The sequence below is a fragment of the Nostoc sp. genome (genome assembly GCF_036917235.1).
In the GTDB taxonomy this organism is placed as follows: Bacteria; Cyanobacteriota; Cyanobacteriia; order Cyanobacteriales; family Nostocaceae; genus Nostoc.
On record NZ_JBALDU010000051.1, the window covers coordinates 1 to 42,227 of the forward strand.

31 protein-coding genes are annotated in these 42,227 nt (G+C 41.0%); 20 read left to right on the top strand and 11 right to left on the bottom strand.

Annotated elements, in window-relative coordinates:
* The coding region (locus tag V7K44_RS16190) for a WD40 repeat domain-containing protein (protein ID WP_442940697.1) at positions 1 to 1,542 on the bottom strand (1,542 nt) is incomplete at its 3' end.
* Between the two features lie 464 nt (positions 1,543 to 2,006).
* On the opposite strand from V7K44_RS16190, the gene V7K44_RS16195 reads away from it, so the two are divergent.
* Both V7K44_RS16195 and V7K44_RS16200 read left to right on the top strand, forming a co-directional pair.
* Positions 2,007 to 4,436, top strand: a complete 2,430-nt coding sequence (locus tag V7K44_RS16195) for a GH116 family glycosyl hydrolase (protein ID WP_334932972.1) — start codon at positions 2,007 to 2,009, stop codon at positions 4,434 to 4,436.
* Between the two features lie 1,804 nt (positions 4,437 to 6,240).
* On the top strand, positions 6,241 to 6,711 hold the full coding sequence (locus tag V7K44_RS16200) for a HetP family heterocyst commitment protein (protein WP_334932998.1): 471 nt from the start codon (positions 6,241 to 6,243) through the stop codon (positions 6,709 to 6,711).
* A gap of 869 nt (positions 6,712 to 7,580) precedes the next feature.
* Here the strand turns inward: V7K44_RS16200 and rpe are convergent.
* Positions 7,581 to 8,288: a ribulose-phosphate 3-epimerase gene (gene rpe, locus V7K44_RS16205; RefSeq protein WP_094349276.1), complete on the bottom strand. Its 708-nt coding sequence runs from the start codon at positions 8,286 to 8,288 to the stop codon at positions 7,581 to 7,583.
* 262 nt (positions 8,289 to 8,550) lie between these two features.
* Here rpe and V7K44_RS16210 point away from each other — a divergent pair, with 262 nt between their 5' ends.
* Positions 8,551 to 10,146 (top strand): S8 family serine peptidase, encoded by a 1,596-nt coding sequence (locus V7K44_RS16210; RefSeq protein WP_334932973.1) that lies wholly within the window; start codon positions 8,551 to 8,553, stop codon positions 10,144 to 10,146.
* Between the two features lie 399 nt (positions 10,147 to 10,545).
* Complete coding sequence (locus V7K44_RS16215; protein WP_334932974.1) at positions 10,546 to 11,877, top strand: serpin family protein; 1,332 nt, start codon at positions 10,546 to 10,548, stop codon at positions 11,875 to 11,877.
* Between the two features lie 228 nt (positions 11,878 to 12,105).
* Here the strand turns inward: V7K44_RS16215 and V7K44_RS16220 are convergent, their stop codons facing one another.
* A complete protein-coding gene (locus V7K44_RS16220; protein ID WP_334932975.1) occupies positions 12,106 to 12,708 on the bottom strand; it encodes a hypothetical protein in 603 nt (200 codons plus the stop codon).
* Positions 12,709 to 12,970: 262 nt separating this feature from the next.
* Between V7K44_RS16220 and egtC the strand changes: the two genes are divergently transcribed.
* From egtC to V7K44_RS16235, 3 genes are all read left to right on the top strand, one after another.
* Positions 12,971 to 13,783: an ergothioneine biosynthesis protein EgtC gene (gene egtC, locus V7K44_RS16225; protein ID WP_334932976.1), complete on the top strand. Its 813-nt coding sequence runs from the start codon at positions 12,971 to 12,973 to the stop codon at positions 13,781 to 13,783.
* A gap of 526 nt (positions 13,784 to 14,309) precedes the next feature.
* Positions 14,310 to 14,519 (top strand): hypothetical protein, encoded by a 210-nt coding sequence (locus V7K44_RS16230; protein WP_334932977.1) that lies wholly within the window; start codon positions 14,310 to 14,312, stop codon positions 14,517 to 14,519.
* A 64-nt stretch (positions 14,520 to 14,583) separates the two neighbouring features.
* Positions 14,584 to 16,248 (top strand): FAD-dependent oxidoreductase, encoded by a 1,665-nt coding sequence (locus tag V7K44_RS16235; RefSeq protein ID WP_334932978.1) that lies wholly within the window; start codon positions 14,584 to 14,586, stop codon positions 16,246 to 16,248.
* Positions 16,249 to 16,389: 141 nt separating this feature from the next.
* Here V7K44_RS16235 and V7K44_RS16240 read toward each other — a convergent pair whose 3' ends face one another.
* Complete coding sequence (locus V7K44_RS16240; protein ID WP_292737902.1) at positions 16,390 to 16,710, bottom strand: DMT family transporter; 321 nt, start codon at positions 16,708 to 16,710, stop codon at positions 16,390 to 16,392.
* A gap of 311 nt (positions 16,711 to 17,021) precedes the next feature.
* On the opposite strand from V7K44_RS16240, the gene V7K44_RS16245 reads away from it, so the two are divergent.
* The gene (locus tag V7K44_RS16245) at positions 17,022 to 18,200 is read left to right on the top strand and encodes a GNAT family N-acetyltransferase (RefSeq protein ID WP_334932979.1); all 1,179 of its coding nucleotides are present in this window, start codon (positions 17,022 to 17,024) and stop codon (positions 18,198 to 18,200) included.
* Between the two features lie 565 nt (positions 18,201 to 18,765).
* Positions 18,766 to 20,088 (top strand): serine hydrolase, encoded by a 1,323-nt coding sequence (locus V7K44_RS16250; RefSeq protein ID WP_334932980.1) that lies wholly within the window; start codon positions 18,766 to 18,768, stop codon positions 20,086 to 20,088.
* A 244-nt stretch (positions 20,089 to 20,332) separates the two neighbouring features.
* Here V7K44_RS16250 and V7K44_RS16255 read toward each other — a convergent pair whose 3' ends face one another.
* The gene (locus V7K44_RS16255) at positions 20,333 to 22,498 is read right to left on the bottom strand and encodes a cytochrome-c peroxidase (RefSeq protein WP_334932981.1); all 2,166 of its coding nucleotides are present in this window, start codon (positions 22,496 to 22,498) and stop codon (positions 20,333 to 20,335) included.
* A gap of 281 nt (positions 22,499 to 22,779) precedes the next feature.
* Between V7K44_RS16255 and V7K44_RS16260 the strand changes: the two genes are divergently transcribed.
* From V7K44_RS16260 to V7K44_RS16285, 6 genes are all read left to right on the top strand, one after another.
* Positions 22,780 to 23,703: a DMT family transporter gene (locus tag V7K44_RS16260; RefSeq protein ID WP_334932982.1), complete on the top strand. Its 924-nt coding sequence runs from the start codon at positions 22,780 to 22,782 to the stop codon at positions 23,701 to 23,703.
* A gap of 506 nt (positions 23,704 to 24,209) precedes the next feature.
* Positions 24,210 to 25,919 (top strand): alpha/beta hydrolase, encoded by a 1,710-nt coding sequence (locus tag V7K44_RS16265; protein WP_334932983.1) that lies wholly within the window; start codon positions 24,210 to 24,212, stop codon positions 25,917 to 25,919.
* Between the two features lie 161 nt (positions 25,920 to 26,080).
* On the top strand, positions 26,081 to 26,332 hold the full coding sequence (locus V7K44_RS16270) for a hypothetical protein (protein ID WP_334932984.1): 252 nt from the start codon (positions 26,081 to 26,083) through the stop codon (positions 26,330 to 26,332).
* A gap of 267 nt (positions 26,333 to 26,599) precedes the next feature.
* Complete coding sequence (locus V7K44_RS16275; RefSeq protein WP_334932985.1) at positions 26,600 to 28,963, top strand: ATP-binding protein; 2,364 nt, start codon at positions 26,600 to 26,602, stop codon at positions 28,961 to 28,963.
* Positions 28,964 to 29,015: 52 nt separating this feature from the next.
* Positions 29,016 to 29,489: a response regulator gene (locus V7K44_RS16280; RefSeq protein WP_334932986.1), complete on the top strand. Its 474-nt coding sequence runs from the start codon at positions 29,016 to 29,018 to the stop codon at positions 29,487 to 29,489.
* 284 nt (positions 29,490 to 29,773) lie between these two features.
* The gene (locus V7K44_RS16285) at positions 29,774 to 31,525 is read left to right on the top strand and encodes a hybrid sensor histidine kinase/response regulator (RefSeq protein WP_334932987.1); all 1,752 of its coding nucleotides are present in this window, start codon (positions 29,774 to 29,776) and stop codon (positions 31,523 to 31,525) included.
* Between the two features lie 30 nt (positions 31,526 to 31,555).
* Here V7K44_RS16285 and V7K44_RS16290 read toward each other — a convergent pair whose 3' ends face one another.
* Entirely contained in the window at positions 31,556 to 32,062 is a 507-nt protein-coding gene (locus V7K44_RS16290) for a hypothetical protein (protein ID WP_334932988.1), read from the bottom strand.
* 481 nt (positions 32,063 to 32,543) lie between these two features.
* Between V7K44_RS16290 and truB the strand changes: the two genes are divergently transcribed.
* Positions 32,544 to 33,428: a tRNA pseudouridine(55) synthase TruB gene (truB, locus tag V7K44_RS16295; protein WP_334932989.1), complete on the top strand. Its 885-nt coding sequence runs from the start codon at positions 32,544 to 32,546 to the stop codon at positions 33,426 to 33,428.
* 133 nt (positions 33,429 to 33,561) lie between these two features.
* Here truB and V7K44_RS16300 read toward each other — a convergent pair whose 3' ends face one another.
* Positions 33,562 to 35,082 (bottom strand): ABC transporter permease subunit, encoded by a 1,521-nt coding sequence (locus tag V7K44_RS16300; protein WP_334932990.1) that lies wholly within the window; start codon positions 35,080 to 35,082, stop codon positions 33,562 to 33,564.
* Positions 35,083 to 35,335: 253 nt separating this feature from the next.
* On the opposite strand from V7K44_RS16300, the gene V7K44_RS16305 reads away from it, so the two are divergent.
* Positions 35,336 to 36,076 (top strand): class I SAM-dependent methyltransferase, encoded by a 741-nt coding sequence (locus V7K44_RS16305; RefSeq protein WP_334932991.1) that lies wholly within the window; start codon positions 35,336 to 35,338, stop codon positions 36,074 to 36,076.
* 187 nt (positions 36,077 to 36,263) lie between these two features.
* Here the strand turns inward: V7K44_RS16305 and V7K44_RS16310 are convergent, their stop codons facing one another.
* The 4 genes from V7K44_RS16310 to V7K44_RS16325 form a co-directional block, all read right to left on the bottom strand.
* Positions 36,264 to 37,043 (bottom strand): hypothetical protein, encoded by a 780-nt coding sequence (locus V7K44_RS16310; protein ID WP_334932992.1) that lies wholly within the window; start codon positions 37,041 to 37,043, stop codon positions 36,264 to 36,266.
* Between the two features lie 201 nt (positions 37,044 to 37,244).
* Positions 37,245 to 38,081, bottom strand: a complete 837-nt coding sequence (locus V7K44_RS16315; RefSeq protein ID WP_334932999.1) for a CheR family methyltransferase — start codon at positions 38,079 to 38,081, stop codon at positions 37,245 to 37,247.
* 28 nt (positions 38,082 to 38,109) lie between these two features.
* On the bottom strand, positions 38,110 to 38,646 hold the full coding sequence (locus V7K44_RS16320; protein ID WP_334932993.1) for a hypothetical protein: 537 nt from the start codon (positions 38,644 to 38,646) through the stop codon (positions 38,110 to 38,112).
* A gap of 183 nt (positions 38,647 to 38,829) precedes the next feature.
* Positions 38,830 to 39,396: an HD domain-containing protein gene (locus tag V7K44_RS16325; protein WP_334932994.1), complete on the bottom strand. Its 567-nt coding sequence runs from the start codon at positions 39,394 to 39,396 to the stop codon at positions 38,830 to 38,832.
* 253 nt (positions 39,397 to 39,649) lie between these two features.
* On the opposite strand from V7K44_RS16325, the gene V7K44_RS16330 reads away from it, so the two are divergent.
* The 3 genes from V7K44_RS16330 (at position 39,650) to V7K44_RS16340 (ending at position 41,833) form a co-directional block, all read left to right on the top strand.
* Complete coding sequence (locus V7K44_RS16330) at positions 39,650 to 40,390, top strand: LmeA family phospholipid-binding protein (RefSeq protein ID WP_334932995.1); 741 nt, start codon at positions 39,650 to 39,652, stop codon at positions 40,388 to 40,390.
* 34 nt (positions 40,391 to 40,424) lie between these two features.
* Positions 40,425 to 40,976: a DUF2231 domain-containing protein gene (locus V7K44_RS16335; RefSeq protein WP_334932996.1), complete on the top strand. Its 552-nt coding sequence runs from the start codon at positions 40,425 to 40,427 to the stop codon at positions 40,974 to 40,976.
* A gap of 479 nt (positions 40,977 to 41,455) precedes the next feature.
* Positions 41,456 to 41,833: a hypothetical protein gene (locus V7K44_RS16340; protein ID WP_334932997.1), complete on the top strand. Its 378-nt coding sequence runs from the start codon at positions 41,456 to 41,458 to the stop codon at positions 41,831 to 41,833.
* Positions 41,834 to 42,227: the final 394 nt, after the last annotated feature.

Sequence of the window (42,227 nt, forward strand, 5' to 3'; positions counted from 1 at the left end):
ATTCCACAACCGCACCGTACCATCAGCACCACCACTGACAATCGTCTGCCCATCAGCGCTGATAGCGACAGAAGAGACATTACCCTGATGACCACGCAAAGGTTCACCTAAGGAAAGACCTTGGTAATTCCACAACCGCACCGTACCATCAGCACCACCACTGACAATCGTCTGCCCATCAGCGCTGATAGCGACAGAAGAGACATTACCCTGATGACCACAGAAGGGAATCGAGACTCTTGCTTTATTCACCACCCGATTCAAACTGTTTTGAACTGATGCAAGAATCTGCTGGGGTAGTTTCTCTTGATTCTCCCCCATAGCTTGAATTGCCAAAACTAGACTATCTAGGGGTTGTAAGGGCAATAAATCGTCTACTCTAGCCGCTTTCTCTCGTAACTGAGATTCAGTAAGCGCCCTTTCCATCTCGGCAATCCGGTCTTTGTCATCGGCATCGCTACGCTGGTAAAAATCCTCATCTTGTTGGGGTGATTGCAAATCGGGCTGCAATTGTTGCCAGCTATCCCTCACTTGGCCCAGCAATCCCTTTTCCATTAAATATTTGTCATCTGGTCTTTCGTTCAACCATTCCCGTCGGGTATTTTCTAATGTCTCGCTCAACGGTCGCAAGTCTCGGTCTTGTTGTCGCCACTGGGCAAACTGCTGCCAATTTTCAATTAAAGCTTCATGGGCTAAATCAATCCAGACTTCTCCTTTTTCATCTTTCCCAGTAACTAATAAGCGTCCCTTAACCAATCCCGCTTCACCATCTAGTAACTCACTAAGTTGTTGCTGTTGATTGGCATCATCACCTGCAATATTTAATAATGTGGCTTTTGGTTGGCACTGTTGGGTATCCTTTTCTCCCTCTCCCGTTCGCACTAACCGCAGAAAAATCTGCTTAATCCATTCTTTTTCTTGCTGACTGCGTTCTTGAGTTGGGTATTCTTGCTCATAATCTTGGTAGTGATAAACATTTTCTGCATGGAGATTTAATACCGCAGTTAATCCTCCCAACTTTTCATACTCTTCTTGGGTAAGTTGATGTTTCTTTTGCTCACGTTTCTCCCAGAGTTTAGTTAAGGCAAACTCTAACAATGGCAAATTTCCTGGTTCTTGTTGAAGATTTTGGAGAATTTTTAATGCTCCTGTTTCTTCAACACTATGAACCTGAAGCTTGGTAGGTTTGGCAATTGTCTCCTTTAAATCAACTCCAGTTAAGGGCGGTATAACAACTACTGGGGTTTGAATCAGGTGAGTCAGAGAAGGATTATCTAAACAGGATTGAAGAAAATCACCTCGCATGGTAATTACAACTGCTAACCGCGAATCATGAATCTCTACTACCCCAGTCAATAGTTCAATAAATTTCTGCCGTTCTTCCTTATCTATACAAACTGTAGATACTTCCCCAAACTCATCTACCACCAGCAAAAATTTTTCTGTGTTAACCACAGCCTCTGCATCATCAATAGGTTTAGTCAGGCTGCCGAAACTGTTGTCATTCTGAGCAATTTCAACCACAAGGGCGTATTGTGTCATCTTGTTTTGTTAAAACTATTGAGAAAATTACCTCTGTGCTTTAAAGTACCCAAATTAACGAGTTATTTACCCACTAGAGTTAAAAACTTTAGATTGAAAATTCCAGTAGCAGTTAAGCAATACGCAGTAGAAGCAAAATATTAAAGTCTTAGTGACTGGGATAAGCTCTATACTTTATAGTTCGGTAGTAATTACGTGAGCGATGTCTGAGGGCTGGCTACGACTAGTTAGAAAATTTCAGCTTAAGTTGACACCAATGCAATACTTATCGGTTAAAGGGAAAAGGAAAAGAAAAAACTTTTAAGCCTTACCCCTTAACCTTTTCCCAAAACCCGATTCCGAATAAAAAATGCACAAAGCGAGAAGTATTGGATATAAATGGGCATTACCGTGCTACTACCTTGAGAAAAATCTCACATCGCGCTAGTCTTCATTGACGTAACTGCACGCTGTAACATTAGGCGATGACAAATCAACTCTCTCCAGAAATTCCCTCTTGTACTTGGAGCCGTCCCATCGGCTTAGGTTGGGACAAACCTTATACTGTCCGCTATGCAAGTAATATTGATGATGGTCCTTGGCATGGTATGCCTTTAGGTGGCTTTGGTGCAGGTTGCATCGGCCGTTCTTCACGGGGAGACTTTAACCTATGGCACATCGACGGCGGTGAGCATACCTTCAAAAACATTCCCGCTTGTCAGTTCAGTGTGTTTGAATCCAATAGCACATCTTTCCAAGCCTACGCTTTATCTACGCAAGCGCCCGATGATGGCACTCTCAAAGCGTGGCAGTGGTATCCGACACCTCCCGACACAGAGGGGACGGGTAATTATCACGCGCTATATCCACGTAGCTGGTTTGTGTATGAAAATATATTCCAAGCACAGTTGACTTGTGAGCAATTTTCCCCAGTCTGGGCAGGGAATTACCAAGAAACTAGCTACCCTGTGGCGATATTCCTCTGGAATGCTCATAATTCCACAGATGCACCGATTACTCTCAGCATTATGCTCACTTGGCAAAATATGGTGGGCTGGTTTACAAACGCTCTCAAATCTCCCGAAGTGCGGGTACGCGATGATGGTAGTCCGGTTTACGAATACCAACCGCGCTGGGGCGAAAGTCAAGGAAACTACAACCAAATAGTTGAAAATACACAACAGTTTGGCTGTGTTTTAGGTCGGGTTGGTAGTAATGAACCTTTGCAAGAAGGCGACGGAACTTGGTGTATTGCGACGCTGAAACATCCCCAAGTGGAAGTATTTCATCATAGCCGCTGGAATCCTGAAGGGACGGGTGAGGAAATATGGCAAAGTTTTGCTAAAGATGGCTCTTTGCCCAATTATGTTGATACTACTCCAGCAACAGAGAATACACAATTAGGGGCTGCGATGGCTACGCCGGCCGCAGGCATCGCAATCCGTTTCACTCTCCAACCAGGCGAAACTCTCGAAATCCCCTTTGTCCTCGCTTGGGATTTACCGATAACAGAATTTGCAGCTGGAGTCAATTATTACCGCAGATATACAGACTTTTTTGGTAAAAATGGCAACAACGCTTGGGCGATCGCATCTACTGCATTACAAGAATACCAAACCTGGCGATCGCAAATTCAAAGTTGGCAAAAACCCATTATCGACCGCGAAGATTTACCCAACTGGTTTAAAATGGCTCTATTTAATGAGCTTTACGATCTCACCAGCGGCGGTACTCTCTGGAGTGCAGCATCAGAACTTGACCCCATCGGTCAGTTTGCGGTGCTAGAGTGCTTAGATTACCGTTGGTACGAAAGTCTCGATGTACGGTTGTATGGCTCTTTTGCCCTGCTAATGCTGTTTCCAGAATTAGAAAAGTCGGTGATTCGGGCATTTGCACGGGCGATTCCTCAAAGTGATGATACTCCCCGAATAATTGGCTATTACATGACAATCAAGGCAGAAAGCCCGATTGCAGTTCGCAAAGTTGCAGGTGCAACACCCCACGATTTAGGCGCACCCAACGAACACGTTTGGGAGAAAACCAACTACACCAGCTATCAAGACTGTAATTTATGGAAAGATTTAGGTAGTGATTTTGTCCTGCAAGTATACCGTGATTTTTTGCTCACGGGTGCTGACGATGTGGAATTCTTGGCAGATTGCTGGAATGCGATCGTTCAAACCCTCGACTACCTGAAAACTTTTGACATTGATGGCGATGGGATTCCTGAAAATTCTGGCGCGCCTGACCAAACCTTTGATGATTGGCGGTTACAAGGTGTCAGCGCCTATTGTGGTGGGTTGTGGTTGGCAGCGTTAGAAGCTGCGATCGCAATTAGCGATATTTTATTAACTTACCAGACAGGTAACACAACAGAGTTGGCGGCGCAAAAATCCACTTATGAAACTTGGTTACAACAATCTCTTCCTATTTACCAAGAAAAACTTTGGAATGGGGAATATTACCGACTTGATAGTAAAAGTGGTTCGGATGTGGTGATGGCAGATCAATTGTGCGGACAATTTTACGCCCGACTACTGGACTTACCTGATATTGTACCAAGCGATCGCGCCCTCTCTGCGCTGAAAACTGTTTATGATGCTTGCTTTTTGAAATTCTGTAATGGTGAGTTTGGTGCTGCTAATGGTGTTCGTCGTGATGGTTCACCAGAAAATCCCAAAGCTACTCATCCCTTAGAAGTTTGGACGGGGATAAATTTTGGGCTGGCGGCTTTTCTCGTGCAGATGGGAATGAAAGACGAAGCGTTGAGGTTGACGCAAGCTGTGGTGCAGCAAATTTATGAAAATGGTCTGCAATTTCGCACGCCGGAAGCTATCACCGCAACTGGTACTTTCCGCGCTAGCACTTACCTGCGGCCAATGGCGATTTGGGGAATTTACTTAGTTATTAATTGATTATCAAAGCGGTTCTCATTTTGATGCAACACACGTAGATGTCATGGGTGTCAACTTAAGCTGAAATCTTCTGAATGTATAAGTTTTACCCCCAGCCCCTCTCTGAAAACTAGCAGAAGGAAGCGAATTCTCCAGTTCCCCTTCGTCCCAATATGGGAGAAGGGGTTAGGGGATGAGGGCAAGCAACCCTAAAACCCTTACTCTTAAATAACTTCTACCTTAAGTTGGCACCTATGACAGATGTGTGTATCTAGCAAATTTAACCTGTCTTCATCTGAGAAAGCAGACTTTAGGTTTGCGATTTTATTTTCCGAGTGTTTCCGGAAGCGAAGGAAAATTTCAGTAATGGTAAGAGTCGAAGCATTGAGAATTTAAGACTACTGTTTCAAAAAATGCAAATATTACTAGCTTTAGCTATAAATATTGCTAATGCTGCCCAGACTACGTTCACAATCAAAAACTAGGTTATGACGTGCCTATTCCTTTACTCAACAGCAAAGTTAATCAGATTGTGGCACTGCGTGTTTGGCAATGATTAGCCGACACTAGTGCATACGCTTAAACCCCTACAGTTTGCATAACTTAACGCCAGTAAATTTTACAGGTGCATTTCACCAGCCTTTAGTAGAAGCAGTCCAAACTTCAGGATGTGAAGCGCTATCAGTAAGGACTAGTCTGAGTAAGCTGGACTCATATTATAACCCTTGGATAGCTCATTGTCAAATAATTCATTGCGTAGTTGTCTGAAGAGATAAAGGCGATCGCATATTGATTTTTGGTCTTGCTCATACCACCATTTAGCTCAATTGCCACTAAATTTGTAATCTCAATTCTATAAATCTGTTAAATATTCATATCATCTAGAATTTTTTGCTGAATCAACTTAATAATATTCTGTGTTAATTAGCTTTATATCTATTCTTAAATTCTCTAATATTGTACAGACTTAACCTGCGAAACTTTTTGAGTCAACTTATCCATTTGCGGATATTTTTATTGACTCAATTAAGGCTCGTTATAACTATCTATTTATATTATCCCTAACCAGTAATTTACTTTTACAACTGGTCTATTTTATAATGACTAGCTGCTCGTTATGAAATATTCGTAATCAGTTGACAGCGATTATATTTAGATACTCTAAAGCTGTAGTCTTTGCAAACCAATAAAGAGAAGTCTAATAAGTATTACTGTCTAATCGAACTTATTGAAAAATAAGTTCAATCCTATTGCTATGAAAGGGTTTATTCTCTCTCGACTAATATTTATACAACTTGTTTTACATTTTATTTAATGGTATTGTTTTCTAGTTACTCGACAATAATAAATGTTTTAAAATGATATTGGGTGAGGGGTAAGACCCCCTCAAGAATTAGCAAAAGATGACAAAACTAAAAGCTGCACAATACACAAGTAAGTATAGGAATATATTCAGTAAATTTGACCTATAAATATACTAGATTAGTAGATGACAGCAACGACAAAAAATAGTATAAATACGAATGGGGTTGTTAACGCTCAAAGATAAATATATTTTCTCTATTAGTCTAAAAGAATATGCAAACTTCCCGGAAATTGCCTAATCCAACAGTAGTAAGAAATATAAGCGTGTGAACCAAGAAAATTTATTTGCTTAGGGATTTTTATCCCTTGTAAACATCAAACACCGCTCCACTGCTGATAATTTGCCACAAGCAATTCAAGATTTGCAAAAAGGCTAGTGCAGTTTGTACACCTCAATTGAAACATCAACAATCGCAGAGAAGAACATAGTTTACTTCACCCAAAATAACTAAACACTATGATGAATCAAGACCTTGCTGGTATTAGTAGTAACTTAGATAAGACAGTGAAAGCTCAACAATTTGACAAAGTAGTTGAAGCAATTCTTGCTGGAAAGTATTCCTGGGCATGTGTTTTAATGCTGCGATTTGGTGGTTATAATCCTTTGCATTACATTCCATATCGCACCTACAATCGATTGCTCAAAGAGAACTCTCAAGCCGATAGGGCAAAACAACAGCAAAGTGAAAATCTAAAAATGCTGAAACACACTCATAATTCCCAGTCTGATAATAATGCTTCGTCAAGCTGCTTCAGCAAAAGTAAAGACGTAGCTTATCTCGAAGTAGTTAGAAAGCAAAAAGCAGAAATCCGTGCTGGTAGTTTAGATCAGAGATTGACACAGCAAATTAACGACCATCAATCAAGCAAATCGCCATTAAAACCAGAAAATGTTCAAGACATTTCCTTGAAATCCTGTGGATTCAATTAAAAAGTATTTGGAATCAATAGATTCTGCTCTAAAGTTGATTGATGATCTGAAAGCCTGTTATGCTAATTGGAAATTCCTAGCATGACAGGTTTTCTATAGCAGTCATGAATTTGATAATATTTTGCAAAAATCTGCCAAAATGGCAAATATATATTAATTATATTGGTAAACTAATAACAACTACAACTTAAACCAAAATAGAGGTGATTTGGCAAGCAAGTTAATTTAAAAAATAAAATCAACGATTAGTTCTAACTATGAAATAAATCAAACTGATTACCAAAGTAGTCAGCATTTCATGGAGTAAATAACTCCTAGACCAAGACCAATAATCCAACTGTTACTACTGGTGGTTCTTTTTCTGAGGAAGTCTGAGCAAAGAGAATTTGGCGAGGTGGATTCCCCCAATCCAAATTTTACACAGCTTTCACTGACTGCAGACAGTGCGAGTAATGCTGATAAAACTTTCTATCCTGTGGTTGATGTTGCTTTAGTTAATAAAGCAAACGCTTAACATCAATTCTAGGAACGGAAATAGAAAAGTTACGGTGAAATTGTTGTCCTTGGCTGGTAGAACTAGTAGCTCATACGCTTCTCTTTCGACTACTGTAATCCTAGTCCTCCCAACCTGGATTATCTTTGGTTTCTAAACTTTCAATTTATATAGCAACTACTGGAAGTTCAAAACTTGAATAGCTTCCAGTTTTTTATCTGTATATAAAAATAAATAAGGTAGGCAATTTGCCCACCTTATTTTTTGTGAAGACTAGGGTGAAATTAATCTATAACCCTTGTAGAGACGTAGCACCGCTACGTCTCTACATTCTTTTTCACTTCCATGTTTAATGATTGATTAATTCAAAAATGAATTAAACCTTGGCTAATTCTGGGGTAGGACTCTTGCTGTTGCGAATTGCTGTAATAGCCTCAGCATAATCTTTTGCGTTAAACACAGCTGAACCGGCGACGATGGCATTGGCTCCCGCTTCCAAAACTTGCCAGGTATTATTTGCCTTCAGTCCCCCATCCACTTCAATCCAGGGGTCAAGACCACGCTCATCACACATTTGGCGCAGCTTGCGGATTTTGGGTAATACACCAGGGATAAAGCTTTGACCACCAAAACCAGGGTTGACGCTCATAATTAGTACTAAATCGCACAAATCTAGAACATATTCAATTAGCTCTAGAGGAGTACCAGGATTAAGTACAACACCAGCTTTTTTGCCAAGCTCTTTTATTTGCCCTAAGGTGCGGTGCAGGTGTGGGGAAGCGTTATGCTCGCAGTGTACGGAGATAATATCAGCACCCGCCTTAGCAAATCCCTCTACATATTTTTCTGGCTCCACAATCATCAAATGGACATCCAGAGGCTTGGTTGTAATCGGACGAATCGCCTCCACAATCAGAGGGCCTATCGTAATATTAGGTACAAAACGACCATCCATGACATCAACATGAATCCAATCCGCTCCAGCTGCGTCTACGGCACGAATTTCGTCACCCAAGCGACTAAAATCGGCTGATAGGATAGATGGAGAAATTACAATGGGCTTTTGAGATAGGTTTTGGGTCATGGCTAGTGGGTTTTTAAGCGTCCTCGTCTGTACGCATTGTAACAAAACATTGAACAAGACTCATAATTTTGATCCCGGTTTTTTGGAGAGTGGGGAGGCAGCACTTCTCTACGAGAGGCTGCGCCAACGGCTACGCTCAGTGACCGAGGAGCAGAGGAGACAAGGAGACGAAAGTTAGATCCCCTTATCTTGTTGTCCTCTTCACCATACCCAATGACAAATGACAAATGACTAATGACTAATGACCAATGACTAATAACTAATGATTAAAAAACTAACCTGGATATTTTGGGGATTAACTGCTTCTTGTCTGAGTGCGCCAGTAATTGCTTCAGCCTTAGAATCTGCACTAGGAACTAATGGCATTGATGCTCTGAAGCTACACAAATCTCCTTATAATTTAATCGGTCGTAAGATTGCTATTGGTCAAGTGGAAATTGGCCGGCCGGGAATGTTTGGGTGGGATAAGGCGGTGTCTAAAAATCGTGCCATATCTTTAGCGGCGGTTTTCTTACGCAATGGTCCAGCTAAGTCTAATACTGGTGTTGACCCCCACGCCTACAATGTCGCTGGTGTGATGGTGAGTCAAGACAAAGCTTTGCCAGGAGTTGCGCCGGGAGCGCGATTGTATTCATCAGCAGTCGGTTCCACTAAAAACATGGGTCAGCCAGAGGAGTGTTTGTCGGCACAGCACATAGCGCTGCAAAATGGAGGCGATGTCCGTGCGATTAACTTTAGCTTTGGGGAACCTCTGAGCCGCGATCCTCGCCCGGAAGCTACTTTAGACGGCAATGCTTTACTAACTTTATGTGTTGACTGGTCTAGTCGCGCTCATGATGTTTTGTATGCGATCGCTGGCAACCAGGGGAAAGGCGGTATTCCTATTCCTACAGATAATTTTAACGGCATAAACGTGGCTTTTTCATCCCGCCGAGGGGGAGTTTTTAACAAAGTAGACGTGGCTAATCTGGCGGGTGTTAACCAAGGGGTGAATGGAAGACTAGCTGGAAGGGAATTTGACCTTGATGGACGTCGCGCTATCAGTTTAGTTGCTCCTGGTAATAATATTCCTTTGCTCAATCCAGATGGCAAATTGAACAAGGTTACAGGTACAAGTTTTGCCGCGCCTCAAGTTACGGCTACTGTTGCTCTGTTGCAGGAACTTGCAGACCGACAGATGCGGACAAAACAACCCCACTGGAGTATTGATTCTCGGCGTCATCAAGTGATGAAAGCTGTATTGCTGAATTCAGCAGATAAACTTCTAGATAGCGGCGATGGCTTAAAGTTGGGAATGACTCGGACGCTAATTGATAAACAAAATCAAAACTGGCTAGATTCTGATGCTTATAAAGATCCAAAGATTCCCTTAGATGCCCAAATGGGAGCGGGCCATTTGAACGCATTTCGCGCTTATCAGCAATTTAATGCTGGTCAATGGCAAGCATCAGCTGCGGTGCCGGCTATTGGTTGGGATTATCGCACAGTTGATGTTGGAGCATCTGTTGACTATATATTAGCAAAACCCTTAAAGCAGGGAAGTTTTGTTGCTGTCACCCTGAGTTGGGATCGATTGGTAGAACTCAACGATAAAAATAAAAACCAGCAATATGACGTAGGCGAAAATTTTCGCGATCGCGGCTTAAATAATCTCGACCTATACTTAGTAAAAGCTGATGCTCAAAATTCAGATGCTGGTGCTGTTTGCTCCTCAATCAGCCAAATTGATAGTGTAGAACATATTTTCTGCCCCGTTACTGCTACTGGCAATTACAAAATCCGTGTCCAGTTTCGTCAAAAGCTCAATGAAGCGACTCAACCCTACAGTTTAGCTTGGTGGAGTGTACCTATTAATTGAAATAAGTTAGCACAAATATCTGTGTAAAATTACAGCGTTTTTCTCGTTCCCATGCTCCGTATGGGAACGAGATTTCATGCCACTGAGAAACCTTATTCGATCTATAAAAACCTCACAGAAGTGGTTATTTTATGATTACGTAGCTTACAATACGTTTATACGTAAAGATAAAAATTCTTAGAAATCAAAATTTTTTATAAGTTGTCTGTATAGCCGTCTCAATAAGGAATTAGCAACTCCACAAGTTGTGTTTAATTACTCTGAGCTACTAATTTGCTGTTACGAAAACTGTAACAGTCCCATTTTTCTATTGGAGTAAATGCAATAGTTAATCATTGACACAGTATCTGCGTCAAATCTGAGCACAAATCGGGAATCTTTGGCAAGTGAGGTAGCAGAATGAATCGCCATAAATTGAGTGATGCAAAAGAAAATTTCCTGCAAAGACGTTACGGTGTGAGTCTAGGTAGACGTTATGCTCTGGCAGCTGCAAGTGTCGTTTTATTCAGTGTATTAGGGTGTTCTCAAGTCGATAGTAATAAAAGTGCCCTTGCCCAATCTAGTTTACCTCAACCAGAAACTCCATTGCAAAAAAAAACAGCCAACACTGATACAAAAATAGTTGAGGCTAGCAATAAGTTTGGCTTCAAACTATTTTCAGAAGTTCTGAAAAACGATCGGGATGAGAAGAATATTTTTATCTCACCTTCGACTGTTGCGATCGCTCTTGCTATGACTTACAACGGCGCTAGCGGCTCGACTCAACAAGCAATGGCAAAAACCCTAGAATTACAGGGGATGAATCTACCAGAAATCAACTCTTCTTATGCGGCGGTATTACAACAGCTTTTAGACAATTCAGATGCAAAAGTGCAATTGAAAATTGCTAACTCACTTTGGGCAAATCAAAATGTTAGCTTTGCACCAGACTTTCTCAAAATAACCCAGGACTTCTATCAAGCCAAAGTCAGCAATTTAAACTTTCAAGATGCCGCCGCCTCTAGTATTATCAATAACTGGGTCAAAGAAAATACTAACGGCAAAATTACTAAAATAGTTGAAAAAATTGAACCAAATCAGGTATTATTTCTGATTAATGCCATATATTTTAAAGGTAATTGGACTAACGAGTTTGACAAGAAAGAAACTGCTCCATACCCTTTTTACATCACATCTGGTAGGCAGAAACAACACCCAATGATGTCACAGAAGGGTGATTATAGATACTATGAAAGCGAAAAGTTTCAGGCAGTAAGTTTACCTTATGGAAAAGATGGTAAGACAAGTTTTTATATCTTCTTACCCAAAAAGAATTCTAACCTCAAAGCGTTTTATCAAAACTTGAATGTTGAGAACTGGGAAAAATGGATGACTCAGTTCAACAATCAAAAAGGGTTTATTCGCCTACCCCGTTTCAAAACAGATTACGATATTACACTCAATGATGCTTTAAAAACTTTAGGTATGGGGGAGGCTTTCAGCAACAAAGCCAATTTTTCTGGCATGGGTAAAAATTTTGCCATTAGCCAAGTTAAGCATAAAACTTTTGTCGAAGTGAACGAAGAAGGCACTGAAGCGGCGGCGGCTACTTCAGTGAGAATAGTAGCAACATCTGCGAGACAAGAACCAGAACCATTCCGAATGATTGTCGATCGTCCTTTCTTCTGTGCCATCAGGGATAATCAGACGGGAAACATTTTGTTTATGGGTTCAATTATCGAACCACAATGAGGATATAGGAGGGATTGAAGTGAAGACTTCATCTTTTTAAAAGGGAACTTCCAAAAAATAAAATTCTCAGTGAATATACAGCATATTTCAAGTTGGTGAGGTACACAAGCTAAGTCTGTTACCCAGATATAAACCGTGTTTTACTCCTGTTAGCGCAGCCCATTCTGAATTCTGCTGTAAATCTGTAAATGATTAATTTACATTCACTGTATGTGCGGATAGTAATTTTTATAAATCATTATCCGTGAAGGGAACTATGGATGATGAAAATCTTTTTAGTGATGGGTAAAATTCTAACCTCGCGGCATAATCATCTGTTTGTGATAGTTCCAGTTCAATTGTTTGCTGTTCTTTTTCATCAAAAAGCAACTGAATTTGATAACTTGTCCAGAATTGTTCACCTAGTTCATCTTCTAAATCAAAAGGCTGTTCATCATCACCCCATATATTCGACCACAGGACTATTTGATTAGCCCGAAAATGGTTTTGACCTTTTGTATCTCCAACTACAAAGTATACTTCGACATTTAAATCAAACCCCAAATCATCGACTTCTGCCTCTGCTATCTGACAGCTAACGACAATTAAACTATCTGGGTTAATATCTACTACCTGCTGTTGGCGTTGTAATAATTCTTGAAATACAAAATTAGGTAATAATTTTGAACTCTCCTCAAGTAGAGTTTTTTGAGTTTCTGGAGAGTAACGAGTTTTTAATTCTTGCGTGATTAAATTTAAAATATCTTCACTAGCTAAATTGACAACTATCTGTTGATTTGCGGGATTAAGGAAACATCCTTGATTAAGATTAATGTGTTTTTTAATTGGCATAGTTCTCTAAATCCTTTGAATGTGAACGGATAATTCACAAATCAAGCTCAAACAAAGGTAAGGAATAAATATTACTTTAGCTTCTGTTCTATATCTTTAGCAAGACAACAAAACCATGACTAAAGTCACAGATCAAACATACACAAGATAAACAATATTTGTTAAATTAGTAATGATTTGCAATAATTGTCCAGTTGAAAAGTTCGATTTCTATCGGGGCTTGTGACTGATTTCTCTTACTCTTTCAGCAACATCGTTTTTTATGTGTAGATTAATTGGCTATCTTGGTAACGCCATCCTTTTAGATGAGTTGCTGTATAAACAAGAGCATTCGCTCTACAAACAAAGTTACAGTCCTTTGGAATTAAAATCAGGAGTAGTTTGTGGAGACGGAGTAGGTGTAGGCTGGTACGACGAAATGGGTAAACCCTTTATTTACCGAAATACTATCCCGCTGTGGAACGAGCCGAATTTGGAAGAGTTGAGCAACTATGTACAATCCAGTTGTACTGTAGGCTATGTCCGATTAGCTGGGACAGGTGAATCGCTCGACATTAGCAATTGTCAACCATTTCGTAGTGGGAAACTTTTGTTTGTGCATAATGGCGAGATATCAAACTTTCAACAAACTCTTTGTAGACCAATACGTGAGAGCCTCTCTGATTCCACTTACCGCCTGATTAAAGGTACGACTGACTCTGAACACATCTTTGCCCTACTAGTGGAAATATGGCAGTCGTCTCCAGACAGCACTCTGTTGTCAGCATTAAATACCACACTTCAAAAATTGACTGAGTTGGCATCAGAACACGACACCAGCTTTAGTGCCAATGTAATTGTCAGTGATGGTCAAGCAGTTGCAGCAATTCGCTATGCTTATCGCACACAAGCACCTACTCTTTACTGGTCTTATGATGAACTCAAGCAGCCAAACCAAGTTATTGTTGCTTCTGAGCCTTTATCCAATAACCAAAATTGGACTGCTTTTGATGAGCAAAGTGCGCTATTTGTTGAAGCCCAGTCATTACAGCCAACAATTAGCCTATTGGAGAGATTTGTTCCCATTGGGGTTTAAATAAACATTGCGATTTTGTGGAAATTGAGCTTTTCTCTCTAAAGTTGGTGCGATGGTAGGACAAGCAACAATGCTTGTGCCAAAAGACAACAGTTGGAGGCAAGTCAGAGAGACAACATAAATTATCCGTCTTTCAACTGCTTTGGGAGCTAGCGTCACCGATAACGAACGCGAGTGCGTCTTGTAGAGAAGCGTTAGCGAGTCATCGGTGACGCAATCATCGTTCCTTTATGGCTCCCTTGTACTTTGTCCACCACTATACCCATGCAAGCTGGAGCGATCGCATACTTACTTATAATTTCGTAAGCAATGCCCTGTTGCCTGATTCAATCCAATTTCAGTTACCCTGAATGACCCAAATAGTTTTATGATTCTCTACGAAAGCATATTTGAAATTATTTAGGTTTACTACCAAAATATTCTCAAGCTGATTCTGGAACATGATAAATCACCCAAAGGTGATTCGTGCAATACTGGTTTTGAACCTTCTTCCAGGGTCAAATAAAGTACAGGGAGATGCAAAAGTATGGCTGAACACTCATTTCATGACCAACTGAGTTTAGAAGAACAAACTGAAAAACTCGGTAAGCAAGCAGTAAGCTTGGGTTTGATTCCCAGCTTTGTGGTGCATTACTTTCCTGATACGTGGGTATTTTATATACCCAATGAAACTCAATCGGAATCACTGACACCAGAAGAGGCATACTTTCGTTTAAGGCAACTGGTTAAACAGTAGATATTTTAACGACAAATTTTTGAAGACAACGGCTAGACACTGCAATTGTTAAGTAACAGTAGTTATGGCGAAACCAGCAATTTTAACCGTCGATGACGATCCAGAAGTATTGCAAGCGGTGTCACGAGACTTGCGGCATCAGTATGGCGATCGCTTCCGCATTGTCCGGGCAGATTCAGGTATCACAGCTCTGGATGTAGTGCAGCAACTAAAATTGCGGAATGAAGCAGTTGCTCTATTTTTGGTGGATCAACGTATGCCCCAAATGGGAGGCGTGGAGTTCCTGGAACGGGCAAAAGACATCTTTCCCGATGCGAAACGTGCCTTGTTGACGGCCTATGCAGATACGGATGCTGCTATTAAATCGATTAATAGTACCAGACTTGATTATTACTTACTCAAGCCCTGGAATCCACCAGAAGAGAAGCTATATCCGGTTTTGGATGATTTGCTAGATGACTGGCTAGCTGGATTCCGCCCACCCTTTGAAGGCATTCGAGTCATTGGGAATCGCTGGTCGCCTTTTTCACATCAGGTGAAAGACTTTTTAGCACGTAACCAGGTTCCATTTAAGTGGTTAGATATTGAACTGGAACCGGATGCCGCAAAATTAGTGGAATACGCACAAGCTGATGGCAGACAGCAATTGCCATTGGTGTTGTTTCCCGATGGTTCCCGGTTAATTCAACCATCTAATTTAGAGATTGCCGCCAAAATTGGACTGCAAACTCAGGCAGAGCGACCCTTCTATGACTTAGCGATCGTGGGTGCTGGCCCTGCCGGACTGGCCGCCGCAGTCTATGGTGCTTCTGAGGGATTGAGTACTGTCTTAATTGAGCGTGAAGCGCCAGGAGGACAAGCTGGTACGAGTTCGCGGATTGAGAACTACTTGGGGTTTCCTATTGGTTTGAGTGGCAGTGATTTAGCAAGGCGGGGAGTCACCCAAGCGCGGCGATTTGGGGTAGAAATTCTCACTCCTCAAGTAGTAACTGGAGTTAGACTGGAAGATCCTTATCGGATTCTGCAATTAGCAGATGGTAGCGAGATTAGTTGCCATGCACTTTTAGTTGCAACCGGCGTTTCTTACCGTTGGCTAAAGGTTCCAGGAGCAGAGAAGCTCACAGGGGCAGGAATTTATTACGGTGCTGCGATGACTGAAGCGATCGCTTGCACCAACGAAGAGGTTTACTTGGTAGGCGGGGCAAACTCTGCTGGACAGGCAGCAATGCACTTTTGTAAGTATGCCAGCAAAGTGATTATGTTAGTGCGGGGTGAGTCACTAGCATCAAGTATGTCTCAATATTTGATTGACCAAATTGCCGCAACTGAAAATATCAAAGTTTGCACGGGTTGCAGCATCGTAGAAGTGAAGGGAGAGGAACATTTAGAAGCAATTGCGATCGCCCATGCTAACACTGGACAAACCGAAACCGTGTCGGCGCGATCGCTGTTTATCTTCATCGGTGCTAGCCCCAAAACTGATTGGCTCGATGGCGTTATTCAACGCGATGCTCAGGGGTTTATCATCACAGGGCCAGACTTAGTGCATAATGGCAAATCTCCTCGTGGTTGGTCTTTAGAACGCTCTCCTTTCTTATTAGAAACCAACATTCCCGGAATCTTCGCAGCCGGAGATGTCCGCTATGGCTCAATTAAACGGGTGGCATCCGGTGTCGGAGAAGGTTCGATCGCCATTCAATTCGTTCACCGCTACCTAAGTAATGTTTAGCTAAAGCAGCCAATACTAACCAATACTAAGCTGTATAAAATCTGCAAACCCTCTCCCCTGCTCCTCGGTCACTGAGCGTAGCCGTTGGCGCAGCCTCTCGTAGAGAAGTGCTGCCCCCCTGCCCCCTGCCCCCTGCCCCCTTCACTGACTTGCGTTGATCCCAATTACCCCGATGATGATTAAGGAGATCGACACAAGTTTGATTAATGTCGCAGATTCCCGAAACCAAATAATCCCAATAAGAGCTACTAGAATAGTTCCCAATCCAGCCCAGACAGAATAGGCGACACTTACTTCAAGTCTCTTGAGGGCAAAGGTCAAAAAAGTAAAACAAAGTCCATAGAAGACAAATATTAATACTGAAGGAACTATTTTAGTAAATCCCTCCGATAATTTCATGCAAGTTGTGCCTGAAACTTCAAAAAGGATTGCAATTATAAGGTAAATCCAACTTGTTAACATATTTTTTGTAAATGCTTTGTTAAGAGCAACTCGCCCTAAAAATAGAATAAACATTCCTGAAGTAACTCATTAAAAATTTTTACCAGTGTAATTTCAATTCTCCATGAAGATGCTTTGGAGGGAAGGCGTAGCGGGAGATAAATATATACAGCTTCACAAAGAAACTGTATAGGTGTTCCAACATTTAAAACCAAACGTGCAGTAGTATAATTGAGGCTATTCCGGGGCTTTATGGCGATGAAATTGCTCAAGTATTAGGGCAACATCTGCTGTAGTGTGATTGTGTTTTTGTCCTACTAATGGTACGAAAGATGACGGCTCAATTTGAATACAGCACTCTTGCCAATCCACAGGATATTCAGCAGCTGATGTATATCCTTGAGCAGTGTTTCATCAGCGGAGTTGGTGGCGAGGAAGCTTATATCAATCTCATTGGCGTAGAAAATTTCCGTATTATTCGCGGATTTGGGCAATTAGTTGGTGGATTGGCAACTCTGGATATGGGTCAGTGGTGGGGTGGTGTGCGTGTACCAATGACAGGAATTGCCGCAGTGGGTATTGCTCCAGAGTATCGCGGTTCGGGAGCTGCGATCGCTCTCATGCAGCAGACGCTCAAAGAACTTTATGCTAGGGGTATACCGCTCTCTGCTCTTTATCCAGCCGCGCAAACCCTGTATCGAAAAGTCGGGTATGAGCAGGGGGGGAGTTGGTGTAATTGGGAAGTTCCTACTAAAAGTATCCAAGTGCGAGAGCAACCTCTACCTTTGCAACCAATAGTCAGTATCAATCATCAAGTCTTTCATCAACTATATCAGCAGCAGGCGAGACAAACGCATGGATATTTAGACCGACATCCAGCAATCTGGGAGCGCTTAATTCAACCAGATGAGAAGGAAACATTTTACGCATATTTTATCGGTACTAAAGAGAAACCCGAAGGTTACATCCTCTTCAGTCAACATTCAAAAGAGGATGGCGCAATCCTGCGAATCAAAGATTGGGTAATTCTCACAGTTGCAGCTGCACAAACATTTTGGTCTTTTCTTGCCAGTCATCGCTCCCAAATTGAACACGTGCGATGGAGAAGTTCTGTAACTGATTCTTTGACATTGCTGCTACCAGAGCAAACTGCCAAGCTTAAGAATACGATGCGTTGGATGCTCCGAGTAGTAGATGTAGTCAAGGCGCTGGAGATGCGGGGTTATCCTTCGGGAATTAAAACTGAATTGCACTTGGATATTCAAGATAATTTGCTAGATGCAAACAATGGTAAATTCATCCTTTCTGTTGCCAATGGACGCGGTGAAGTTACAAAAGGTGGAAAGGGTGAGTTGCAGTTAGATATCCGAGAACTAGCACCACTATATACAAGTTTGTTCGCTCCCTACCATTTGCAAATAGCCGGAAAACTGCATGGGACGGAAACAGCTATTTCAGCAGCTACGCAAATATTTGCAGGTAGTTCTCCTTGGGTGGCTGATTTCTTTTAAGGTGAACTGTCAACGAACCTTTTTCTGCGTAAGTTGCAAGTCTGTTCCTCTTAAGAGTCGGAGAGGGACAGTTTTGTGTAGTTAAAAACCAGCCAGAGGGATTAAAGTCTCCCAAAGTTCAGGTTACAAATAGCTTACGACTCATCTGTATTTATCCCGACTTAATTTTGTCACTTTTCGTCAAAAAGGTAGGAACAGTGGGATTTGTTGTGGGGTGGACATCTTATCCGCCTTTGTTTATTATGGGCGCTCGTGTCACCCACCCCACAAGTAATAGTAATTTATTTATTGATAATCCCTAACTTGGAAACATAATTAATCCTTCGCTCGTCCTTGCGCTAGATTAACAATTTATGTTGTCAACTCACACACAAATTAAACTGTCAGCAATTTACTTTTAATAAGTAATGATGATTTATCGTGCTTATCTAATCCCAAATATCATCTGGTAAAAATAACTCAACGGGATTTATGACTTTTTCTCCGGAAGTTCAGCACAGTCATCAGAAAACAATCTAAGTAAACCTGATTAGTTGCTCCTTACTTGCACACCCACAATCACAACATGAAATCACATCTACTGGCGATTGGTTTAAGCAGTTTGTTTCTAGTTGCAGGACAAGCTAAAGCCTCACAATTACAGTCTTGGTACTATGATTCTAGCCAAAACCAATTAGACCTAACTACCACTTCGGGAATAGAACCAAAAGCTTTTTTATTAGATAATCCTAGCCGATTAGTGATTGACTTACCTGGAACTAATTTTAATTCCGATACTGTCAAACAAAGTTTTGGTAAGGCGGTGAAAGAAATTCGCCTCGGCAAACCAGACCCTCAAACCACTCGTTTTGTCGTCGAGTTAGCTCCTGGCTATGATGTTACTTCCCAAAATATCTCAGTTAAAGGAGATTCCCGTTCTCATTGGAGTTTCAAATTCAATTCATTCAACCGCCAAAATAATCCCATTGTTGGAGAAAATCGAGAAGATATTGCCATCAGATCCACAGATGCATCGACATTTGCCGGAGTTGTAAATCTTGGTCAAGAGATGGCTGGTATTACTTCTCAGATTCGCACTTTGTTGGCAAGTTATAAATCATTGAATCCGGGAATATTTTTCTTAGATTTAGATACAGGAAACTATATAGATATTAATGGCGAAAAAAGATTTGCTGCTGCCAGTACAATCAAATTTCCCTTATTAGTGGCTCTTTTCCAAGAAATAGATGCAGGTAGAATTAAACTCACCGATAAATTAGTGATGCGGCGCGATTTAAAGGTTGGTGAATCTGGAATTATGCAATACAAACCCATCGGCACTAAATTTAGTGTCCTGGAAACTGCTACCTTGATGATGACAATCAGCGATAATACCGCTACAAATTTAGTTCTCGATCGCTTGGGCGGTGCAGCAAAAGTTAGCCAACGTTTTCGTAGCTGGGGATTGCAAAATACAGCACTTCGGAATCTACTTCCAGACATTGGTGGCACAAATACAACTAGTTCTAAAGATTTAGTCAGATTAGCGGCGTTAGTTTCTAATAATCGTTTGCTATCCCCAACTAGCCGCGATCGAGTTTTAGGCATTATGCGCCATGTGAAAACCAATAGTTTACTACCAGCTGGTATCGGCCAAGGAGCTACCATCGCCCACAAAACTGGTACATTGAGATTTATCATCGGTGATGCCGGTATTATTCAAATGCCCAACGGCAAAAGCTATTTAGCTGGTGTTTTGGTGCAAAGACCAAACTACGATCCTAAAGCTGGCGATTTTGTCCGTGAAGTTTCCAGAAGAGTCTATAATTACTTAGACAATACCAAAGTTAGTAATATAGAACCCAAAATTGGCGATGCCTCCGACGGGCTACGCCTACGCACTCGTTAGTCAAGCGATCGTAACTACTAGTCCACCACATCAATGAAGAGTGCTGTTAGCGGTAGCGGGGCGTTTAGCCCGTGCTGAGTGCTGAGTAGGGTGAATAAGTTTGTAGTTAGGACTTTAGTCCTTGGCTTGAGGGTAAAGCCCTCACTACGAACTCCGCAATTGCACCAAATCGCAAAAATAGGGACGTACATTTGTACATCCCTACATATCTATCTGTATTCAGGTATTTCGTCGTGAAATGAGATTAACTCAGGAAATTTGGTGTACCACTATTACCACTCCTACCAACAGCAGGAATTTCCACTGTGTCATCTTTAGCTTTACCAGTGCCGTCATTGACAACGTAATTAGTGTTACCCACATGTCCATTAGGGATAAACAATTGTGGATGGTCAAAGGGCGCTTTATCAAACCGAACTCGGTCATCAGTCAGTCCTTTTAAAAAGGCGACCAATTCCTGTTTTTCTACTGGTGAAAGATTTAGCGGTGGAAGTACTCCATAATCACCACCACGATTGTAAAAATCAATCACTTGCTCTAGAGTCGCCTGACCTCCGTTGTGGAAGTAGGGAGCAGTTAGTCCCACATTGCGAAGTCCAGGTGCTTTGAAAGCTCCGTTTGCAAACACAGGTTCACTGGAATTCAACGGTGGACTGAGGGTTGGGGGGTTTTCGCCAAGGAGATCCTTAAATTTACCCAACTGAGCCAATCGTGCCTCTGAAAGGGGACTACGTTGACCCTTATTCTGCAAACCGTCATAACCACCCAAACCGGGGTCGTCTGTGGCAGGCCTGACACCGATATTGAAGAAACCAGTGTCTTCAGGGGAGTTTGGAGGGAACGGCGCACGTTTGATTCGTCCTTCTTTAGCCACGCTGCTTGCTGAAGCCGCTGTTAATTCTACCCCAGTATGGCAAGCAATACACAGAGCTTTGCCCTCAAACAATCCTTTGCCTCGTTGCTGCTGCGCGGTTAGGGCGCTGGTGTTTCCTTCCAAGTAGCGATCGTAGGGCGTATCATTGGCAATGAGTGTAGACTCGTACAACTGAACTGCCAGCCCAAAGAATAGCGAAAAGTTGTACTCTAGCAATGTGTACTCATTAGTCTGCAAAGAGCGATCGGGCCTTTTGACAATAGTCCGTTTACCGTCAGAGTCAACTTGGATGAGGCGAGTAGAATTCCACCACTCCGGCTTGAAGGCATCTTGAATCATCTGCTCGTATGTTCTATCTTTAAGTCCAGGTTTAGGCGATCTACTATCTTTACCTAAAACGCTGTCTTGTGGATGCACAATCTGTTTAGCTAGCGGTCTAAGAGGTAATAACTTTTTCGCAAGTTTTCGGGGGAGCTTTTTACCCTTACCAGCGGTGAAAGATATTCTGTCAATTAGCCCCAACTTATCACTCCCGAACTTATCACCAATTTCTTGAAAACTGCGACCATCTGCGGATGACTCAAAGGAACTGAGTGGCGGCCCGACAGCTTGAGATGCCAAAGAGGAGTTCTTGAGGCTGACTTTCACAAATTCTACCCTAATTGGGTTTATAGCCTTGACAACAGTGGCGTTAGGATCTCTTAAACCGAAGGGATTCACCCCATTAAAGATATTTTGTGCCCTTCCGTCCCAAAAGTTGCGGAAGTTGAATGCAGCATTAATCACGGTTGGCGTGTTACGTGGCTCGACACGCCGCACATTTATACCTCCCACATTAAACACCGGATCTGGCTCGGTTGTAACTTTGTCTTCTGCATTACCAGGTGTGACATCCACAAACTTCGTATTGAAGATCCCCTGAGAAGAACTGACATCGTTACGGTCAGATACAACAGTCGTAGGATCGTTTGGGTTTGACAGCTTGTGGAAGGGAAAATCTTCTGGTTTGAGCTGATAGTTTGGTAGTCCGCCGACATTGAAAACTGAATCTGGATTCTCTGTACCATCGGCGTTGACCCGCAAAAGCCCAGGAGCAATCTGATTTTTGGATCTATTGTCGGCTCCAGCATGGAAGTGACAACTAGCACAGGAGGTCTTTCCATCGCTCCCAACCTGCATATCCCAAAAAAGAGTCTTTCCTAATTTGATTGCAGCCGTTTTGTCTTTTACGAAGTCTCCAAGATTGTCAGGTTCTGGAACCGATACACTCTTGAGCGAAACTGGAGGTGGGCCTGTAACCTTTGCTGATACAGTATTTCCAGCTATTACTGCTGCCAGAATAATGGCAGCAATTGTTGCAGTTCTTGAAAATTTCGATCTCAAGTAGTTAGGCTTGCCATATCTGAATCTCCACTCTTGCTGCTTTATTTTTGTCACCAAAGATTTGAGCAAAAATCGACCTCTTGAGGTCAGCAATAAATAACTTGATAAGGCAGTCGTAAAGATTACTAAGCTGATTATGGGTATAATCCCCATAGTTGTATTATAAAGTAACACCGAGATAAAGTATACATTTATGAGGAAGTTTGAAATTTAATATTAATGTAAAACGAACACACAAATTACAAATTTTACGTGAACACAAAAAAACTCTTCGGACTACGAATCATAAATTGAGTTGGATAAATTCATTATTTTATATTGAATTTGCATTAACTAAACTATTAAATATATTTTATCGATAAGAGTTTGATAAAATGTTTAGATATTTAAATTAGATATAACTTACTTATCAGTCCTACTTTTTGGATATTTTAATGTTACTACATCAAAGTTCTGGTCGGTGGCGCTTAGGGCTAACATTATCGCTATTGACTGTCTTGCTATGGGGAATTTTACCTATTGCCCTTGCAGTAATTCTACAAGTACTTGATGTCTATACCGTTATTTGGTTTCGTTTTTTAGTATCATTTGTATTGCTTGCTGTGTATTTAGGGATACGCGGCAAATTACCAAAATTAGAACAACTGCGCTCTGCTTCTGGAAAATTATTAGCGATCGCGACAATATTTTTAGGGATTAATTACTTTTCGTTTACTCAAGGTTTAGCATTAACATCACCTGCTAACGCTGAAGTTCTCATTCAATTATCTAGCCTTTTATTAGGTTTTGGAGGGTTAGTAATTTTTAAAGAACGTTATCGCCTGTCTCAATGGATTGGCGTTAGTGTGATGATTTGTGGTTATCTTTTATTTTTTCGCGAACAACTAACGAATTTAATTACAGCACATGGCACATATATACTAGGTAGTGTTTTAATTGCGTTAGGAGCAACAGCTTGGGCTATTTATGCTTTGGCACAAAAGCAGTTATTACAATCTTTATCTTCCACCAGCATCATGTTGATTATTTATGGAGGCTGTGCTTTATTATTCACTCCTCTAGCCAAAGTTAAATCACTTTTTATACTTGATACTTTCCATTTAGGAATGTTGATTTTTTGTGCATTGAATACCTTAATCGCTTACGGTGCTTTTTCTGAATCATTACAACATTGGGAAGCATCACGAGTAAGTGCAGTAATAGCTTTAGCTCCCATTGTGACATTAATAGCAGTCGCGGTTGTATCAGTTATTGCACCTGCTTGGATACCAACAGAACACTTCACCCTCATAGCAATATTTGGAGCGGGTTTAGTAGTTACAGGTTCAGTAGCGATCGCTTTGGGAAAAGCTGATTAATCGCCATATTTTTCAGGATTTTTACTGGATTTTTCATCTAGTGAATTTGTGCAATATTCAAAGCTACAACATAAATACTGAGGCAGACTATTTTTTATTTGTTATGATTTAATAGTGAAGGCAAACTACTGAAGTCAGTCGGATACTTTACCCATCTGCGTGACTTTGTAGGATTTGATTGTTGACTTTATAGCCGAAATATCCTTGCAAAAGAATTCAAAAATCAGAATTCAGGAGTCAGAATAAATTACTAGGGAATTGGGAATCACTACTTTTTTTGACTACTAAACTAAGATTTGGTGGAAATTTTAAACCCATTTATACCTATTATTTTCAGCCAGCTACATTCGCAAGTCATACATAATTCATCGTGAATTATAACTACTGACTCCTAAATTCTGTTTTGATAAAATTGAGGCTAATAACTTTAAAGAAATTAAGCAGGGCGCCCGAATAACTACCAAAGCCAACACCTGATAAAACCAGACCACCGAAACAGTTGAGCGATGAATAGTTTGTTTGGTAATTGGGCCAGCACCCTCAGAAAAAATTCTTTATTGCTGGTTCTTTCAATGGTGCTGCCAACATTAGGAATTAGTAATTCTGTTTTGGCAGCAGAGCGGATTTATGCATCTTATTCAGCTTTGGAGCTTTCAATTTCAGTCACAACTTTAGAGAACTACGCCAAAACAGGTGTAATTAACGAAGACTTAGCAGCCTATCAGCGATATCTGCCTCTAGAACAGCTTCAAGAATTGCGGCGGATTTTGCTTAATCGTGTGAAAGTTAGTCCAGTAATAGTTTCGCAACTTCTCTACACACCACAAGGAGAATTTTTACTGCATCGATTGACGCAAGTGATTAAAACCAGTCAACCAGAACCAGGATTTGGTGCTTTGCGTTCGGCGCTAATTTTAGCCTCTGGTGAATCGGGAGGCTTGACACTTTTAAATGTGTTACGTAAATATCCCACCAGCAGCATTCGTCTTGATGTCGCCGAGACTTTGGAAATAGCTACGGAATTGGAGAAACTTGTTAACCAAACCCATCAGGCGATCGCAGCTGTTTCCCAAAGGTCTAAAATAGAAGCTGATAGCATTTCCCCACCAAATTTCTCGCAATTGCCCGATTTAAAGGTTCCGGGAAAATTTAAGCTGCAAAAATACATCCTGAAGTTTTTCGACTCAACCCGCAATCGCCTTTTATTGACTGATGTTTACATTCCCAATGTCCAGAAGACTGCACCGGTAATTGTCATTTCTCACGGCTTGGGTTTAGACAGCAGTAACTTTCAATATTTAGCCACTCATCTAGCTTCTTACGGATTTGCCGTCGTTGTTCCCAATCACCCTGGTAGTGATGCGAAACAATTGCGTTCTCTGCTAAAAGGACGCGCCATTGAAGTAGCAGAACCAAGTGAATTTCAAGATCGACCTTTGGACATAACATATATACTGAATCAATTGCAAAAAGGTAATCAATCTGATTCACGGTTTAAAGGTCGCCTAAATCTACAACAAGTCGGAGTATTTGGTCAATCTTTGGGAGGCTACACAGCCTTGGCTCTGGCAGGCGCTAAAATCAACTTTGAGCAGCTAAAACAAGACTGTCAACCAGCAGCACTACAAAATACCTGGAATATGTCTTTACTGCTCCAGTGTCGCGCTTTAGAATTGAGCATCAGCAAGTCTGGCAAAGATTATAACCTACGGGATGAGAGAGTGAAAGCTGCGATCGCAGTTAATCCCATTACTAGTTCGATTTTTGGCAAAGCTGGCTTAAGTCAAATCAAAACTCCAGTAATGATTGTCAGCAGTAGTGATGATACAGTTGCACCAGCTTTATCCGAGCAAATTTTACCTTTCTCCTGGTTGGCGAATCCCCAAAAGTATCTCGTCATGCTTGTTGGTGGCACACACTTTTCCATCATTGGCAATGGCAACCCTGCAAATCAACAAGTAGCATTACCTGCCGATATGATTGGCGATGCTTCTCAAGCACGTCGTTACATGAATGTTTTAAGTTTACCTTTTTTCCAAACATACATTGCAGGCAGGCCGCAATACACAACCTACCTGAACGCCGCTTACACTCAAAGCATTTCTGGTAAGTCTCTTGGCTTGAGTCTCGTCAAGTCATTGAATACAGCCGAATTAGCACAATTATTGGATATAAAAGGAGCCAAACTCGTAAAAAAAAAGTTCCCAACACCATAGTCAGCTTCGGATTTTGGATGTTGGATATTGGTGTTGCATTGCTGCATGTGATGATTTTTATTTGATTTGCACAGACGTAATTAATTACGTCTGTATAAGTTTATTTGCGTCTTTATAAAATTAGAGGCTCAATTATTCTAGTTGTAGTTGTAATAAATATTATGCTTGGAAAAGATTACTTTGCAAACAATTCTTATCTACGATTTATTCCAAGTGAGATGACGAAAGATACTTTAAGAGAATCTATTCGTAATCCATTATTTCATCAAGGAGAGATTCCTGATTTTGATATTTACGATCAAATAGATGTTTTTAATAAATACTACGATTTATTGATAAAAATTATACTAAAAGTTCTCGACTATACAGGAAAATATGTATCTCTATTAACTCATGAACCTACAAATACTTAAAATACCGCTATTACTTCTCAAAATGTTTTTTTACAGCCAATCTCTTAAGTAAAAGTTAGGGCTAGGCTACTTCAGATTTTCGGTGCGTTATGGAAGCTGTAATACACATACACTATCTTCTAATTATTGAGACTTACCTTATTTACTGTAAAAACTGTAACAAGCACAGATGATATGCGATCGCATTCATACTTCAGGACATATACTTTAAAGAAATATGACATTTAATTGCGTTATTGTAAAAGTCAGCTTTACATAAGTTCAGTTATGAGCCAACCTGAATATACTACAGCCCAAGCTAATGCCCTGACTAACCACGATCGCAAACCTATTCACATACCTGGCTCTATTCAACCTCATGGCGTTCTACTGGCACTCAGTACTCAGCTAGAGATACTGCAAGTTAGCAACAATACTCAAGTATATTTGGGCAAAGAGCCAGAAGATTTACTCGGTCGGCCCTTGAGTTATTTAATTGACCATCGGCAAGTGGAAATTGTCAAGCAGTGCTTGGTGAAAAAAATTGGTAGCGCTCAGGCTTTTAAAGTATTAATAAATACCTTGCATGGAGAAAGATACTTTGATGCGATCGCTCATCGTACACAAGAGGCTGTGATTCTGGAGTTAGAACCAACCAATTCCGAATCTGAGGTGAGTTTCTTAGGCTTTCATGCTTTGGCGGGTGAAGCGATCGCTAAAATGCAAAGGACATCGAATCTGGGAGAATTTTTGCATTTAGTCGCACAAGAAGTCCAAAAAATCATTGGTTTTGATCGGGTAATGGTCTATCAATTTGACCAGTCAGAAGCGGGTTCTGTTGTTGCAGAAGTCAAACGGGAAGATTTATCACCTTATTTAGGACTCCACTATCCCGCTACAGATATTCCGGCGCAGGCAAGAGACTTATACACGCGCTGTTTTCTCCGATTTCTCCCCGATTTGACTGCCGAACCGAGCGAACTAGTTCCAACGGAAAACCCGACAACACATCAACATCTTGACTTAAGCTACTGTCTGCTACGGAGTTTTGATTGTTGTTGTAGTGAATATCATCAAAATATGGGAGTGAAGGCTCTTTTGGTCATTTCGCTTATTCAAGAGCAGAAGCTTTGGGGATTAATATCCTGTCACCATCAAACACCAAAGTATGTTTCTTACGAAGTGCTAAAGATGTGCGAATTTTTGGGACAGATTGTCTCTTCAGAGTTAGCTCACAAAATTAGTTACTCGGAATGGGATTATAAGGTAAAACTCAAATCGCTACAGTCTGAGTTTCTAGAATCTATTTCCCAAGCAGACAATTTTATCGATGCCTTAATTAAACCGGAAATTCGCTTGCTCGATCTTGTTAGTGCTTCAGGAGCGGCGGTTTGTCTGGATAATGAAATTAACCTTGTGGGAACAACACCGAATATTCATGAAGTTCAGGCACTCATTGAATGGGCGGATACCCAAGTTAGTGACAACCTGTTTTCTACCGATTCTCTGCCGAAGCTTAACTCAAAGGCGCTGATATTTAAAGATACTGCTAGTGGCTTGTTGCTACTACGGATTTCTAAAGTCCGGCGCTATTACATCCTGTGGTTTCGCCCGGAAGTTATCCAAACGGTACACTGGGCAGGAAATCCACAGGAATCCATGCAAGCACAGCCAGACGGTAGCTATACCCTGTCTCCCCGAAAATCCTTTGAACAATGGCAAGAAACGGTTAGATTAACTTCTCTACCTTGGAAAGCTTGTGAAGTTGAGAGTGCGATCGCTCTGAGAAATGCGATCGTTGGTATTGTACTCTCGAAAGCGGATGAATTAGCTAAAATCAACCTGGAGTTAGAGCGCAGTAACCAAGAACTAGCATCCTTTGCCTACGCCGCTTCTCATGACCTCAAGGAACCTTTGCGGGGCATTTATAACTTCTCGACAGTGTTGCTAGAAGACTATGCCCAAGTATTAGATGATGATGGAATTGAGTGTTTGCAAACAGTAGTAGCCTTGTCTGTACGCATGGAAACTCTGATTAATGCTCTACTGCGGCTTTCGCAGTTAGGACAAGCAGAACTGCGTTTGCAAGCAACTGACCTCAACGAATTGCTCAACCAAGTAATTGATGTTTTTCGTGCTAGTCGTCAAGACTCTGGGCTTGTAGATATCCGCATTCCTCGGCCTTTACCAACCGTTTTGTGCGATCGAGTGCTGGTTAATGAAGTCTTCAGTAATCTGCTTGGTAATGCGTTCAAATACAACGATAAGGCAAAGCAATGGGTTGAGATTGGCTATTTTTCTCAAGAAGAGGGGCAGAGGGAGCAGGGGAGCAGGGGGGCAGTGGAGCAGAGGGGCAGGGGAGCAGAGGGGCAGGGGGGCAGAGGGGCAGGGGAGCAGGAGGAGACAAGGGGAATAATAACTCATGCCCCATGCCCAATCTTTTATATCCGAGATAACGGTATTGGAATTCCAGTGCATCATCTAGAAACTATCTTTCGATTATTCAAGCGGCTCCATTCCCAGGAAAAGTACGGTGGAGGAGCAGGTGCGGGATTAGCTATTGTTAAAAAGATTGTTGAGCTTCATAACGGTCAAATTTGGGTTGAATCTACCCTAGGTGTTGGCTCAATGTTCTATTTTACGCTGGAATAGTTTAAGATAATAACTAAATATATATTTTTGTTAAGCTCTTTTAAGATCGCGAATGATAAAAAAACTTCATGAACCGCTGCTCGTTGTTGAGGACAGCAATGAAGATTTTCGGATGCTGCAACGTCTGATGCGACGTATGTCAGTCCAGAATCCTATACACCGTTGTACTAATGGGGATGAGGTTTTAGAGTTTCTCTATCAGCTGGGGAACGATGCCTACGCTAAAGGCGAAGACCTACCTAACTCAAAAGTAGCATTACGACCCTCTGTAATCTTGCTCGATCTCAATTTGCCAGGTATTGATGGGCGTGACATTTTAGATCGGCTCAAGCAAGATAAGACTTTCAAGGGAATCCCCATCGTTGTTTTTACCACATCATCTAACCCCAAGGATATTGAATTGTGCTACCAAAAGGGCGCAAATGGATATCTGGTAAAACCGATGGATGCTCTGGAACTAAAAAAGACGATCCAGGCATTTGTAGACTACTGGCTTGAAGCCAATACGCCGCCTGTGTTGGATTAAGTTGTTTATTTTTTGTTGATTGATTTAGCAGTAGGGGAAAAACGATCATAAAGGAGACGGCTCAGAGGACACAGAGACATTTTCCTCTTTGAGTCATTGTGTCTGTTTGTCTCTGTTAGATTCCTTTTCCCCATTTTCTTGTTTTTGACTATTTGGTGTTTCTTTAGGATTACTAAAGAATTTAGATTTTATTTATAGTTATTTTATATTATTTTTAGAATTATGCAAGATAAACACAATCTGGATAAAAGGGATCTATATGGCTCCCCGATCCTCATAACCTTATGTTGGACACATGGACGCTACTTATCATCGATGATTGTGCGGCAGATCGGAAAATCTATCGTCGATATCTTTTGAAAGATCCGCACCAGTCCTACCATATTTTGGAGGCAGACTGTGCAGAAGAAGGACTTGCTTTGTGCCAAAAAGTACGCTGCGATGTCATTTTGCTGGATTTTTGCCTACCTGATATGAGCGGGTTAGAACTTTTCGATCGGATGCAGCAGGAGATATTTAAGACTTCTGTCCCCGTGATTATGTTGACAGGGCGCGGTGATGAAGAAATCGCTGTGCAGGTAATGAAACGGGGTGCTTTGGATTACTTAGTCAAGCACCATCTAACACAGGATGTGCTGCAACTAGCAGTCCGCAACGCCATTAAGCAGTCGTGTTTGCAAGCCCAACTGCTCAAAACTCAGGAGAGACAACGCCTAATTGCCACAACTGCTTTACGAATTCGCCAGTCTCTTAATCTAGAGCAAATTTTGAATACGGCTGTAGCTGAGGTACAGCAACTTCTGAAGTGCGATCGCGTGATGGTTTATCAGTTTGCCCCAGATACAGATGGCAAAATAGTCGCCTCATCAGTTGAGTCATACCGTACTGTGGCATTGTGCGATCGCGTCGGGGCTGAGATTGGGGATCAGGGGAGCAGGGGAGCAGAGGAGCAGAGGAGCTGGGAGGAAGTTGCAGTTAATCTTTCCCCTTTGCCCCTTTGCCCCTCTGCCCCTCTGCCTCTTGTGCCCAATTCCCAATCCGCAATCCCTTATATCTATGAGCTTGGCTTGTGTAATTGTGTCAGTCTAAAAGAGCAATTTAATACAAAGGCAAATCTGGTAGTTCCGATTAATCTGAGCAACAATGGGAACCCAACCCCCAAGCTTTGGGGTTTATTGATTGCTCACCATAATTCTGGCGAGCGACACTGGCAAACTGATGATGCAGAAATGCTCAATGAAGTCTCAGTACAACTAGCGATCGCTATTCAACAGGCAGAATTGTTAGCCCAAACTCAAGCAGCTCTTGCCAAAGAAAAGCAACTCAATGTTTTTAAATCCCAAATAATTACAACTGTTTCCCATGAGTATCGAACGCCGCTAACTTCAATTCTGGCTGCGGCATCAACTTTGGTAAAACATAGCCAGCAACTAGATGAGTCTAAACAACACAGATTCTTGGGAATCATTGAACAGAAAGCCAGGTATATGTCCAAACTTGTGGATAATATGCTTCTAGTTAACCAACTCGAACTGGAAAAACCCAAGTTTCAACCAATTTCAGTCGATTTACTGCAATTTTTTTCTGACCTTTTAGAACAAGAGCGAGAAACAGCAGGCGATCGCTACGAATTGATTTTTAAAATTACTGGTAATCATCATGGATTTTGGGGCGATCGCGGACTTTTGCAACAAATTTTTATTAACTTAATGTCCAATGCAATTAAGTACTCTCCAGATGGAGGTAGTGTAGAATTTCATCTGATTGGCAAAGAATCAGAAGCAATTTTTTACATTCAAGATAGCGGAATTGGTATCCCGATGACAGATCGAGAAAATTTATTTCAATCTTTCAGTCGCGCAAGTAACGTTGACACAATTCCTGGTACAGGCTTAGGGCTAGCGATCGCTAAAGCTTGTGTCGAGTTACATAGTGGCAATATTACTTTGTCAAGTGAAGTGGGGCAAGGCACTAAAGTTACCGTTAGCTTACCGAAGATATGCCCAGCTGGTCAACTATCCCCATCATCCACTTGATTTAGATATATTTTAAAAAGCATCTTGTAATTATTGCTCTTGAATTTCTATTTTGCTAATTAACCATTCTTTGATTGTTTTCCCGCAAGGCTCAGAACTTTGGCAATCACTGACGTTCTCTAGAGAATAAGACATTTTTACTTTTTTGTTGACGTATTTCTCTGGTTCGCAAACCTCAAACACTGCACCGACACCTTCATAGACTTTGCCATTTTCATCGACAACAGTAACGTAGCATTTTAAGTCTCCGTTTTGCATATCTTTGATAGTACCAGAAATTGGATTATCGTTTTTAATTTCCTTAGATTGATTGTTTTTAGGAGATGTTTTTTCAGGTGATGCTGACTTAATAGTTTTTTTGCTGTTATCTAGTTTTACTTGATTTACAGAAATAGATTCAGAATTAACTTGCGTAGCTGTTGCAGTATTTGCTGGATTAACTTTATTCTGTTGAGAAGCACTATTGCCAGAGTTACTACAACTCACAATCAACATAGAGCAAAAAAACAATGTAGTAGGGAATATTGATTTTTCCATTTTGTTTATGTTAGTAAAAACTATTGATACTTGTTTGGCTAAAAGCGCTATAGCTAAAATCTTTGATTAACAATAAAAACTTTCATTAAGTTTTTTATGATATTTTATTTCTTGACTATTACAGTTTTATATCTTGGAAGTTGAAATGACATCGTGATATTTGCGGAAAATACTCGGTGTTATCTGCACTTTTTGAATATTAGACCTCTTGCACGAATACAAAACTAGCCCTCATCCCCCAACCCCTTCTCCCAATCTTGGGAGAAGGGGAGCGAATTTCAAAGTCCCTCTCCCAATCTTGGGAGAGGGATTTAGGGTGAGGTTAAAGATTCATGCAAGAAGTCTATTATTCGGTAAAGTGCTTAGAGAATGTCTTGATACTGATAAAATAATGCTTAAATAAACTTTGATTGCTAAATATTAATGCTTAGAGCATTAAATAAGTATTTAATAGAGTTTAGAAGCTGTAAGTATTGATTTTGTGTTATTTCAAGGTTTTCTCAACTTAAACAAACCATTTGACTGGACTTCCCACGACTGCGTAGCGCGGGTGCGAAAATTGTTGCGCCTCAAACGTGTAGGACATGCGGGAACCTTAGATCCAGCAGCGACAGGGGTTTTACCGATCGCACTTGGTAAAGCCACAAGATTATTGCAATATCTGCCAGAAAACAAAGCTTATAAGGCTACGATTCGTCTGGGCGTGCGGACTACAACCGATGATTTAGAAGGTGAAATTATTAATTCTCAAGCTTGTGCTGGATTGAGTTTGGCAGAAGTGAAAACTGCACTAACACAATTTGAAGGCAAGATTGAGCAAATCCCACCGAATTATAGTGCAATTCAAGTGGATGGGAAACGTCTCTACGACTTAGCCCGCCAAGGGAAAATGGTGGAAGTTCCAGTGCGAACAGTGGAAATTTTTCAGATAGAAATTTTGGACTGGAGAGAAGGAGATTTTCCCGAATTGGATGTGGCGATCGCCTGTGGATCTGGTACATATATTAGAGCGATCGCTCGTGACTTAGGTGCAATCTTAGAAACTGGTGGCACTCTTGCGGCTTTGATCCGTACCCAAAGCAGTGGTTTCGATTTAACAGATAGTCTCACTTTCACCGACTTAGAAACTAAATTACAAGGTGGGACATTTCAACCTCTTGCCCCTGATGCAGCCTTAGAACATTTGTTGTCTGTGACTTTACCAGCAATATCTGCTCAAAAATGGTGTCAAGGTCAGCGAGTTTCTCTAAATTCTGATATTACTGGGATAGTGCGAGTTTATCAAGAAGAGACTCGCTTTTTAGGAGTTGGACAATTACAAGATGAAGTGTTAAGTCCTCAAATGGTTTTTGAACCGATTTCTTAAAACTTACCTCATTTTTCGATCCCTGAGCAGTCACAAATACAGCAGATTTTAAGTTGGTAAGGTACACCAGCTAAATCTCTTACCCAGGTATAAAGTGTGTTTTACAGCAGAATTCTGCATTCTGCTGTAAGATTCACGATCGCTGGCTATTTTTCTTAATGGGATTGAGCGATCGCTCAAAGTGACTAAACGCTTGGGAAGAAAGCAGCGTCAGAAATAAATAAACCAACGCAACAGTGGCGTAAATCTCAAATGAACGATAGTTGTCAGCTACAATCAGCTGTCCTTTGCGGAACAACTCTTCAAACCCGATGATAGCGACTAAGCTCGTGTCTTTGAGCAAGCTAATGAACTCATTGCCCAGAGGTGGCAGCATCTGCCGGAGGGCTTGAGGAAAGATTACATAGCGCATCGTTTGCACCGAGCTTAAACCCAGTGATTGAGAGGCTTCTGCTTGCCCAGGCTCAATTGATTGAATGCCTGCCCGGACAACTTCAGCAATGTAGGCAGCGCTATTGAGACTCAATGCAATTACCGCTGCTGCTAAACGATTTAAAGTGAAGGTGAAACCAAAATTTTGCGCTAAAGCAGGCAACCCAAAGTAAATCATAAAAATCTGCACTAGCAACGGCGTTCCCCGGAAAAAGTCTACATACGCCCTAGCAATCCAGGGTAAAGGCGGAGTGGGCAAAAGGCGAACAATTCCAATCAGTGTACCCCCGATCGTACCCAGTAAGATTGAGATTGCTGTGAGTTCAAGTGTAACTAAAGCCCCACTTAACAAGGTGGGTAGGGACTTAAAGATAATGCTTAGTGAGGTAAATAGTTGGGATACGCCTGTTTCGGGAGCTTGGTTTTCGATGGGTGATTTTTCTGGTAGTTGTGGCGGTTGGATACCAAACCATTTTTGGTAGATTTTGGCGTAAATACCATTTTTCAGTACCGTTTCTAGACCTTGGTTAATCGCTTGCAAGTTGGGCGATCCTTTAGGTGTAGGAATGCCATAAAATTCTTCTGTTAGCAGACTCCTGACCACTTTGAGTCCGTTAAGGTTGCCGCTCTTTATGCCATATAAGATCACAACCCGATCGTTAAGAACGGCATCGACATTACCATTGATTAATGCTTGAAGGGTTAAAGGTGAATCATTAAAAGTGCGAATTTCAGATCCAGAAATACTTTTAGCCTTCTGTGCGCCAGTTGTCCCAATTTGCACGCCAATGGTTTTGTTTTTAAGATTATCGAAATTGATAATGCTTTGATTATCTGTGCGGGTGACGATCGCTAGCCCTGATTTGAAGTAAGGACGCGAGAAAGAAATTGTCTTCGCCCGTTCGGCAGTAATCGTCATTGCTGCAACTGCGGCATCTACAGTTTGCGCTTGCAATGCTGGAATCATCCCAGCAAAAGGCATATTTTGATACTTAACTTTAAAGCCAGCAGATTGAGCAATCGCATTCATCAAATCGATGTCAAAGCCTTGCAACTCACCACTGACAGATTGAAACTCGAAAGGCGGAAACGTAGGTTCTGTAGCAACCGTAAGTGTGTTACCACCAGGAGAAGTATCTGTAATACAACCTGAAAGTAAAAGTAGACAGCTTAAGCCAACAACTAGCCTACGTAACCAAAGAACAACAGTGAATCGAGTCATATTCTTTAGATTTCTCCAGAAATACCTAAGTTGAAACTATGACTGGTTTTCCAAAATAAAAAATCTAGTCAACCATAATTGCTGCAATATATAGTAAAATTTTGTATAACAATGGACACTTTGTTGCAGTAAATAGTTGTCCGTAAATACTTCTGTAGATGGGTTGACAAATAATGCTTGCAACTTCAATAAATCCTCTTCAAAAGTATCATCCCATCCATATTGAAAATTCACTTAATAAATCAGATTAAAAATGGTTGTAAATACATTTGATCGTAACAGCGTGTTCGAGGAAGATTATCTTTACTTTTATGAAACGTTGTTGACACCAGAGCGAACTCAACACGAAGTTGACCTCATTTGCCGATTGCTAGATTTAAAAGCAGGGATAAGTATTTTAGACTTAGCTTGTGGTCATGGACGGATTGCTAATCAGCTAGCGGCTCGTGGCTATGATGTGACTGGACTTGATGCAACAGCTTTCTTCTTAGAAAAAGCAAAACAAGATGCGGCTAGCAAGGGTATTAAGGTAGAGTACCTTCAAGGCGATATGCGTTCTCTACCCTTTAGCGATCGCTTCAACTACATCATCAACTGCTTCACAGCCTTCGGTTATTTCGATGACGATGAAAATAGATCGGTATTAACCGAAGCGTATCGCGCTCTAAAAGTAGGTGGCAAATTACTAATTGATATTCAGAATTTTAGCCGCGTCTTGCAAGAATTTACGCCTGAGTTAGTTACTGAGCGTGAGGGTAATTATATGCTCGCACGCGGCCGCTACGATGCACTTACCAATCGTACCTATACCGAGCGGATTATCATTCGTGATGGACAAGTACGGCGCGGTCAATATTTTGTTCGCAACTTTACCTTTCCCGAAATCCGCGATTGGCTCCTGCAAACAGGCTTCAGCGAAGTAGAGGGCTATGGTTATGATGGTGAATCGTTTGCGCTTGATAGCCGCCGAATGATTGTGGTAGGAAGTAAATAGACATTTTGCAAAAGTTACTTTTGCATAAGTGGGGTACAGGTTAAAGAGTAAGGGAAAATTCCATACCTTTACCTTTCACCCCACCTATGCAAGAAGTCTAATAAACCTGACTTTTCCCGAACTGAGGTTATTTATTCTCCTGAGTCTAAACCCCAAAATTACGAATTACCAATTGGGGTGCGAGTCGTTAAACCAAATAACTTGTATTAGGTACGATCGCAAAAAAGGCATACTCATACCAAGCAGTCCAGATGAAACTGCGAATCCATCGCTGACGCTTGTCGGGACTCAATTCATATTCAAACGCCCCACGAGATACATCAATGGAAGATAGATGAGAGTTGCAACCGCAGCCATGCTGATAAGTAAAACCATATTTAGAAGCAATACTTTGCACCTTCATTTGAATAGCAAATACCTTACCTGCATGGAGTATGGCATCCCAAGCACGTTTATGCTCAATATCGCGCCGATCGAATCGCAAAGCACGTTCTTCAAAAACATGATCGCGGTAAATTGGTGCTAAATGCACATGATAAAAGCTAGCAGGTAGTTCATAACCAAATTCATTGAATAAATCTATGCCGATGCGAGCCACTTTTAATTCATCAGCGTAATCGATTCCTTTTGACTCCACATCGCGAAGAATTTCTGCAAAGTTCGGATAGCTGTGTTTGAGAAAGTCTTGTCCAAAAAACTCTAAGGTTTCCCATGCCAGTTGTGCAAATAACTGAGAAAATGATGGAATTAGGTGAGCTAGTTGGGGGCGATCGCTAAATAAGTCAACATCACCACGTTCTAATTTATACAAAAATAATTGCGCCATCTCAACATAGCTTTGGGCTTGGGAAAGTCCGACACTCGTGGTTCCTCTAGCAATGTCTTGCCATATAGAAGGTAGTTGAGAAACATGAACCGCATTTTCTCCAGCAATGACTGCAACAGGAGGACATTCGAGAAGTTGCATCGACAATCTCCTTTAAGACTTTAATGTGTAATTTACCTTAAGCGATCGCTAAATTTCTCTTCTGAACACAATAAAAAATGTTTGACAGACTGTCTTTTGACAACGAGCGCAATTTTATTCATAGTTTTCGGGGTATTGGCTACTAGTTATTTTAGGATAATTCATAATTCATAATTCAATTACCCATTCAAAGCATTCTTTTCACCCACCTGCTATTTTCCTATATATTTTCTCACCCCTGATTAACTCTTCATAGTACTGCTCATAAGAGGTGAATCTGATAGATTCCTGTCTTCCTAAACCTAAGATACCAAAGGTGCAAAGGCTATTATAAAATAGTTCGTGTACGCGTTTCTGAAGTACCTGATTAAAATATATGAGGACATTACGACAAAGAATCACATTAAACTCATTAAAAGAACTGTCAGTGGCTAAATTATGCTGGGCAAAAACAATATTTTCTCTTAGAGATGAGCGGAAAATAGCATTGTCATAAGCTGCTGTATAATATTCTGAGAAAGATTTCTTGCCGCCTGCTTTCAGATAAAGGTGAGTATATTCCTGCATCATTTTCAGCGAGAAAATTCCACTTTTGGCATTTTGTAATACCTTCTCATTCGTATCAGTGGCATATATGCGGCAACGGTGATAAAGTCCTTCTTCTTGCAATAAAATTGCCATTGAATATACTTCTTCACCAGTTGAACATCCAGCGTGCCAGATGCGAATAAATGGATAGGTTTGTAAGAAGGGAATAACCTGATTTCTAAAGGTATTATAAAAGCTGGGATCGCGAAACATTGATGTTACATTCACCGTCAGAGCAAGCAAAAATCTTTCTAAATAGGCGCGGTTGTGGAGTAAACGCTCTTGCAATGCAGAAATATTTGCTACACCTTCTAATTGCATGAAGCCCTGAATACGGCGCTTGAGTGATGAAAGAGCATAATTGCGAAAGTCATAACCGTAGTACTGATACACACCTTCCAAAAGTAGGTGTATTTCTATATCCTCCAAGATTGGTTTGGATAGAGGCATAATATTCATAATTCATCATTCACAGGTTTCAGGTTAACCAAGTGGCTTTTACTACTAAAACAGCGATCGCAATTATTGAAATTCCAGCTAGCCATCTTACCTGAGAGCGCAGATTTTTAATCTCTTGGCTCAGACTTTCTGTCTGTGGTATGGAATATGGTTCCAGTTGTACAACTTCAATAGCTACTTGTTCGGGTGTCTTTTGGGGATTTTCAAAAGATACTTGCGTGTGTAGCCAATTAGTAATCAGTTGGGGACAGTTCTTTTTAAACCAATTTAAAGCTAAGATTCTAAAAACTGGTTTAGACATTCGGGCAATTAATTTCATCACCCTGTTTAAAGGTTTCAGGCGAAGCTTTTGATTAATCAAATTGACTGAACCAACATCATAAAGACAATCCAGAATTAGTTTCACAGTGGCTTCTTCACTGTTAATCAAGTTTTGCAGTAAAAGCAGAACATCACGCATACGCTCTGCTTCCATATACTTTTCTGCCAAGTTTTCTGGAGGACTTACTGAAGGATTTACAGTTGGATTTAGGGTGTTTTGTCTTACTATCGTCATATTCGTAACATAGCAGCCATAATAATGTCAGTACACCTATCTATCGAGAGAAAGATTTTTTATCTAGAGAGAGAATCTAAAAGCCAAAATTTATTCGTGAGAGACATAACTAGATCGTGTCTGTAAAAAAGCTATTTGTCTAGTATTTATAAATCTTTTATCTACTTCTGGTTAAATAAAATTTTATCTAGATGCTAACACCTCAATTTGTAAAATAACCCGTTCTAATTCGTCAATTATTACAGTGGTTTCAGTCTTTTTAAAAGCCTCTACAAGCGCCCGATAATACCAAAGAGTACCTTCTTTACGCCCATGAAAACGTTCCCAAAGTGATTCGCCCAAAATGCGATAATCTTTGAGAATAGACTGGGCGTTGTAAAGTTTATCCGCTGATGACACAAGCAGAACTGATGGGGAAGCAGTAGCAATATGAGCAATGTATGCCTCCTTGCGCTGTCGCCAAGGGGGTTTTGGAGTTGTATCAGCGTCAGTACAACCATCTACAATTGCCGTTACATTGTCACCAAAGCAACGACGAATTTCTTCTCGTGTTGCAGCCCCACCTTGGTCTTCGATCGCATCGTGTAAGAGGGCTGCGATCGCTTCATCCTCATTTGCCCCGTATTCTAAAGCAATACTGGCGACACCTAATAAATGGGCAACATAAGGGACGCCTGAACCTTTACGAACTTGGTTAGCGTGTAGTTGGGTGGCGTAGGTAAGGGCTGCGGTAAAACGTTCTGAGAGCATTGTATAAAAAAATTCTAGCAGTCAGAAGAACTTAACCGAAATATTGGGTTTGTGTCAATTTTATAACAAATCGCTCCAAGTGCAGAGGTAATAAAGGATAAAAAGGGTACAAAGGGAAAATTGAAGTTTGAAATTTGAAATTAGATAGACAACATTTAAATCTATATTCCATCGCCAGATAGATAAAACTCTGCTGTTAGTTTATTAGATTTACTCAAGGATGCGCTTTTCAAACTAGGAGTTAATTTGCATAATGCCAGACAATCCTGGATTAGGAGAGCAAGCGCTCAATAAAGTGGCAGAAATAGGATTATCTAGTCAATTAGATGAAGTAGAAAATTTAGATGTAGACATCAAGACAGACCCGCTGAAACTGGTTCAGGGAGAGGTGGATGAAGTCACGATTGAAGGTGAAGGTTTAGTTATGCAGAAAGACCTCCGTATGGAGGAATTGGAAATGCAAATGACTAATGTTGCCATTAATCCTCTAAGTGTGGCTTTTGGTAAAATTGAACTAACTAAACCGACTGAAGCTCATGCACAGGTTGTGTTAACTGAAGCTGATATCAATCGTGCTTTCAACTCCGAATATGTACGTTCACAACTGCAAAGTCAAAAAATACATATTAACGGACAACTGAGGACTATTGAACCTCAAAATGTAGATTTTCGATTACCGGGTGATGGGAAAGTAGCGCTAAATGCGAACATAAAGTTAGTAGAAACTGGTGAAAATGAGCAAGTTGCTTTTTCGGCAGTCCCCAAAATTAGCAGCAATGGCAAAACTGTTGCTTTGGAAAATATCGAGTATGGCGAAAGTGAGGAAATATCGCCAGAGTTGACAAAAGCTTTGATAGAGCAAACTAGCGAAATTTTGAATCTAAGTAACTTTGATTTAGATGGCATAACTTTGCAAGTCAACCAACTAAAAGTAGAAGTAGGTAAACTAATCTTACAGGCTGAAGCTTATGTTGAAAAAATTCCTTCAGCTTAAAAAAGTAACGTTCATAAATTCAGGATACTAAATAATGGAAACGACAGAAACAACGCAAACAGGTTCAACACCCTTTCCAAACATTCCACCAGTTATTGAAAGTAACGACAGTGAGTATCGTGATACTGGTGTACCCAGTACAGTTGCGATCGCCGGACATCCCCTACACCCGTTGAGTGTGATCTTTCCCATAGCATTTTTAGCTGCTGCTTTGGGAAGTGACATTGGTTATTGGTTAACTAGCGATTTCTTTTGGGCTAGGGCTTCGCTATGGTTAATCGGACTTGGATTAGGTGGAGGCATCCTTGCATCTGCGATCGGTCTTAGCGACTTTGTGAAAATTGAACGCGTCCGCAAGCGCACCGCCGGTTGGACGCATTTGATACTTAACGTTTCTATACTAGTTTTATCACTCGTTAACTTTCTCCTACGTTTAGGTGACGCTGAATCCCGAATCGTACCTTGGGGACTGTTAATCTCACTTGTTGTTGGTACGCTAACCAGTGCTTCTGGTTGGTTCGGTGCTGAACTCTCCTATCGCCACAAAATTGGTGTAGTAGGTGGAGGTAGTAGAAGATATCCTTAAAGGAGTTATAAGCTAGGAAAATGCAGCAATTAACAAGATAGTTACTTGCAGCTAGAAACCCAGTGACAGATTATTATTTACAGCTTCCGCTAAGAATATTTAGCAGTTATCGTTTGTATTTGATACAGTTTTGAGACATCTTGTGGGGTGGAGATAAGTCCGAGCTAAGGTTTTCAAAAATCAAAATTTGGGAAGATGTTTCCCTTGCCCAGTAAGGCTTTTGAACCCATCTCACAAGATAAAATATAGCTTGTTTAATTAATAACTGTATACTTTATCTATGTGGTAAAAAGCATACATCCTGTTAAATACTAACTATTTATATACACAAACTTCTAAAAATTGCAATTATACAAAAGGGTGAAATTGCAATATTGAATTTCATACTAAATTAAGTTTAAAAAAGTGCGCGATCGCTAATTTTCAGACTTTAAAGTGTTTTAATAAAGTTATTACCGAAAGTTTAGAGAAGCAAAAACATGAAAGGTTTCAGGAAACTATCCTCAATAGCAGTGTTGCTATTTGCCTTTGTGTCTCCGCCCTCATTAGCTGAAGCGAAAGATATTTCTCTAAGTAATACTCTGAATGAACAGAGCGTTGCACCAGATGCCAACATAGTTGGAAATAAAACTGGAGAGCTTTTTATTGCTCAACGGCGGTCAGGACGATACCAGAGAATCCGACGACGGCAGATAATTCAACGCCGGCAGCCGTATGGACGATACCAGAGAACCCAACGACGGCAGCCCTACGGACGATACCAGAGAATCCAACGACGGCAGCGTTTTGGAGAACGCCAGATTATCGAACGACGGCAGCCCTACGGACGAGACCAGATTATCCGCCGACGCTATTAGAGATAGGAGTGAAAACTACGTAGGCATAATACCCTGCTTCTAACAGAGACGCTACGCGTAGCTTGCTTCTAGAAAGTGGTGTGGGAAGGCTTCAGCTACATGATTTTGCCTATAGTTTCTAGAGATGTCTATTGAGGACTCGTGATACAAATAAGCCACTTGTTAATAGGAATCTGGTGAAAAAAAATGTAGAGACGTAGCAGTGCTACATCTCTACAAGGGTTTTAGATAAGAGGATGTTTTAAAAGCGGTTTGCTGTGATTTTAGGCACTTGTTGATCCCCCCTAACCCCCCTTAAAAAGGCAGGGCTGATTCATTCCACAAGGGCAAGAAGTTTGTCAATATCATTAGAGAGAAATCTTTGAGCAATTGTGATGGAAAGATGACCATTTCG

What these genes read in the sequence shown, in the direction of transcription:
- V7K44_RS16240 (WP_292737902.1), bottom strand. Translation starts at nt 16,710, where the DNA reads ATGTTAACAAGTTGGATTTACCTTATAATTGCAATCCTTTTTGAAGTT.
- V7K44_RS16320 (WP_334932993.1), bottom strand. Translation starts at nt 38,646, where the DNA reads ATGACGATAGTAAGACAAAACACCCTAAATCCAACTGTAAATCCTTCA.
- V7K44_RS16220 (WP_334932975.1), bottom strand. Translation starts at nt 12,708, where the DNA reads ATGCCAATTAAAAAACACATTAATCTTAATCAAGGATGTTTCCTTAAT.
- V7K44_RS16265 (WP_334932983.1), top strand. Translation starts at nt 24,210, where the DNA reads ATGAATAGTTTGTTTGGTAATTGGGCCAGCACCCTCAGAAAAAATTCT.
- V7K44_RS16210 (WP_334932973.1), top strand. Translation starts at nt 8,551, where the DNA reads ATGATTAAAAAACTAACCTGGATATTTTGGGGATTAACTGCTTCTTGT.
- V7K44_RS16300 (WP_334932990.1), bottom strand. Translation starts at nt 35,082, where the DNA reads ATGACTCGATTCACTGTTGTTCTTTGGTTACGTAGGCTAGTTGTTGGC.
- V7K44_RS16335 (WP_334932996.1), top strand. Translation starts at nt 40,425, where the DNA reads ATGGAAACGACAGAAACAACGCAAACAGGTTCAACACCCTTTCCAAAC.
- V7K44_RS16215 (WP_334932974.1), top strand. Translation starts at nt 10,546, where the DNA reads ATGAATCGCCATAAATTGAGTGATGCAAAAGAAAATTTCCTGCAAAGA.
- V7K44_RS16340 (WP_334932997.1), top strand. Translation starts at nt 41,456, where the DNA reads ATGAAAGGTTTCAGGAAACTATCCTCAATAGCAGTGTTGCTATTTGCC.
- V7K44_RS16315 (WP_334932999.1), bottom strand. Translation starts at nt 38,081, where the DNA reads ATGCCTCTATCCAAACCAATCTTGGAGGATATAGAAATACACCTACTT.
- V7K44_RS16275 (WP_334932985.1), top strand. Translation starts at nt 26,600, where the DNA reads ATGAGCCAACCTGAATATACTACAGCCCAAGCTAATGCCCTGACTAAC.
- V7K44_RS16270 (WP_334932984.1), top strand. Translation starts at nt 26,081, where the DNA reads ATGCTTGGAAAAGATTACTTTGCAAACAATTCTTATCTACGATTTATT.
- V7K44_RS16285 (WP_334932987.1), top strand. Translation starts at nt 29,774, where the DNA reads ATGTTGGACACATGGACGCTACTTATCATCGATGATTGTGCGGCAGAT.
- V7K44_RS16200 (WP_334932998.1), top strand. Translation starts at nt 6,241, where the DNA reads ATGAATCAAGACCTTGCTGGTATTAGTAGTAACTTAGATAAGACAGTG.
- V7K44_RS16330 (WP_334932995.1), top strand. Translation starts at nt 39,650, where the DNA reads ATGCCAGACAATCCTGGATTAGGAGAGCAAGCGCTCAATAAAGTGGCA.
- rpe (WP_094349276.1), bottom strand. Translation starts at nt 8,288, where the DNA reads ATGACCCAAAACCTATCTCAAAAGCCCATTGTAATTTCTCCATCTATC.
- V7K44_RS16290 (WP_334932988.1), bottom strand. Translation starts at nt 32,062, where the DNA reads ATGGAAAAATCAATATTCCCTACTACATTGTTTTTTTGCTCTATGTTG.
- V7K44_RS16195 (WP_334932972.1), top strand. Translation starts at nt 2,007, where the DNA reads ATGACAAATCAACTCTCTCCAGAAATTCCCTCTTGTACTTGGAGCCGT.
- V7K44_RS16235 (WP_334932978.1), top strand. Translation starts at nt 14,584, where the DNA reads ATGGCGAAACCAGCAATTTTAACCGTCGATGACGATCCAGAAGTATTG.
- V7K44_RS16310 (WP_334932992.1), bottom strand. Translation starts at nt 37,043, where the DNA reads ATGCAACTTCTCGAATGTCCTCCTGTTGCAGTCATTGCTGGAGAAAAT.
- V7K44_RS16255 (WP_334932981.1), bottom strand. Translation starts at nt 22,498, where the DNA reads ATGGGGATTATACCCATAATCAGCTTAGTAATCTTTACGACTGCCTTA.
- V7K44_RS16325 (WP_334932994.1), bottom strand. Translation starts at nt 39,396, where the DNA reads ATGCTCTCAGAACGTTTTACCGCAGCCCTTACCTACGCCACCCAACTA.
- V7K44_RS16250 (WP_334932980.1), top strand. Translation starts at nt 18,766, where the DNA reads ATGAAATCACATCTACTGGCGATTGGTTTAAGCAGTTTGTTTCTAGTT.
- V7K44_RS16245 (WP_334932979.1), top strand. Translation starts at nt 17,022, where the DNA reads ATGACGGCTCAATTTGAATACAGCACTCTTGCCAATCCACAGGATATT.
- egtC (WP_334932976.1), top strand. Translation starts at nt 12,971, where the DNA reads ATGTGTAGATTAATTGGCTATCTTGGTAACGCCATCCTTTTAGATGAG.
- V7K44_RS16260 (WP_334932982.1), top strand. Translation starts at nt 22,780, where the DNA reads ATGTTACTACATCAAAGTTCTGGTCGGTGGCGCTTAGGGCTAACATTA.
- V7K44_RS16280 (WP_334932986.1), top strand. Translation starts at nt 29,016, where the DNA reads ATGATAAAAAAACTTCATGAACCGCTGCTCGTTGTTGAGGACAGCAAT.
- V7K44_RS16305 (WP_334932991.1), top strand. Translation starts at nt 35,336, where the DNA reads ATGGTTGTAAATACATTTGATCGTAACAGCGTGTTCGAGGAAGATTAT.
- V7K44_RS16230 (WP_334932977.1), top strand. Translation starts at nt 14,310, where the DNA reads ATGGCTGAACACTCATTTCATGACCAACTGAGTTTAGAAGAACAAACT.